45 protein-coding genes, 1 pseudogene and 1 other annotated feature (1 of these 47 running past the window's edge) are annotated in these 42356 nt (G+C 33.3%); of the genes and pseudogenes, 33 read left to right on the top strand and 13 right to left on the bottom strand.

Features of this window, described 5'->3' with window-relative positions:
- The first annotated feature begins 455 nt into the window (after positions 1 to 455).
- From IEX29_RS10640 to IEX29_RS27005, 21 genes and pseudogenes are all read left to right on the top strand, one after another.
- Positions 456 to 1211, top strand: a complete 756-nt coding sequence (locus IEX29_RS10640; protein WP_188734450.1) for a class I SAM-dependent methyltransferase — start codon at positions 456 to 458, stop codon at positions 1209 to 1211.
- Between the two features lie 88 nt (positions 1212 to 1299).
- Positions 1300 to 1617 carry a divalent cation tolerance protein CutA gene (gene cutA / locus IEX29_RS10635; protein WP_188734425.1) on the top strand — a complete coding sequence of 106 codons (318 nt, stop codon included), beginning with the start codon at positions 1300 to 1302 and terminating at the stop codon, positions 1615 to 1617.
- Between the two features lie 66 nt (positions 1618 to 1683).
- Positions 1684 to 1974, top strand: a complete 291-nt coding sequence (locus tag IEX29_RS10630; protein WP_188734424.1) for a MazG-like family protein — start codon at positions 1684 to 1686, stop codon at positions 1972 to 1974.
- Positions 1975 to 2002: 28 nt separating this feature from the next.
- Positions 2003 to 2488 (top strand): GNAT family N-acetyltransferase, encoded by a 486-nt coding sequence (locus tag IEX29_RS10625; RefSeq protein ID WP_188734423.1) that lies wholly within the window; start codon positions 2003 to 2005, stop codon positions 2486 to 2488.
- An 85-nt stretch (positions 2489 to 2573) separates the two neighbouring features.
- Positions 2574 to 3224 carry a ribulose-phosphate 3-epimerase gene (rpe, locus tag IEX29_RS10620; RefSeq protein WP_188734422.1) on the top strand — a complete coding sequence of 217 codons (651 nt, stop codon included), beginning with the start codon at positions 2574 to 2576 and terminating at the stop codon, positions 3222 to 3224.
- Positions 3225 to 3246: 22 nt separating this feature from the next.
- On the top strand, positions 3247 to 3999 hold the full coding sequence (locus IEX29_RS10615; RefSeq protein WP_188734421.1) for a PIG-L deacetylase family protein: 753 nt from the start codon (positions 3247 to 3249) through the stop codon (positions 3997 to 3999).
- Between the two features lie 165 nt (positions 4000 to 4164).
- Positions 4165 to 4704 (top strand): GNAT family N-acetyltransferase, encoded by a 540-nt coding sequence (locus IEX29_RS10610; RefSeq protein ID WP_188734420.1) that lies wholly within the window; start codon positions 4165 to 4167, stop codon positions 4702 to 4704.
- A 145-nt stretch (positions 4705 to 4849) separates the two neighbouring features.
- Complete coding sequence (locus tag IEX29_RS10605; protein WP_188734419.1) at positions 4850 to 5137, top strand: hypothetical protein; 288 nt, start codon at positions 4850 to 4852, stop codon at positions 5135 to 5137.
- A 313-nt stretch (positions 5138 to 5450) separates the two neighbouring features.
- Positions 5451 to 5636 carry a hypothetical protein gene (locus IEX29_RS10600; protein ID WP_188734418.1) on the top strand — a complete coding sequence of 62 codons (186 nt, stop codon included), beginning with the start codon at positions 5451 to 5453 and terminating at the stop codon, positions 5634 to 5636.
- A 61-nt stretch (positions 5637 to 5697) separates the two neighbouring features.
- A complete protein-coding gene (locus tag IEX29_RS10595) occupies positions 5698 to 6201 on the top strand; it encodes a GNAT family N-acetyltransferase (RefSeq protein WP_188734417.1) in 504 nt (167 codons plus the stop codon).
- 153 nt (positions 6202 to 6354) lie between these two features.
- Positions 6355 to 7025 (top strand): annotated as a pseudogene (locus IEX29_RS10590) (YdeJ family lipoprotein).
- 93 nt (positions 7026 to 7118) lie between these two features.
- Positions 7119 to 7934 (top strand): lipid II flippase Amj family protein, encoded by an 816-nt coding sequence (locus IEX29_RS10580; protein WP_188734414.1) that lies wholly within the window; start codon positions 7119 to 7121, stop codon positions 7932 to 7934.
- Between the two features lie 134 nt (positions 7935 to 8068).
- Complete coding sequence (locus IEX29_RS10575) at positions 8069 to 8596, top strand: GNAT family N-acetyltransferase (RefSeq protein WP_188734413.1); 528 nt, start codon at positions 8069 to 8071, stop codon at positions 8594 to 8596.
- Between the two features lie 233 nt (positions 8597 to 8829).
- Positions 8830 to 9103, top strand: a binding site (T-box leader).
- A gap of 73 nt (positions 9104 to 9176) precedes the next feature.
- Positions 9177 to 10400, top strand: a complete 1224-nt coding sequence (locus tag IEX29_RS10570) for an MFS transporter (protein ID WP_308423639.1) — start codon at positions 9177 to 9179, stop codon at positions 10398 to 10400.
- Positions 10401 to 10688: 288 nt separating this feature from the next.
- On the top strand, positions 10689 to 11063 hold the full coding sequence (locus IEX29_RS10565) for a MerR family transcriptional regulator (RefSeq protein ID WP_188734412.1): 375 nt from the start codon (positions 10689 to 10691) through the stop codon (positions 11061 to 11063).
- Complete coding sequence (locus IEX29_RS10560) at positions 11064 to 12233, top strand: MFS transporter (protein ID WP_188734411.1); 1170 nt, start codon at positions 11064 to 11066, stop codon at positions 12231 to 12233. It abuts the gene before it with no gap.
- A 393-nt stretch (positions 12234 to 12626) separates the two neighbouring features.
- Positions 12627 to 13805 carry an MDR family MFS transporter gene (locus IEX29_RS10555; RefSeq protein WP_188734410.1) on the top strand — a complete coding sequence of 393 codons (1179 nt, stop codon included), beginning with the start codon at positions 12627 to 12629 and terminating at the stop codon, positions 13803 to 13805.
- A gap of 285 nt (positions 13806 to 14090) precedes the next feature.
- Positions 14091 to 14624 carry a GNAT family N-acetyltransferase gene (locus IEX29_RS10550; protein ID WP_188734409.1) on the top strand — a complete coding sequence of 178 codons (534 nt, stop codon included), beginning with the start codon at positions 14091 to 14093 and terminating at the stop codon, positions 14622 to 14624.
- A 394-nt stretch (positions 14625 to 15018) separates the two neighbouring features.
- Positions 15019 to 17352 carry a zinc-ribbon domain-containing protein gene (locus tag IEX29_RS10545; RefSeq protein WP_188734408.1) on the top strand — a complete coding sequence of 778 codons (2334 nt, stop codon included), beginning with the start codon at positions 15019 to 15021 and terminating at the stop codon, positions 17350 to 17352.
- A 488-nt stretch (positions 17353 to 17840) separates the two neighbouring features.
- Positions 17841 to 19250 (top strand): hypothetical protein, encoded by a 1410-nt coding sequence (locus IEX29_RS10540; RefSeq protein WP_188734407.1) that lies wholly within the window; start codon positions 17841 to 17843, stop codon positions 19248 to 19250.
- A 296-nt stretch (positions 19251 to 19546) separates the two neighbouring features.
- Positions 19547 to 19681 carry a hypothetical protein gene (locus tag IEX29_RS27005; RefSeq protein WP_268239039.1) on the top strand — a complete coding sequence of 45 codons (135 nt, stop codon included), beginning with the start codon at positions 19547 to 19549 and terminating at the stop codon, positions 19679 to 19681.
- 475 nt (positions 19682 to 20156) lie between these two features.
- Here the strand turns inward: IEX29_RS27005 and IEX29_RS10535 are convergent, their stop codons facing one another.
- The gene (locus IEX29_RS10535) at positions 20157 to 20672 is read right to left on the bottom strand and encodes a TetR/AcrR family transcriptional regulator (protein WP_188734406.1); all 516 of its coding nucleotides are present in this window, start codon (positions 20670 to 20672) and stop codon (positions 20157 to 20159) included.
- Between the two features lie 183 nt (positions 20673 to 20855).
- On the opposite strand from IEX29_RS10535, the gene IEX29_RS10530 reads away from it, so the two are divergent.
- A complete protein-coding gene (locus IEX29_RS10530; protein ID WP_229720171.1) occupies positions 20856 to 21740 on the top strand; it encodes an alpha/beta hydrolase in 885 nt (294 codons plus the stop codon).
- A 220-nt stretch (positions 21741 to 21960) separates the two neighbouring features.
- Here the strand turns inward: IEX29_RS10530 and IEX29_RS10525 are convergent, their stop codons facing one another.
- The 6 genes from IEX29_RS10525 to IEX29_RS10500 form a co-directional block, all read right to left on the bottom strand.
- The gene (locus tag IEX29_RS10525; protein ID WP_188734404.1) at positions 21961 to 22251 is read right to left on the bottom strand and encodes a hypothetical protein; all 291 of its coding nucleotides are present in this window, start codon (positions 22249 to 22251) and stop codon (positions 21961 to 21963) included.
- A gap of 178 nt (positions 22252 to 22429) precedes the next feature.
- Positions 22430 to 23623 carry a c-type cytochrome biogenesis protein CcsB gene (ccsB, locus tag IEX29_RS10520; RefSeq protein WP_188734403.1) on the bottom strand — a complete coding sequence of 398 codons (1194 nt, stop codon included), beginning with the start codon at positions 23621 to 23623 and terminating at the stop codon, positions 22430 to 22432.
- Between the two features lie 205 nt (positions 23624 to 23828).
- Positions 23829 to 25142 carry a sensor histidine kinase gene (locus tag IEX29_RS10515; protein WP_188734402.1) on the bottom strand — a complete coding sequence of 438 codons (1314 nt, stop codon included), beginning with the start codon at positions 25140 to 25142 and terminating at the stop codon, positions 23829 to 23831.
- Positions 25142 to 25876, bottom strand: a complete 735-nt coding sequence (locus IEX29_RS10510; RefSeq protein ID WP_188734401.1) for a response regulator transcription factor — start codon at positions 25874 to 25876, stop codon at positions 25142 to 25144. Before IEX29_RS10510 ends, IEX29_RS10515 begins: the two co-directional genes overlap by 1 nt.
- 735 nt (positions 25877 to 26611) lie before the next feature.
- A complete protein-coding gene (locus IEX29_RS10505; RefSeq protein ID WP_188734400.1) occupies positions 26612 to 26893 on the bottom strand; it encodes a hypothetical protein in 282 nt (93 codons plus the stop codon).
- A gap of 4 nt (positions 26894 to 26897) precedes the next feature.
- On the bottom strand, positions 26898 to 27101 hold the full coding sequence (locus IEX29_RS10500) for a helix-turn-helix transcriptional regulator (protein ID WP_188734399.1): 204 nt from the start codon (positions 27099 to 27101) through the stop codon (positions 26898 to 26900).
- Between the two features lie 567 nt (positions 27102 to 27668).
- On the opposite strand from IEX29_RS10500, the gene IEX29_RS10495 reads away from it, so the two are divergent.
- From IEX29_RS10495 to IEX29_RS10470, 6 genes are all read left to right on the top strand, one after another.
- Positions 27669 to 29537, top strand: coding sequence for a DEAD/DEAH box helicase (locus tag IEX29_RS10495; RefSeq protein ID WP_188734398.1), 1869 nt, complete (start codon positions 27669 to 27671; stop codon positions 29535 to 29537).
- Positions 29537 to 29863 carry a hypothetical protein gene (locus tag IEX29_RS10490; protein ID WP_188734397.1) on the top strand — a complete coding sequence of 109 codons (327 nt, stop codon included), beginning with the start codon at positions 29537 to 29539 and terminating at the stop codon, positions 29861 to 29863. The genes IEX29_RS10495 and IEX29_RS10490 overlap by 1 nt, the downstream gene beginning before the upstream one ends.
- Before the next feature lie 144 nt (positions 29864 to 30007).
- Positions 30008 to 30544, top strand: a complete 537-nt coding sequence (locus tag IEX29_RS10485; RefSeq protein WP_188734396.1) for a GNAT family N-acetyltransferase — start codon at positions 30008 to 30010, stop codon at positions 30542 to 30544.
- Between the two features lie 337 nt (positions 30545 to 30881).
- Positions 30882 to 31046, top strand: a complete 165-nt coding sequence (locus IEX29_RS10480; protein ID WP_188734395.1) for a hypothetical protein — start codon at positions 30882 to 30884, stop codon at positions 31044 to 31046.
- Positions 31047 to 31293: 247 nt separating this feature from the next.
- Entirely contained in the window at positions 31294 to 31737 is a 444-nt protein-coding gene (locus IEX29_RS10475) for a GNAT family N-acetyltransferase (protein WP_204799045.1), read from the top strand.
- Between the two features lie 455 nt (positions 31738 to 32192).
- Complete coding sequence (locus tag IEX29_RS10470) at positions 32193 to 32978, top strand: RpnC/YadD family protein (protein ID WP_188734393.1); 786 nt, start codon at positions 32193 to 32195, stop codon at positions 32976 to 32978.
- 152 nt (positions 32979 to 33130) lie between these two features.
- Here the strand turns inward: IEX29_RS10470 and IEX29_RS10465 are convergent, their stop codons facing one another.
- From IEX29_RS10465 to IEX29_RS10455, 4 genes are read right to left on the bottom strand one after another with little or no spacing between them, the layout of a single operon-like run.
- Entirely contained in the window at positions 33131 to 33736 is a 606-nt protein-coding gene (locus tag IEX29_RS10465) for an ABC transporter permease (RefSeq protein WP_229720170.1), read from the bottom strand.
- Positions 33720 to 33869 (bottom strand): hypothetical protein, encoded by a 150-nt coding sequence (locus IEX29_RS26675; protein WP_229720169.1) that lies wholly within the window; start codon positions 33867 to 33869, stop codon positions 33720 to 33722. Before IEX29_RS26675 ends, IEX29_RS10465 begins: the two co-directional genes overlap by 17 nt.
- 9 nt (positions 33870 to 33878) lie before the next feature.
- Entirely contained in the window at positions 33879 to 34637 is a 759-nt protein-coding gene (locus IEX29_RS10460; RefSeq protein ID WP_188734392.1) for an ABC transporter permease, read from the bottom strand.
- Positions 34634 to 35503 (bottom strand): ABC transporter ATP-binding protein, encoded by an 870-nt coding sequence (locus IEX29_RS10455; protein ID WP_188734391.1) that lies wholly within the window; start codon positions 35501 to 35503, stop codon positions 34634 to 34636. Before IEX29_RS10455 ends, IEX29_RS10460 begins: the two co-directional genes overlap by 4 nt.
- 249 nt (positions 35504 to 35752) lie before the next feature.
- Between IEX29_RS10455 and IEX29_RS10450 the strand changes: the two genes are divergently transcribed.
- Together IEX29_RS10450 and IEX29_RS10445 are read left to right on the top strand one after the other, a co-directional pair.
- A complete protein-coding gene (locus tag IEX29_RS10450; protein ID WP_188734390.1) occupies positions 35753 to 36478 on the top strand; it encodes a response regulator transcription factor in 726 nt (241 codons plus the stop codon).
- Positions 36475 to 37926 carry a sensor histidine kinase gene (locus tag IEX29_RS10445; protein WP_188734389.1) on the top strand — a complete coding sequence of 484 codons (1452 nt, stop codon included), beginning with the start codon at positions 36475 to 36477 and terminating at the stop codon, positions 37924 to 37926. Before IEX29_RS10450 ends, IEX29_RS10445 begins: the two co-directional genes overlap by 4 nt.
- Before the next feature lie 208 nt (positions 37927 to 38134).
- Here IEX29_RS10445 and IEX29_RS10440 read toward each other — a convergent pair whose 3' ends face one another.
- Complete coding sequence (locus tag IEX29_RS10440) at positions 38135 to 38701, bottom strand: DUF6434 domain-containing protein (RefSeq protein ID WP_188734388.1); 567 nt, start codon at positions 38699 to 38701, stop codon at positions 38135 to 38137.
- Positions 38702 to 38772: 71 nt separating this feature from the next.
- Positions 38773 to 39672, bottom strand: coding sequence for a helix-turn-helix transcriptional regulator (locus IEX29_RS10435; RefSeq protein ID WP_188734387.1), 900 nt, complete (start codon positions 39670 to 39672; stop codon positions 38773 to 38775).
- A gap of 420 nt (positions 39673 to 40092) precedes the next feature.
- On the opposite strand from IEX29_RS10435, the gene IEX29_RS10430 reads away from it, so the two are divergent.
- The 3 genes from IEX29_RS10430 to IEX29_RS10420 form a co-directional block, all read left to right on the top strand.
- Positions 40093 to 40488, top strand: a complete 396-nt coding sequence (locus IEX29_RS10430; RefSeq protein WP_188734386.1) for a GyrI-like domain-containing protein — start codon at positions 40093 to 40095, stop codon at positions 40486 to 40488.
- Positions 40489 to 40790: 302 nt separating this feature from the next.
- Entirely contained in the window at positions 40791 to 41141 is a 351-nt protein-coding gene (locus IEX29_RS10425; RefSeq protein ID WP_188734448.1) for an NUDIX domain-containing protein, read from the top strand.
- 125 nt (positions 41142 to 41266) lie between these two features.
- A protein-coding gene (locus IEX29_RS10420; protein WP_188734385.1) for an APC family permease crosses the window boundary here: on the top strand, positions 41267 to 42356 show its 5' portion. 176 nt of this gene lie beyond the right edge of the window; 1090 of the gene's 1266 nt are visible here — the first part of the coding sequence; the start codon lies at positions 41267 to 41269; its stop codon lies off the right edge, out of view.

Below are 42356 nucleotides of genomic sequence, written 5' to 3'. Positions count from 1 at the left end.
CTGACCAATTCATTATAAAGGATTTTTTTATGGCTTAAAACAGTAAAAACCGAAAATTAGGATTATTTTGTATTATTAGACATAATTAATGCAATGCTAGTGATAATTTATATGTATAAAAAATATGTAATTTAAATATCCAATGGTGAATATGGCATATTTCAGATCATAATCGCTATCATCAAGCACATATCCAACAGTTGAGAAGGTGCTTTGCCGATGTTTCCGTTTGAACAATCTCTCGCGCCTAAAGAATCAACTAACTGGTTGAGCTTTCATGGATAGATATGTATGATACAGAAATTGTTCATTCAAATGTATCAGATGAGGATTAATTTACAATTTCACTTGGTGAAAAAAACTTCAAATGATTCATGAAATATAAATGATACACTTGGAATAAAAGCTTAATTAAAATTTTAAGAATAATTCAATATTTGAAGGAGTGACTTCTCATTTTAAGTTTAGATGGAACGTCAGATAAATATATAAGATATAGACATGGATATCCAGAAGAACTCTTTGAGAGATTAAAAGAATATAACATAGGTCTTACAGGGCAATATATACTCGATATTGGAACGGCTAATGGTCTATTTGCAAGAGACATAGCTAAAAAGGGCTGCAAGGTAACTGGAATTGACCTGTCTACGGAATTAATAGAACAAGCTAAACAGATTAATCGGAAAGATCAATTGCCAATAAATTATTTAATAGGAAATGTGGAAAATATGCCATTTGAAGATGCTTCTTATGAAATCGTTACAGCTGTTTTTTGTTGGCACTGGTTTAATAAAGTAAAAGTAGCTGAAGAAGTTCATCGTGTTCTTCAAAATAATGGGAGGCTTGCTATTATTAATTATGAATGGATTCCTTTTAAGAATGATATTACCATGTATACTCAAGAGCTAATTGAAACGTTTAATCCAACATCAAAAAGGGCTAGCGAGACATTGATGTTTCCAGAATGGGCTGACGATATTTATAATGCAGGTTTCTCTCAAGTAGAGACATTTTCATTTGATGTAAAAGTAAATTATTGCATAGAAAATTGGATTGGAAGAATTCAAACTAGTCCGGAAATTGGCGGTGCGTTAAGAGAAAATGATATTGTGTTATTTAACCAAAAGCTTGAAAACTTTTTAAGTAAACAAACAGATGGTCCATTTGAAATACCTTATAGAGTGTTTGGTGTAATTGGAAAATCATAGCAAGCTATTCATTTGCTAGAAAGTTTTGATTTAAATACATATAAAACATACTGGTTCAGCGTGCAATTATAATTTAGGAGGCCAATTGATGAATAAATATGTAAAAATGGAAGTCCTATTGCCAGAAGAGTATATAGAAAAGGTAAGAAATGCGTTAAATGACATTGGCGTTCTTAGAGTTGGCAATTATGATCATGTTATTTCTTATTCAATGGTAAAAGGTTATTGGAGACCGTTAGAGGAAGCAACTCCATTTAATGGTTCTATTGGTGAAATATCATTTGGTACAGAATGTAAAATGGAATTTAAATGCTTATATGAGAAGATAGAAGAAGTGGAAAACATTATTAGAAGTGTTCATCCTTATGAAGAGCCTGTTATTAACGTATTATCTCTATTAAAATGATCAACTCTATTATTAAAAGGAACTGTAATATATTTATAAAATATCCAATTGAAAGGTGTGCTTGAAATGGAAGATTTATTGAAAGAAATAAAAGCTTTAAGCGACAAGGAAGAGAAAACGGTTGAACAAATGGTTCTTAAATTAGCTGAAGAAGTCGGGGAAACTTCACAGGCAGTACTCTCTCACAATAAAGCTAAGGGAAGCGAGTACAAAGAATTAAATATTCAGGATGTGAAGGAAGAATGTGTTGACGTACTTTTAGTCACTATGTCATTATTTTACAAAATATGTGATAATGAACAAGAATTAGAGAGTTTATTAAAAGAGAAAATATTAAAGTGGAAATCCCATATGTGATTATATTTGATTCAGGAGATGATTTTAGTTGTTGGAAACAAAACGATGTACGATGAAAACCTTTCAAAAGTCTGATTATGATGATATGAAAAAATTATATACAAATCAAGAGGTAAGAAAATTTCTGGGAGGAGTTCGTCAAGAAGAGTCCATTGAGGCAGCATTGGATGAAATGCTTATGACAAGTGATGATTGTTATTATTGGACTGTCAGAGAAAAACACACAGATAATTTTATGGGATTAGTTTCACTTGATCCTCATCATGATGGCGAGTATCTTGAAATTTCATATCAGTTTTTACCACATTGGTGGGGAAAGGGTTATGCAAAAGAGGCAGTTCAGTTAGTAATTAATTTTGGCTTCAATGAATTAAGTCTTTCCAAAATAATTGCTGAAACACAAACTGCAAATATCTCCTCGTGTAAGCTTTTAGAGAGAGCAGGTATGGAATTAGAACAAACAATGAGCAGATTTGGAGCTGAACAGGCAATCTATTCTATTAAGCCCTCCTAATTAAATTCAAGATATCTTTCTTCTATATAAATGTAGAAATGCTGCAGAAATGTATTTAAAGTAAAAGACTATTTGGAGTGATAATATGACGTTGATAGCATCATCTGTTTTAGCGGCAGATTTTGGACATTTAAATAATGAATTGGAAAAAGTGAAAAGGGCAGGAGCAGATTTATTACATATCGATATTATGGACGGACAGTTTGTACCTAATATTACTTTTGGCATCCCTGTTATGGAGGTTATTAATACCTACTCTGATTTGCCGAAGGATGTACATTTGATGATTCATAATCCGGAAAATTTCATCAAAAAATTTATTGAATTAGGCGCTGATTATATAACTGTTCGTCCAGAATCTACAGAAAAATTGGAATATTGTCTGGAATTGATAAAGAATAATGGAGCTAAAGCTGGCATCGCCTTAAATCCGGAAACAGAGCTGGAAACCATTCTGCCTTATATGCACGAGATTGACTTATTACTCTTTATGACAATCAATCCCGGCTTTGGCGGACAAAAGTTTATACATCGTGTAGTGGATAAAATGGCTGAAGCAGACAGATACAGAAGGAAGCACGAATTAACGAACCTGTTATTTGAGGTAGATGGAGGAATTAATGAACACACCGCAAAAATTTGTGTGGAAAATAAAATCGATATTTTGGTTTCGGGTTCAACAATTTTTGAATCAGATAATTTCAAGAATACAATACAGACTCTTAAAGAATCATAATAATAAAAATGAGGTGAAGTAGATGATACCATTTGAAATACCAAATCCATTAGAGATGAAACGAGCATTATGTATTCAGCCACACCCTGACGATAATGAATTTGGAGCTGGCGCAACCATAGCAAAGCTTGCTTTTGAAGGGGTGGATGTGCATTATCTTACTGTTACTGATGGTGGATCAGGGAGTAATGATAAAAGTTTGCCCACTCAGAAATTGATAGAAATAAGAAAAAAGGAGCAAGAAGAAGCCAGTTCCATTCTAGGTGTTAATAAATTACACTGGCTGGATTTTCCCGATGGACACATATATGATAGCGAAGAATTGAGGCGAGAGTTAGTAAGAGTAATCCGTACAGTACGCCCCGATATTATTTTTACTGTAGATCCTTGGCTTGATTATGAAACACATCTTGATCATATTGTGACTGGTAAGGTTGTATCTTTCGCAGCCCGAATAAGTGGAAATGCAAGATTTTATCCAGAACAGCTGGAAGCAGACCTTAAAGAACATAGAGTTCAAGCAATGGCCTACTATACAACTAAGAATCCGAACACATTTATGAATGCAGATAGCTTTTGGGAGAAAAAATTAAAGGCTATTGCAGCACATAAGAGCCAGTTTTCTGGAGACTATCTAATGTTTATAACCAATTATCTTTCTTATAAAGCAACGGAATCAGCAAAGCAAATAGAGGATGATTCCCAATATGCAGAGAGTTTTAAAATTTTACCGCTAATGTTCCTGCATAGCAATGTAGATGCGATAGATATGTGATATTTTTATTGTTAGTATTTTCTTTTATTACCGTTGTTAAGGCACGGAGTACGGGGAACGCTGTCCGGCAGCCGCCCCATCCCCTAGTGTTCCGCATGGCATCAAGAGGGAGCGCTGTTATGGGCAGGTGCAGCGAATTTATATTATAGGGAGCAGGGAAGAAAAATGATTGAATTAAGAAAAATTACCCACGATAATTTTGAGGCAATGTTGGAGTTAAGTATAACAGACGAGCAGAAAAGAAATGTGGATTCCAGCATATATTGTTTGGCTAAAGCCTACGTAAAGATACTCAACGACGAAAAACCTCCTATGATCTTCGCTATATGCAACAATGATGAAGTCATAGGATATGTCGATATTGGATTTTTCGAACTGGCGGAAAGTTCAATTTTGTGTGAAAAATATGGAGATAAATCTACTTATGGACTTAATCGCTTTATGATTGATAAAAAGCATCAAGGCAAAGGATTTGGCAAACAAGCAATGATGAAAGTTATTGATTACATAAAGTCGTTTCCACAAGGAAAAGCCGATGCAGTTGCTACATCATATTGGATGGTAAACGAAGCCGTCCGGAAGTTGTTTGCTTCTGTCGGTTTCGTTGAAACAGGAGCGATATGGGACGGACAAACAGGGGATAACTGGAATGCAGAAAGAAAAGATATAGAGTATGCAGAAGTAGGTGCCAGACTCGGATTATAAAGCTAACAAATTGAATAGTGCATCGTACAATATAAGACCAACTATGCGAAGTCAATAGCAAAAAGGCAAAAAGAAAGCACAATATTAGCCGTGCAAAACTGCGTATTATTATAGGACATAAATAAAAATATATGGAGGTCTGGTTATGTGGGTAATATTAGGAATTATCGCTGTAGCAGCAACTTTTATAAATCTTTATTTGTATAGAACAGGAAAGGATTATAAGCTTGCTATGGCGATGGGCCTATCATTTACAGCATTAACCATCTGTGCAGGATACAGCCTAGCATCGGAGTGGGTAAAAGCAGAAGATTGGGCAGCTTTATCGGATGTAGTACCTGGCATGGGAACGGCATTATGGTTTTTGACAATTGTTTCTATCTTGCTAAATATAGCACCTATATTTTTAGAAAGAAAAGGTAAGAAGCAATAACTTATTAGAAGGAGAAGTTTGTCTCCGTTATGCGGCTTTCTTGATCCGGAGAATCAAAGTTCCTGTACGCTGTGGGTATATGGAGAAAGAATAATAAACAAATATAAGCAAAATGAAACTTTATACCCACTGAATCGTGTTTATATAAAGATGCATAGTAGCAGTTTGAAAAAGAAGACACGTCATTCATATCTTTGATTATGATAGGGTTAATTGTTTGAAAATTCTATACATTAATTCGTTTGGTGCTTACTTGTATTTAAGAGCTAAATAAAGAGAGGGGTATAACTATTTATTGAGGGAGGTGGTATAAATGAAAAAATATCTGAAACTAATGATATTAATAACTATATGTTTCTTTATTGTTTCATTTGTTTTATTTTTAGTGATTGATTCACCAATGCCTATCTTAGCTGCTTTATTTATAACTTGGCTTGTATTCGAGTTGATTTTTCTCTATTTCTTTAATAAGCAAAAAAAAGAAACTAAATTAATATGATGTAGTCAGAGAAATAAAATAAATTGGTTCTATGTCAAATGTGGTGGAGGAATGATTCAGAATGGAAATTTGTAAAGGAAGTTCTACACATGTAGAGGGGATAGCGAAAGTTTGTACAGAAGGCTATTGGACAACCTACAGTGATATTTACTCAAAAGAGTATATTGAGACAGTAATAAGTGACTTTTATAATAGGCAAAGAATTTTAAACGAGGTTACTCTTGTGTCTAAGGAATGGGGAGGATATTTTGTTGCGATAGAAAATGATGAAATCGTAGGAGCTGGTGGAGGCGGAATGATTAGTGATACTTCTAGTGAAATTTTTGTTCTCTATTTAGATCCTAATAGACGAAATGAGGGAATAGGTACTCTATTACTTAATGCAATAACTAACCAACAAAAGGAATTCGGGGCTACAGAGCAGTGGGTTTCTGTTCAAAAAGGAAATCAAAAGGGTATTCCTTTTTATGAAGCAAAGGGTTTCCAATTCCAATATGAACAGAAAGGGTACCACAATAAAGAAAAGGATGATTACATTTCCTTGAGGTATAAACGGCAAATATAAATACTTTTATTTGCTAACTTTTCCTTGTTTTAGGTTTATAATAAAAATGAAAGCTTTTACAAATATATTTAAGAAATCCAAAAAAGAGAAATTTTAAAATTAAAAATAAGGAGAGGAATCTTGGTGAAGAAGTATAAAGTATATTTATGCAATATGGTTTCTATGCTATTGCTTTTATCTTTACTTGCTGCATGTTCAAACGATTCGGAGGATGGGTCAGCAGCAGATAGCCCGGAAAATGATTCTGCCATGGAACGAATTGAAAACGAACCAGATGCAACTGATGATAAAGTAGAAGTTATCTCTGAAGAAGAAGATGCTTCTAAAGATTCAGGAGAAGACAATACTTCAGAAAATACTGCTGAAAATGAAGAGGATGGCGCTTCTGAAAATTCAGGAGAAGATGTCTCTGAAAATGGAAATGACAGTTTACTAGATGGTTACACTGCAGAGGAGATAGAATATGCTCGTGTTTGGTTACAAATTGTAGGTAATCAAGACATAGAGGAATTGAATGTTTCTCATGTTGCGGCAGGAGAGCAAGTGAACCCAAATGAAGAGGATAGCGCTGATTATCCAGAAGATGTTATTACACTACAAGGAAAAGTTATGGCAGAGGTACAGTGACTTATAGTGGTAACGGTGATGGAACAATTAATCTATACAATATTCCCTCGCACTGGCCTAGTGCTGAACAAATAGATGAAACAATGGCAGCGTATACGGAGGATATCCTTAAAAATACAGAGTTGATTTATATTGAAACTGGTAATGATGAAGATATCAAAAATTTGATTGACAAAGCTATTAGACTTCAAAAATAGAAATTGTTTATTAGAAGTATTCAAGTTATAACTGCTAGCAAGATGTGATTCATTTACCCTTTTCAAAAAAGATTAAAAAAGAAGGTAGTACAATTGGAGATTGTTACTGAGAAATTAATTTACATAGCTTTATTTATTTTTATTATTCATTCGATTGAAACGCTCGCTTATGCTGTGAGATTGTCAGGAGCAAGAGTAAGAATGATTGCTTCAGCTTTATCCCTTTTCAATATAATGGTAATGATTTCGAGATTGGCAAATATGATGCAGCAGCCTTTTACAGGAAGCTTAATTGACACTGCGCCAGGTAATAGTGCGCAAGAGTTTGTTGCGACACAATTCCGTTTTCTTATAGGCGCTTCAACAGTCGGCACCCTTTTCGGGATACTTTTACTCCCAACTTTTATCGCTTTATTTTCAAGGACGATTATTCATTTGTCTGAAGAGAAGGGATCTGTTCCGTCTTTATTTAAAAGGTTATTCTCTTTACAGTATATAAAACGGAGTATCACGCATTTCAGTTTGCCTAAATTTTCATATCTGAAAAACACTAAAATGAAAGATATCCCAATAAGGTTATTTTTGGTTAATATGGTTATAACAGCAATATATACAATTGGTGTGCTGTCTGCCTTATATGCAGCATTGTTAGCACCCGAACGCGCATCAACAGCCATTATGGCATCCGGTTTAATAAATGGTATGGCAACAATATTGCTAGTGATTTTTGTTGATCCAAAGGTATCAGTGGTTGCAGATGATGTTGTTAATCAGAGAGGCAGCTATCAAACGCTTAAAAATATTTCCTTGATGATGGTTACGTCGAGGCTATTAGGTACATTACTGGCACAGTTGTTCTTTATTCCTGGCGCAAAATATATTGCTTGGTTTACACAGTTTATAGTTTGAGGTTATTTCCGCAAATAGATGCAATTGAAGTAACCTGATTAGAAAAAGAGGTAGTTAAATGAAGTTAAAGAATGCAACATTCTTAAATAGTAATATGGAATTTGAAACACAAAATAACGGGGGGCTGAATGCCATTGATTAGATTAGAACATTTTAATAGACAGGATTTTGATTTGTTAATAAGTTGGATTGATTCACCAGAGTTTCTTATGCAATGGGCAGGACCACATTTTAGTTACCCCTTAGATGTAACACAATTAAATCAGTATATAAAAGGTGCCAATGAAGAAAACTCTAAAGTACTTATTTATAAAGTCGTTTTAGATAAAACCAATGAAACTATTGGACATATTTCTCTAAACAATATTGATTTAAAGAACCGTTCTGCAAGAATAGGAAAGGTATTACTAGGTAACCAGAATATACGTGGTAAAGGCATAGGTCAGAAAATGGTAACTGAAGTACTCAAAGTTGCTTTTGATCATCTGTCCTTACATAGAGTTGGATTAGGTGTATTTACTTTTAATGAATCAGCTATAAAGAGTTATGAAAAGGCTGGTTTTGTGAAAGAAGGTTTACTTAGAGATGTTAGGAAAGCAGGAGATGAGTATTGGAGTTTATGGGAAATGAGTATGTTAGAGAATGAATGGAGGAATATGTAATTGCTCGTTTTCCATATCAAGTTCTGTTCCATTATAATAAGCGTGCCATTAAACAAGAAGTTCTTTTTCACCATACTAGATCGGACCTTAAAAAGGGTCCTGAAATAGATTTTACAGGTACTATAAATTAGCAAATAGTAAAAGCTTTTTCCAAGGAAAAGATTGACAAAGACAAACGTCTGGGCTATTATTCATACTAATAATTTTTATTTGGCCAATTAAATAAATTTATGCAAAAGGCAATGAAGAGAAGAGTAAATGTATGCAAGCATAGCAGAGAACTCCTGCAGCTGGAAATGGAGGATGTAATCATACATTGAATCAAGTCTCGGAGCCGCACATTGGAAGTTTTTAAATGACGGATAGTGTGCCGGGTTCTCCCGTTATAAAGATAGAGTATAAACATTATTTAAGATGATGCAGTACTTGAAAAGGTTTCTATGGTGACATAGAGACAAAGTGGGGTGGCACCACGAACTTCTAAATTCAGGGAGTCTCGTCCTCAAAGTTAATAACTTTGGGGGTGAGATTCTTTTTTATTACGAAATAATAGAAAATCTTGAATTTAGGAGGGCTTAAAATGAAGTTTATGAAATGGAAAGATCCATTATTACTTTTAGCGGGTATTGGGATTTCAAATTTAGGAGCATGGGTTTATTTAATTGCGCTTAACTTAATTGTATTGGATATGACGGCTTCTCCATTAGCAGTATCCATACTATATATATTAATACCTGCAGCAACCTTATGCACAAATTTTTGGTCTGGCAGTTTTATCGACCGGCTAAATAAAAGAAATTTAATGATTTCATTAGATGTAATAAGAGCAACACTCATACTGGTACTGCCATTTATGGATTCGATCATTCTGATTTATGTATTTGTTTTTATCATTAATATAGCTAGTTCCATTTTCACACCGACTTCTATGGTTTATATGACAAAGTTAGTTCCTAAAGGAGATCGGCAAAGGTTTAATGCACTTAGAAATTTTATTAATTCATGCGGATTTATATTAGGACCTTCCATTGCAGGCGTTTTGTTTATGTTCGGTTCTCCATATTTAGCAATTCAATTAAATGCAATTGCTTTATTTATATCAGCAATTATTATCCTGTTTCTTCCTAACCTGGAATTACGAAATGAAAAGGTTATTTCAGAAAAAATCAATATGGCAATCATTCTAAGTGATTGGAAAAGAGTTGTCAGATTCAGTAAATTAAATACGCATATTGCTTTGGTCTATGTTCTTTTTAGCGGAGTGATTGTGTTTATGAGTGCGTTAGATTCCTTAGAAGCAGCATTTGCTACCGAAGTTCTTTCGTTGTCTGAAAGTACCTATGGCTTTCTTGTAAGTATAGCAGGGACTGGAATCATCGCTGGTTCATTGATAAATGCTTTATTTACGAAGTATTTAAAGCTGAATATCCTCATTGGGTTTGGAGCTATTTTTACTTCAGTCGGCTATTTAATATTTGCCTTTTCGAATGATTTTTGGATGGCTTCTATTGGATTTTTTCTATTAACATTCTCCTTGTCATTCGCAAATACAGGATTTTTAACTTTTTATCAAAACAACGTACCAATAGAGATGATGGGAAGATTTTCAAGTGTCTTTGGGCTGGTAGAGGCTTTGTTTATTATCCTGTTTACAGCTGCAATCGGGATATTTGCAGAACTATTCGAGCTTCGGCAAATTTATATTATTGGTTCGTTTGCTTTTTTCATTCTGGGAATAATCATTAACTGGATGGTGTTGAAAAAATCTAAAAGGAATTACTACCATCAAGAAGAAGCGGGTTAGAAAATATTAGAACAGAGAAAAATTTCTACCTGTACAAATAAAACAAAGGGGCGAGTATATGTACTTAGTAATGTAAGAAATTAAAAGGTGTTCATTTTTATGAAAAACTATAAAGTAATTGTCTATAGATAAGGTCTTGTATTCTGGATTATCTATCAATAAGCCTGCTGTCAAAAAACAGCAAGGCTTTTTCATTACATAAAGAATTACTACAGTAAAAGTAATTGACCCTGACACGGTGTCAGGGATTATGATGAGATTACTTAAGAAAAAGAGAGGGGATAAGAAATGAAAATCGGTGAATTGTCAAAGGAAACAGGAGTAAGTATTCGATCATTACGCTATTACGAAAAAAAGAATCTAATTCGTCCTCCCCGGCAGGAAAATGGATATCGGGAGTATGAGGAGTCGGATATTGAAACTGTAAAAGCTGTACAATTATTTTTAAAACTGGGGATGAATACAGAGGAGATATACCAGGTTTTATCATGTGGTGATTTTCAGTTTGCTGAAAATAAGGAGTGTGCTCAAGACGCAATAGATCTCTATTCGGAAAGATTAATAAATGTCCGTGAACAGATTAATAATCTGCAAGAAATTGAAATACATTTAGAAAAACTTATGAAGTATTGGGAAATGAAAAAAGAGGAAAGTGGGGATTAAGTGAATTATCGGCTTCTTATACTTGTACTTGGGACATTTATTATAGGGACGGATGATTTTGTTATTGCTGGTTTATTACCACATATCTCTAATGATATGAATGTTACGATTGCTGCAGCGGGGCAGTTAGTCACAGCTTTTGCTATTGCGTATGCTATCGGGGCACCGCTTTTTGGAACCTTAACCATGAATTTTCCTTTAAAAGGACTCTTGGCTATTTCTATGCTGGTATTTGCGGTTGCAAATGCACTCTCTGCAATTGTGACATCTTTTGAAATGCTCTTTATCACTAGAATACTAGCTGCGTTGGCAGCAGCAATATTTACTCCTTTAGCAATGACCGCTTCAGCCAGTTTAGTATCTGAAAAAATGAAAGGGAAGGCATTGTCGTTTATATTAGCTGGTATAACGATAGGTTTAGTTTTAGGAGCACCAATTGGAACTTGGATTGGCAATGCGGCCACGTGGCGCTATTCTTTTATTTTTGTATCTGTTATCTCGTTTATTACAGTTATAGGTGTATTCCTATTTTTACCTGAAATAAAAAGGGAAGCTGAGATGACTATCCGGGAAAGATTAAAAGGGTTTAATAGGATTATTTTGTTAACCCTGCTTGTAAATATAATTGGTACTACTGGAGGCTTTATGACCTATACCTATATAGCTCCTATCATTACTGGGATTACCAGCATGGAGAATATCAGTATTTTTCTAATGTTATTCGGTATCGGGGCACTCTTTGGAAATCTGATAGGCGGGTATTTTACAGATCGAATTGGTGCTTCGAAGACATTAATGCTGGCTCTTGGAGGATTTGCAGTATTATTAGCTTCTTTCTCATTATTATCCTTATTAAATTCTTCAACATTTACAATTATGATGGTATCCATTGTTGCTGTTTTATGGGGCATTCCAGGCTTTGGGATGAATCCCGCTCTTAATACCTTTCTTATAGCATTGAATCCAAAATCAGCACAAATGGTTTTATCATTTAGTGCATCTGCCCTTTATATGGGTATTGGATTGGGCGCTTTTATAGGCGGTGGTGTTATTAGTATTAGTTCTGTAAATTATGTAGGGGCTGGAAGTGGGGTATTGGTACTTATCGCTTTGCTGCTCTTTGCTTTGATTAATAAGTCTGTTGGGAAAAAAGAGAGTAATTTGTTTTGAATAAAGCGTTTCTTTCATTACTTTATAAATTTTTGACCTAATCCTACGGTCGCAATTAGGCAGCTGCTTATTCTTTCAATCGATAACATTTTTATCAGTATGTAAAATTAAATTTACTAATTTTCTAAAAAATCATTATTCTCTGCGTGAAATGTGATAAAATTAATTTATATTCAAAATTTGGAAAGGGGAAATGCAATCATGATAACATACCAACTGAAAACCCATGCTAATTTACTTTCATTACAGGAAAGGGCGGTTTTCAATTAGGTATACCTTTCACTGTTTTGAGGGTTTTTTAGTTGTTTATTTAACTAAAATCTATCAAAACAGAAGGCTTAATATTTATCAAGTTAGTTGAATCCTTCTGTAATAGCTCAGGAGGAAAGAAGGATGATGAATGCTTTAAAAAAGTATGATAGTGCAATATGGGTTAGGGTCGCAGGAACTTTTTTAACAAAAGTTGCTCAATTTATGATGTATCCTTTTCTTGTGTTATATATGACACAGAAATTTGATGCCTCCGTACCGTTAATTACTGCTGTTATTGGTTTGGAGTCCATTGCTGGATTTATCATAAATTTACTCTTAGGCGGCTTATCGGACCGTTTTGGCAGAAAATCCATTATGATGCTATCTTTAGCTATTCAAACAATTTGTTTAATTTCATTCGCATTTGTTGACTCGTTATTATTATTTGCGGTCCTGATAACGATATTAGGAGCCGGTTCGTATATTTTCTTCCCGGCAGCTGATGCTCAAATTGCAGATAGTGTCTCTGTAGATATTAGGGCAAAAGTTTATGCAATGATTGGTTCGGCAGCATCAGTAGGGGTAGCAATCGGGCCATTGTTAGGGGTTATTGCCTTTAAACAAAATCCTGCATTTGTATTTTTATTTTTTGCTTGTGTTACTGCACTTTACTTTTTATTAGTATGGTGGAAAATCCCTGAAACTGTACAAAATAGTACTGAAGAGCAGGAATTAGGCAATAAACATTTATTCAAAATTTCATTAAAGAAGCATAGAAATCTAATATATTTAACTTTATTGGTTATACCTACTTCTTTATTATCTGCCCAGGACTGGTCAACGTTCCCTCTATATTTACAGGGGAAAATAGAAAATTATGAATGGGTATACTCGTCTTTATTATCAATAGGAGCTATTGCTGCAGCAGTTATTCAAATATGGATTGCAGCTATTATTGAGAGAAAAGATCCAAGGAAAATGATTTTTATTGGATATATGCTTGCTATGATTGCAGCTATTGGATATGCACTCTTCATAGACTATGGATTTCTAATTGCTATACGTTTAATCATGGTTGTAGCCAGCTCAATATATACGGTGCACTTAAATAAATTCATCTCGACCTGGGCACCAGGCGATATGAGAGGAAGATATTTCTCCATATTCGGACTGCATTGGAGAGTGTCTGAAGCATTCGGTCCTTTTATTGGAGGAGTATTATTATCATCATTTAATGGTTCTGTGATGTTCGGTTTTTTTGCAGCACTATTGTTTGTATCTGGATTTATGCAATTGAAATTATTGAAAAATATTCGGTAAGTGATTGTTATATAGAGAGAAATATAATGTGCTAGGAACGACTACAAATTAATTAAATTATTATGAAGCAGTACATTTTATCAAATAGTACAAGGTCAATGATGCCTGTTTCAATAAGCTTAGACATTGATTATAGTAAATAAATAGGAATGATGAGTCCTTTGTTTAAATTAAACGAAGGACTTTCAACTTGGCTGTAAAGACCGCACTGATGGGGTGTTAGCGGTTAAAACTACTAAGTCTATGGCACAACATATGATAATTTACAAAGAAATGAGGGAAAATATGTTTCCAATATTAGAGACAGATAGATTAATTTTAAGGGAAATATCGAAGGAAGATGCAAAAGGCATATTTGCTTGTTTTTCCAATGAAAATGTAACAAGGTATTATGGTCAAGAAACTTTAAAAAGCATCGAACAAGCTGAAGGATTTGTAGATTTTTTTGCAAAAAGTTATAAGGAGAAAAAAGGGATACGTTGGGGAATTGAAAGAAAAGGAACGCAAGGAATCATTGGAACCATTGGTTTTAACGCTTTGTCACCTAAACATAAACGAGCAGAAATAGGGTATGAAATCCATCCTGAATATTGGAGATTAGGTTATACCGCTGAGGCAGTATTAGAGGTAATACAGTACGGTTTTGATGACTTAGGACTTACTCGCATAGGGGCTGTTGTTTTTAAAGATAATGAGGCTTCTAGCAATTTACTCTACAAAGTTGGATTTCAAAAAGAAGGCATTTTAAGAAAGTATATGTATCAAAATGGAAAGGCGTATGATACATATGTTTATTCGTTGCTTCAAAGTGATAGATAATGACTTCTTAATCTAAAGCAGAGTGCTTCTGTAATAAAGGATTTTTTATAAATTGTGTTTTAAATAAACGTAGAACCAGAGAAAAGGGGTGCCGGTTTTCTGCTCTTTTTTTGTGGAAATTTCTTTGAAAAATATTAAAAAATTTCAATTTTCTTATAATTAGTTATTTTATTTTTGTATTTTGCGGAGTATTTTAATCCCTCACTCCCTTAGGATATAAAACTGCTCTTATTTTCGTTAGGAGTTAATAATATTGCTTAAATGAAGTTAGGAAAGTAACTGATGCCAAATTCTAAAAAAATTAAAATCATACATTAGGAAGGCAAGAATCTAATTATTTCTCACTATGTAGAAGAAATTATTGATATTGATCAAATATGTAGGAGCGATAGATATGAGTGAATTGTTAAAAGAATATTGTCCTGGACTATTAAATGAATATGATTATAAAAAAAACAAAATGGATTTACTTGAAACTCTTACAATAGGGTCCGATAAGAAAGTGTGGTGGATTTGTAATAAAGGTCATCTATCTTATGAGGCTACATGTCATAATAGAATTAGGAATAATAGTGGCTGCCCGTATTGTTCGAATTCTAAAGTGTATGAAGGAAATTCATTAGCTACGCTATCACCACACATTGCAGTTGAATGGAACTATGAAAAAAATAAAGGTTTGACACCTAATGACTTTACAAATGGTTCTTGCAAAAAAGTATGGTGGATATGTAAATATGGACACGAATGGAAGGCAATTATAAATCCACGTACTAAAAGAGGTGTTGGATGTCCTGAATGTTTTAAGAGAACGAATACTTCTTTTTCAGAACAATGTATCTTATATTACCTTCAAAAAATATTTCCAAATGTCAAAAATAGAAAGAAACTACAATTTGATAGGGAAACATATGAGGCTGATATTTTTATAGAAGACTTAAATATAGCTATAGAATATGATGGTGGAAGAACTCATAAAAATAAATTGGATAAGGATTTAAAAAAACGAACGGTCTTTCAGAATGCAGGGATCAGAATTATTAACATACGTGAAGGAGAATTACTGCCTTTAACTGAAAATAACAAAGATGAACTAATTATTGAAAAAGGAAGAAGAATAAATGACGACAATAGGTCTCAAATGATAAAAAAATTGATGGTACTTTTAAAAATTAATTATTCATTTGAAGTTGACGTTGCTAAAAATCGGGTACAGATTTTAGAAATGTATCATCGTGTTAAAGCAAAAAATAGTGTTTTACAAAGGTCACCTGAAATTGCATTGCAATGGCACCCTGAGAAGAATGGAAAATTAAGACCAGAATATTTTTCTTTCAATTCAAAAGAAAAAATATGGTGGCTTGGTAAATGCGGACATGAATGGAAAGCTGTTATTTATACCCGAACAAGACTAAGTTATGGATGTCCATATTGCCGAAATCTCTATGTGAATGAAACGAATTCATTAGAAAGTTTAAATCCGGAAATGCTCAGGTTTTGGGATTATGACAAAAATAATGATGAGAAAATGTATCCTTTTGAAGTTGTTCCTAGTTCACCTAAAGAAGCCTGGTGGAAATGTTCTAAGGGACACTCTTTTAAAAGTGGAATAAGGGTGAGATTAGCAAGTAAACACGAAGGGTGCCCATATTGTATCGGTCGAAAAGTTAGTATAGAAAATTCATTGGGGACTAAACGCCCCTGGATATTTCAATATTGGGACTTTGAATTAAATAAAAAAGGTCCTTATGAATTCACTGCAAAATCTGAATCAAGAGTATTTTGGAGGTGTGAAAAATGTAATCACAGATGGCAAGAAAGAATCGATTATATTGAAAAAAGAATCTCTTATAAATGTCCTGATTGTGAATATAAAAGTATTGAACCTAGAATCCCCTGTGATGGAGATCCAAATGAACTATTGAAAAATTATCCGATATTTTGTAATGAATGGGATTATGACAAAAATAGTCACTTAATAATTGATACGTTATTATGCAGTAGCAAGGAACATGTTTGGTGGAAATGTAACAAAGGACATGAATGGTACAGACAAATTAATAAAAGAACGAAACGATTTAAAGATTGTCCAAGGTGTTACTCGAAAATAACTATAAAAAATCCAATTTCGAATGATCGACATTTAATGCACTATTGGGATATTGAATCAAATGTTTATAATCCTGAGGATATAGGAATTCATTCTACTCTTAAACTACACTGGAAATGTAAAAAAAATCATCGATGGATACAATCTCCTGGTATTAAAGTTATATGTATGAAGTGCAGTGAATTTAATTTAAGGAACAAAAATAAAAAATTATTACTTCAACACGCCGAGATATTTCAGGAATGGGACTACAAGAAAAATAAAAACATTAATTTAAGACTTATTAAAATGGGAAGTCACAAAAAGTTTGCTTGGAAGTGTAAAAAAAATCCTGAACATGTATGGGATAGCACTATTTATAATAGAATTGGCCCAAATAAAAATGGTTGTCCCTATTGTTCTGGCAAAAAACAAGGACCTGAAAAATTACTTCAAAACGTAAGACCTGATCTTATAAAATATTGGGATTTTGAAATAAACAAAGATACACCTGATGATGTATTAGTTGGATCTGGAAAAAAAAGATTTTGGAGATGTCCTTATTGCCATCATGAATGGGAAAATCGAATCGATAGTGTTACAAAAAGAAAATATATTTGTCCATTTTGTAAAGACAATTAGAATAAAACTTATTCAACTAAAGAGAGAGAGAGTATTTCAAAAAGTTTTCAAAGTGTTGTAGATGAATCTCTAAAAAATAAAATCCTTTATAAGATATATTTTAGAAGGAGGGAAATTATGAGCGAATTGACAAGGGAACAATATCCATTAAAAAGATGAAAAGTCTTGGTTACAGAAGTTAGTAGACAGGCAGGTATAGGATATACCATAACCAGGAAAGTAGTTACTCATGGATCTTCCGTTATTATTCACCATCGAGCGCAAGGTCAAGAATGAGGAGCTGATGACTTAGATGCTGTAATAGAGGGATTTAAAGCAGTACTTGTAGAAGAAGCAACATTTCGTGAATTTAAAGGAAACTTTATGGAGTCTACTGCTCCTGAAGAATTGTTCAAAAAAATTAACAAGCATACTTTAGTTGGCTAAAACTAATCTAATATAAAAATAATTTCTTAAACATTATTAATTAGAAGAAGGCGGTGTATAGAATGGACAAAAAGATGAAAAGTGTTATCTCTTACAAGGATGTGTATTGTTTACCAAATCTTGATGATTTTATTGTTGAATTTAAATTTAATGATACAACTGTTTATACGGAAGACAACCGATTAATTGTTGAGTGTATTAAAACGGTCGATAGCATAGATAGTTCATGGGAAATAAAACGTTATGCTAGACCAGATTTACTAGTTATTCAAGGTGTATTGTCTTATTTTACCGGACAACTATTTACAATATACGAAGTGAAAGAAAGCAAAACTCAAAAGGTGGAAGCTGGAATTAATCCTTCTAAAAGCATAAATACTACTATTTTATCGTTAGGGGAATCAGATTATTCTGATGACTTAATATTGTTACTTGAGAAATTAGAGGAAAAACACTTTAAAACATTAATTATTACTTTATTAGATAGATGGAGAAAAGCACTTTATATGGTTGGAGAAAGTGAAGTAAACACTTATCATGACGAAGCAATTCTAACACATTTTCATATACTGGAATTACTCGCAGGCTACTACTATAATGATTTTAAAAAAGCAGCTAATGAAGAGATAAAGCGCTTTTTAACTGTTTTTGCCTCAGAGACACTAAATCAAAGTGGTAATATCAAAGAGAATACAATTAATGCTAAGTTGAAAACCTTAAAAGATGTACTAATTAGTGATGAGGCCTCAATCACTACAAAGATTAATTATTTTTTGAAAAGGCATTCAATATTAGATGAACGAACTTATTCCTTAGTGAATAAGTTCGTTAAAATACGTAATTCTATAGCTCACGGTCGCGTATCTTATAAAGAAAAGTTAATTTGGAAACTCTCTCCCTTTTTCAACATCTTAAATAGTGAATCACAAACGGTTATTTATCAAATTCAGATATTGACTGCCAGAGCGATTGCTGTGCATTTTGGTTTAGACTCTTGGAAAGAGGATTGGGAACTCGTACATAATACATTACCACCTTCAGATGATGTACTTATGGATTTTATTGAAAATACCAATAATCACAAAAAAATAACCGGTTCCGATTTAATAGATGGTACTTATAAAAATATTACTGTGAAATCGTTAGTAGATTACTATGTTGAAAATAGAGATAAGTATAGGTTAATACAATTAGAAAGGGCACTAGCAAAAACGTTTATTGAAGTGCCTATAAATGAGGAAAATAGTGAAATGTTGTTTTTAGCCTCAGTATTGTTGAGCGATTCGCAAAATGAGCAGTTATCTAGCATTTCAAGAAGGAATGTGAAACTTGTTCATAAATATGCTTGGTATGATTATTCCAATATAAAAGATATAGTACGGTATTTTGATTTTTATGAGATTGAAGTTAAATGGTTGTATTTTTGGATTAAACAAGGTGTTTATAACGATGCTAGGGAATGTAAATATTAAATGTTTATTACAACTCTGACTTTCAAGAATTTAGCAGTCTTAAGAATTGATGAATAAGTTTTAATGTATAAAATTAAATTAAGACAAAATGTATTCAGTTACACCTACAAAGTTTATCAATGGTAATCTTTTTTATGATATATTATGTTCATTATAATTATGGAGTGTCAGCTTATGGAATCAAAGATAACTAAATGGAACAAAGAAAAATGTATAGAAGAACTTATAAAATTGTATGAAGAGCATAGTATATTGACTGCAACCACAATCTATAAATATAGAGGAGGAGAGAGAATTTGGTAGTCTTTCAATCTTCTGTTTCGGATAGTGATATTGGCTATCTGTTTAGAATTGGAAAGAATAATTGGACGGATAGGAGAGCAGTTGAGGTTCTTAAGCTTATATTTAAAGAAAAAGAAAGAAGTTATTAGCACAACAGAGTTAATGTCTGAAAATAGTGGTTTAGAAAGATATCTAAGAACAAAAAGAGGCGGGGGTCGAGAGTTTTGCAAAAAAAAGAATATATTATTTTTGTTATAACTGATAGAAAAAGCAAAATTGGATACCTGAAAGAGCAGTGAAACAGTTAAAAGTCCCTGTATAAAGAATTTAAGAAGTCAGTTGGTATTAAATTGTTAAATAGCTTAGGTTATGATGAGCTTTACCAATGAGCTGCAAATACATAAAGAATTGCAAAAGTAAAAGTGATCGCCCTTGACACGGTGCCAAGGCTTATGATGAGATTACCTAAAGATAATAGAGGGGCGAAAATCAGTGAATTTTGAAAGGAAACAATAGTGATATTATGAAAAGAAGAATCTAATCCCCGGTTTGTGTGCTTCTTTAAAATTAATTCACTCTGTAGGAATAATTCCTGATATACTTTTCTATAGTTTTTCAAACTTTCTATACTTTGTTCTGTAAAAAATCCATACAGATAGCTGCTAATTCTTCCGGAGTTTCTTTAGCCCCGTTCTCTAACCAAGTGTAAAGCATGGACCAAAATATACCAGTGGTAAACGCATTCGCATAAATGGCAGTGCTATGATTAATCTCTATATTACTTAAATAATAGTCGTTAAGTTTAGGAACGTATTTTTGATATTGTTTAAAAAGATATAACATTAGCCCATTTTTATAGATAACCTTAAGATGGGGTAGATGATTTACCCAAAATAAAAAATGATTATAAATTAGTTCTTCATAATTTGAAGCAAAATAGTTGTCTTGGGATGAAGAATACTCTAAGAATAGTAATTCTACAGACTTTTCAAGTACTTCTTCTTTATTTTTAAAATATCTATAAAAAGTTTTTCTTCCTACTCCAGCCTCTTGAGCTATTTGAGTAACAGTAATTAGTGAAAAATCATACGTTTCCATTACGGAAAATAGACCAGCTATTATATCTTCGTTTTTACCCATACATCCTCCTTGACACACATTCCATTAATCTGTTTCGGTTTATTGAATATGAATTGTTTTCCATATAAACTATATCTATATGACACAACTGTGTCAATGGAGGTAGGGAACATAATGTATAATTATGGGAAATGGTATACTATAAATAGAACAAACCAGTATGTTCATATACTTAGTAACAATTTGGATAATCCGATTTTGATTTATATACATGGAGGTCCCGGAGATGCTACTTTACCTCTTGCTGAGCATTTTAATTCAGATTTATCCAAGAAATATACTTTTATTATTTGGGAGCAAAGAGGTGCTGGAAAATCATACTATAAGTTTAAAGAAAATGAGAAACTTACTATAGATCGTTTTGTAGTTGATTTGAAAGTCTTAATTGAAAAAATGCTGGTCGAATTCAAGAAAGAGAAAGTATGTTTACTGGGGCATTCTTGGGGGAGCATTATTGGAATGAAATTTATTATTCAATATCCAGACTTGATCCAATTTTATATTGGAGTTGGCCAGGTTATTTGTTCACAAAAAATGTTTGATAAAAGTAGAGAATACTTGGAAGATCATACTGATAATCTTAGGCTTAAAAATAAAATTTCGTCTTTAAACACTACATTCAACCAGGAAAGCTGGTATTCTGATTTAATGTTTTTTATGAGTCAGTTAATCAAACAAAAAGTTTCTCTTTACGGAAAAAGCTCGTATTTATCGTTATATCCGTACTTTATCACTTCCAAAAATTATTCATTATTAGATTGCATAAAACGATTGAAGGGTTCAAAGCAATCTATCGTTAAACTATGGCATGAAGTATCTCAAATTGACTTTTCAGATCACGAAGATTTTAAAGTTCCTATTGCCTTTATCGAAGGGGAATATGATTATCATGCTTCCAATGAGTTAGTCTATCATTTTTATCAAAAAATCAAATCTCCAAAAATCTATTTTACTATAAGAAATACGGCTCATTTTCCTCAATGGACAAGGTCTGATATCTTTAATTCAATAGTAAATTCTTTGGATTTCTCGACTTTTTCAAATAACGGAGAGATGAAAATACTATAGTTCTTTATACAAACAACACTTGTCTTATTCTATACTGAAGGCGGCTGAAGTATTGTAAGAAATAATAAAAAACCAATTATAAAAAAGAAATAGATATTAAAATAAACCTTATTTAAGCCATCATAGAACCTGCTAAACAAATTTAGTTTAGCAGGTACATCTGTGTAGAAATACACCATTTTAATGCAAACAGACGTTGAGATTTTAACTTAGTTTATTACTATTTACTATTTTTGCGTTTGGTCCATAAATAAAATGCAAGAATAAAAATAATGTACACTGCTAAAGTAATAATTCCAATGGCAGCATGATAACGGAAAGATGCTATTAATGAAAATATAACGCCAAATGCCATGTATACAATAAAATAATATGCTTTTTTTCTGTCATTTATAAAAAGTGAAGTTAATATAGCAAAAGCTAAAAAGCAAGAAACTATTAAGATGATAAATAATGAAATAAATATAAGAATTTCATTAGAAGTTACAGTCGATGACGATGCAAATAACATGTTTTTCCTCCTAACTTTCTACATGAGTTATAATTATACATTACCGATAGTATGCAGGTGTTTAGGATTATAGACGCTATGTGAATGTCAAGAAGTTAGTGGTTTAATAAACGCTAAGATAATAAATTTTTACTGGTAATCTTCCCATTCTTAAAATACATTTAAACTACTAAAGCAATCAAGCATAGGAATGTAGTCCGGCAATAACCAAATTGACAAATACCTGATTAAAAACAATAATACTAAAACCGATGATTGCCATCCATGCTGTTTTTTCTCCTCTCAAACCTCCTCCAATGCGGAGATGCAGCAATACAGCATAAAATAAAAAGGTGATAAGTGACCAAACTTCTTTTGGATCCCAACCCCAAAATCTGCCCCAAGCCATTTGTGCCCATATTGATCCAAATATTAGTCCGCCGAGTGCGAATAATGGAAATCCAATAATTATTGCACGGTAAGTAACTTCATCCATTGTTGTCGCATTTACCTTTTGGGTGAGTGGTTTAAGCAGGGAAATGATTTTACGTCTAGTAAACAGCCTGATTAGTATATAGAGAAGGCTTCCAGCTAAGAATGACCATATAAGGGAATTTAATTTTTTTGAATCGATGGAATTAGGTATTTCGAGTATTCCATTATTTTGGTTTGCAAACTGTTCCTTATAATCGTCCGACACAACAATAGAGTCTTTAGGGACAACGATGGCCGGCATTTTATATTGATAAACTTCTGTTTCCAAATTATAATTTTCAAATGCGATATTTTTATTATAGCCAATCATACTAAAGGTACTTGTTACTGAAATGAAAGCAAATACGATTACCAGGAAATACATAACGAGCTCTAAAAAGAATGGTTTATTACTTTTCTCTTCAGGATGGATTGTTTTTAACAAGAATATAATTCCTGTAATAAAAGCTATGGATAAAATGGCACTGGAAAAAGCTACTGTTGTTACATGAATTTGTAACCACCCGCTTTGTAATGATGGAACAAGGGGTGATATGTCCTTTGAAAATGCATTTGCAAATCCAAGAATAAGAAGTGCTATTGGCAGAGCAAAAAGACCAATGACACTTTGACGAAATATATGATAGATAATAAGAAAGCTGCCTACCAGCATGATTCCAAAAAATGTCATGAATTCATATAGATTACTGACAGGAGCATGTCCGGATACATACCATCTTGTGACAAAATATAAGAGTTGTAAAATAAATCCTACCCAGGTTAATGCGATACCTATTATTGAGAACGCTTTTCCTTTAGATTTCACAGATAGTCCTAAAGGAATAATTGCAACCAAGTATATTAGAAAAGAAATATAAAGTGCTGTACTGCTTAAACTTGTTAAAGAATCAAAATACATGTGAACGCTCCTATGTGTTTATGCTGTTATTTATCCTACGTGCTTACAGCGGTATACAGATATACATAACTTAAAACCAGAGAAAGCACTTGTAAGATTGTCTTAGTTGCATTGTATAATACTGTCAATATTAATTATAGGTATCTTTCCTATTCGGTTTGTATTTCGGCATAACTGGCCATAAAAAAACAATGACAAGATTCTGTCATTGCTTTTTTAAAATTAAAGTTTGTGTAAAATAAGGAGTTTTCAAGGTTTCCAATGTTGCATTACTTGTTTTATCCACCATCAACTTTAACGAATACAATCCATATCCGCGATCACCGTCTTTAGTAGAATAGTGTTTTTCGTATAAATTCTCTAAGTCAATCATTTGCTGCTTATAACTATTACTCACAATAAAATATTGTCTCTCATCCAATTCAAAGAACGCAATCTGTAATATTTTTTCTTTACTTTGCATCGCTTCTTCTATGCCATTATCTAATAGGATGGAAATGATTCGGATAAAATCAACAACGGGTATAGCAATTCCTTTAATTTGTTGGGGTATATCAATCATCACTTGTATGTTTTGCTGCTGGGCGGAAATTAATTTAACTCCCAAAACGCTTTTTACCCCAGGTACTTTGATGTGCGATAACTTGGCAATATCCAGATTTCGATTATTGATAAGCTCAGAGGTAGGTGCGATAATTTCATGATAGATGTGTTCAATCTGTGCCAGATTTCTAGTCCGCACTCCTTCATCTAACGTTAATAATATATTCATATAATCATGACGGAAAGCTGCTAGGTCGTCATGCATAACTTCCAACTTAGCTAAATGATCTAATAATTCATTATCCAAATGGTTCTGTTGTTCTTTCAGCATTCTTTCTTTTGTTAAATGAGAGCCAATTATAACAATTATCAGCAATATAAAAAATAAAATGAAGAGAGCGCTGTAACCCATTTGGCCATACGGTTTATGCAAAGCGGCTAAAAGTTCAGTAGCTGGTGTTGTCAGAATTAACGCCGCAATGAGACCTGCAGCAAGCATTGGATAACTTATGTAGTAAATTGGGCTTTTTATAATAAATTGGGCTAGTTTTTGCACTTTATTACGCAGCATCCCTAAAGTAATCAGGATAATGATAGAAATAATAAGATGAACGATACTAACAGTCCAGGTATATATATTAAATGAAGTCCACATAAACAAGTGCATAACAAATTCTATCAGCACTATTTTCACCAGCGTGATACTGACCATGCTGACTAATGCAAAGTAAAGGTTTTGCATAAAAGTTAATTTGACCTGCATCAAGCCTAAGCACAGTAAAAATAATAATAGCATAATAACGTTAAACTCAGGATACCCGGTTACTGCAACAACAACACCGAGCAAAATTGTAAAAATAAAGCTTAAAGTGATTACCATTATGTAAGGTAAGCGATTGTAGCGAATTAACTCAAAATAAAATATAACATGACTAATACCAATGAGTATAATTGCAATGACATCATAAACAAACATTACAATTCACCTTTCAACCGCTGACGAACTTTTTTATGTAAACGTCGTGATACAGGAATTTGTTTCGTGTTTTTTAAAACAATCATCCTTTCTGCTGTATCGTAGGAAAATATCTGCATTGTATTCACAACAAAGGATTGATGGCAGCGAAGCAGGCGCTCATCCAATTCTTCCATTTCTTTTAATGTACCATAAAAATGAATTAATCGATCTGCTGTTACTAAGACTAATCGATGCGGCTCATCCGTTTTGATGTACTCTATCGTTTCAAATGGTACCTTGACAGTAGCATTAGCATTTTCAACGATAAAATTATCATTAGAAACGCAATCTGTATTCCGTGTTTGATAATGGAGCAGGCATTGTTCAAACATATTATAACGTTCATCGCAGGATAGAGATTTATCAATGAATGTTAATGCCGAAACCATATATTGATAGGAGATTGGTGCAAACTTAGAATACGTTGTCACAAACACAATGATGCCATCCCTATCATATTTACGGATCTCCTGAGCAACTTGTAGCCCCTTCCGCTCTTCATTTTTAATTTCAATATCTAAAAAATAGATTGGTGTATATGTAGTCAATGGAATCTTTTTTATTATTTGTGTGCTTTTACTAGTTACTTCAATAAAATTATACGGCAGATTATACTTTTTACAAATTGCTTCGACTAATTCTTTTAAATGCTGCGCTTGAATCACATCATCTTCCAATATGAAAATACTCATACAATCACTCATTTCAAATCAATCTGTAAATAGCATAGCATGATTACGTACTTTTGGTGAACGATAAATATTTTAAACTTGGATTCGGTGCTTTGGAGTCAGAAGAATGTAATGATTTTCATTTTAAATAAGAAAGAAAGGGGTTCCTATGAGGGATTATATTAGTGCCTGCAATAATTTTAGGAGGATTAGGAATTTGGGTCTAATTTTCAAGAGCTAAATGGTTGGAGGAACAGTCGAATAAAAAATTCTAACAGGATAAGGGTAATTATGAAACTCATTCTATAATAATAGATTAATATTAAAAAGTTAGAAAACTGCTCTGAAGGAGGCTCGAGAATTAGGGGGAAATTTAAAAAATAAGGGAGAGGAAGCAGAAATTGATATAGGTTTGCGTTAATGGTGGCAGGAGGGAGTAAACACAAAATGAACTAATAATGAAGCTAAGGAAGATTTACCTGGAAGTGGAATGCAACTGTGTAATGCAAAATAAAAATACACAACTTTGCAAGATTAAATTCATAGCATTGTAAAGAATCACTACTATTTGATGTGGAGAGGTGAGCATGAAATCCTTCTGCAGAAGAGCCAGATTTATTGTGTTATCTGGCTCCATGGCTCTTGACTCATACCTACGAGGCTCCATGTCAAATAACAAAATTACCTATGTATTTTTCGTTGCAAAACGATGTATTAACATTTTGCAATTCTGTTTTTATACCAGTTTCTTTATTCTTATTTTTTCTTGAAATATAAGAAGATAGCTCCTATGAGACTATTAAGAAGTGCTAACCAGAAAATAATATCTAATGCTAATTTGCTGGTAATCAATTCTTTACTATTTAATGTAGTAATAATGACTATGCCAAGAAAAAGTACTGCGTACATAACGCTTGTCATCTGCAGTCGAATGACATATCCTCTTTCATCGCGCCCTTCACGGCTGCCTCCGAAATTAAAAATATAAATAAAAGCAACAAGTACCAATCCTAATGGAATAAGTAATAGATAATTCATTTTTTCACTCCTCTTCTGAATATGAAAAGACTTCTGTGATTTCTACGTTGAATGAATAGGCAATTTTAAAAGCTAGAGTAACTGAAGGAGTATATTTACCTTTTTCAATGTTAGCTATCGTTTGCCGGCTGACATTTACTTGATCTGCCAGATTTTGCTGTGTCCAACCTTTTTCAGCCCTAAAAACAACTATGCGATTCTTTAGCACTTTTGGTTACCTCCTTAATACTCTTTCGCACATTGTAAAAAATTCTTATCAAAATGTAAAGTATTTTTATCATTTTACCAATAATATGGTTTTGTCGTTACTTGACCTCTTTATACATGTAATTTAAAGGTGCAAATCTAAAATTTGTATTTAGTAATTTCCTATCTATACACGAGTTGATTATGTCCACAGGGAATTACCAGCAAAAAAAAGTTCTATAACTTATGGGAAAATAGACTCTAGAGCCTTCTATTTCAATATACGGTATTAAATGATATATTTTACCTGGAAGGAAGATTTGATGAAAAAAGTTATGTATTCATTGCAAAATCCAGTAGACTCGACATGAATATTAGTGGACTTCTTTATGAGAAATAACTATTTATATTGAGAGCCAGGGCACACATAGCAAAGGAAATCGTGTAGAAACATAATTCATTCTACTAATTCATATGAAAAAGTTAAAAGAAGATAAATAAATAATAAAATTTATTATATCAGTACTTTAGTAGTGGTATATTTGATATAATAAATTAGAATATTTTATTTTTGAAGGGCGGTTTAGAAATGAGCTATTTTGTAGATGCACCTGCTAATATTATAAGTAATAGTTTCTTACGAGAGCCTCAAGAAGACGCATACAGAGCAATATATGATCATTTTGTAAATAAAAAAAGCAAGGAACATGCATTAGTGACACTGCCAACAGGAACCGGAAAGACTGGTTTAATGGGGATATCCCCATTTAAAATTGCAAAAGGAAGAGTTTTAATTATTACTCCACAAACAGTAATAAGAGATTCAGTTTTAGGGTCATTAGACCCAACTAACCCAAAAAACTTCTGGATATTTTCAAAAGTACTTGAAGAACTTCATCATTTACCATCTTTAATAGAATATGAAAAATCATTGACAGATGAAATAATTCATCAAGCTGATATAGTGGTGCTAAATGTACATAAATTACAAGAGCGTCTAGATTCTTCATTAATAAGAAGAGTTGGCCCCGACTTTTTTGATATGATAATAATTGATGAGGCGCATCATGCTGAAGCAAAAACATGGAAAAGGGCAATAGAATACTTTAGCAATAGTAAAATATTAAAGGTGACGGGTACGCCGTTTAGAAGTGATGGTAGAAATATTGAAGGAAAAGAAGTATATAAATATAGTTTGGCTCAAGCTATGGCAAAAGGGTATGTGAAAAGTTTGGAAAAAATTGATCACATACCTGATCAAATGTTTTTCACCCTTGATAACAATCCGGATAGGGTTTATACACTTAGTGAATTAAGAGAAAATAATATTAAGGAAGAAAATTGGATTCAACGATCAGTTGCTTTATCTAGAGAAAGCAATAAAAAAATAATTAATCTTTCAATTAAGAATTTGGAAGAGAAAAAAGAGTTAACAAATAACCCACATAAGATTATAGCTGTCGCATGTAGTATTGATCATGCTGAAAATATAAAAAAACTTTATAAGGAAAAAGGGTATGAATCATCAATTGTCCATAGTAAACTTGAAAAGTATGAGCAAGAGAAAGAACTTAAAAAGATAAATGATAATGAAGTTGATGTAGTTATAAACGTTGCTATGCTTGGTGAAGGCTATGACCATAAATTTTTATCAATAGCTGCAATATTTCGTCCATTTAAAACATTACTTCCTTATGCTCAATTTATTGGTCGCACATTAAGGTCAATTGAATCAGAAGATGGTACATTTACGGAAGAGGACAATACAGCTGTATTAATACACCATAAAGAATTAGGTCTCGAACCATTATGGGATTTTTATAAAAAAGAAAAAGTTAAGCGCGATGCTATAAAGAAAATTAAGGAAGACAGAAACTTAGATTTAAGCGAAAATGGTTCAAAGGATTTAACTAAAGGAACTGCCAATGAATCAGAGGATTTTAGAATCGAAAAGGACACTTTCGTAGAAACGGAGTTAATACGAAAACGCAAAGAAAAGTTAGAGGAAGAAAACCAAAAAATCCGTGAGCTCCAACAATTATTAGGAATAGATGAAAGTAAAGCCAAAGATTTTATTAGACAATCTAAAAAAAGCACTGATTCGGAAAGATTACTTCGTCCAGATAAATATTACTTTCAAAGAAGAAAAGATTTAGATATACTTATTCGTGAAGAGCTGATTCCTGAGTTCGTGGCTGATTATAATTTAGATGTAGAAGGTGACGAGTTAGTAAGGGAAAAAACTATTTTACCGAGAAAATCTTACGGCTGGATTTATAGTCATGCTAAAACAAACGGAGCCTTGCTGGGAACTTATTTTAATGCATACTTAAAGAATGAATTGAAAGTTCCGCGAGATCAATGGACATTAGTTCAATATGAAGAAGCAGTTGAATTAGCCAAATCACTTGATATATACATTCGTAAGATAGTTGATAGTAATAAGGAGGAAAAGTAATGAATAAAATGATTGAAAGGTTATACGATGAAGTATATTCTCCCAAAGTTAGTCCGGAAGAGTTAATTAACAATGTTATCTTGCCAAATTATACATCAGTAAACTTTGAGTCAAACAATGTTGGTTTATTAGTGACAACTACTTGCATGATTGATAATGATTTAACTGCGGAATATAAATATCAATTTGACAAAGAGAAAAAATTACTTACATTGATAGGTGATGTAAATGGTAAAACGGATTTTATATATGATAGAGATAAAGAAATAAAACGTAAATATAAGGAAATAAAAAAGTATATGAATATTGGAGTTCAAGCCGTTTAATTAAGAGCTATTAAGCGCATATTGCCTTCGATAAATAAGTGCAATTTAAAGTAACGGATATAAAAATTATACTAATTTTTCACTAAAGAATTCATTTTGAAGAATACTTAAAATGAATTCTTTTTGAAAGAAAGGGAATAGAGTATGTTACAACGAATAGAGACAGAAAGATTATTTATGAGACCTTATAACGTCGCTGATATATCGGCAGTCCAGAATTTAGCTGATGATAAAGCAATTGCAGAAACAACTTTTATTCCTTACCCATATACAGCGGAGAAAGTGGAAGAATGGATAAACAGCCACTCTGAACTTATTAAGAATGGAGATGTTTATCCGCTTGCGGTAGTGTTAAAAAATGAAAATCAATTGATAGGAACCATGACAATCCGAATTGATAAAATACATAATAAAGGTGAATTGGCTTATTGGATAGGGAAGGACTATTGGGGAAAAGGATTTGCGACAGAAATGGCAAAAGCTATGCTAGCATTTGGATTCAATGAATTAGACCTTAACCGGATATGGGCTCCAGTTATGAAGAAAAATATCGCATCGGCAAAAGTAATGCAAAAAATTGGTTTAACCTATGAAGGAACTTTAAAGGAAGATGTTCTCAGATGGGGGAGCTATGAAGATGTAGAAGTGTATGGAATTTTGAAAAAGAATTACATACAGTAAGGGATTTCGAGTCAGGACCTATATGAGTATTTTCCGCATTGCAGTTTTCCAACAGACGACTGGATTGTAAATAAGTGTGTTGGTTTTCGTTTCAAATCGGATTAAATCAGTCAAGCAATATCATCATTCTATTCAAATAGTTAATCGTTTTACACGACTAAAACAATAGAAAAGGGTGTCTTGCTGAATAAAAAGGCAAAAAAAGGGCTGTTGCACAATCAGGTAACTGAAAGTGCAACAGCCTCTTCTAATTAATTATATGATTTCATTTATTGTAGTGGATTTTTTGTAGAAGTATTGGTAAAATAAAAATAATTCAAAGAAAGGAAGTGTTCTATTGTTCACTGTACCAGTAATTTTAGAAGAAGAAGCAGACTACATGAAACATGATCGGCTGACGAAAAAGCTGATAAAAGAGTTTTTCGAAGAGTTCATCGAAGCGTTTTTCCCCAATCTTCACCCCTACATTGATTTCTCCAAAGTGACCTTCCCCGCAGTGTAACTGTCTGTAAGACTTCCATTGAATGAAGTTTCACTTTATTGAACAAGAAGTATATCTATAATAATAAAGTGGTGCAATGCGACTATATGAATGACTATTATCAAGGAGAACTGATTCAACATCAATTGGAGCATTAAGTTCTAGGATTTTCAGGTTGTATTAAGATTTATTTGCTAATTCCACTTTTCAAAAGTTGAATTATTTACATTAAACATCCTTAACTATGTTTGGAAGGTGATATTTTTTGGTGGAGTTAAGAACAATTAATGAGGATAATTATGAAGAATGTTTAAATTTGCATGCAACTGCGATCGATGAGGACTTCGTAGACGCTGTAGCGTGGTCTTTAGCCGAAGCTTGGGTGCTTTATGATGGTGCACGCCCCTTTGCAATTTATGCCGATAATATGATGGTGGGCTATGTTTTAATGTATATTGGCAATAACAACCCCCAAATCATAAATTTTATGATAGATAGCCGTTTTCAAAAAAGAGGCTATGGTTCAGTAGCGGCTAAGCTTTGTATTGATTATTTGTGTAAAGAATATAATGCAAGAAGGATTTCCTTACCGGTTAAACCAGAAAATAAAACTGCACAAAAATTTTGGAGCAACATAGGCTTTGAAATAACAGACGATATGGAGAATGGTTATCTTTATATGCGGTTGTACATACCAGAAAAATATGTCTGAGCATATGGAAATGGAACCCATTCCCATAAACGGGGCGCGATTGTTGAAAATTTGAGGGACATAGGTAGCGAAAACGCTTGGGTGTATATCCAAGTGTTTTTTCTAGTAGTATGTAACTGTTCTCCATTTTCAGTGACGAAACAGTGGCGACTTCATGGTTATATATTTCGCTTATTTTCAATTGATTTTCTATAAGTGTATATTTTACATTAATCGTATAAGTTTATTGATTTGCCATGGTAAGAGAAATATCACATAGGTATTAATTTAGAATGAAATGCACTATTAAAGCTAATGTTAAAGTTATGGTCAGAAATAATATAGTAATTAGATTTGTATTCAACTAACATCTATCATTTTGGTTCAAATTGGTTCAAGTAATGTCATTTTTAATCCTTTTTCATACACTTTTATCCATATAACAATCCCCGAAACGTTGATATAAATGGATTACGATGTATTCAATACACTTAGAATTTATCAGTATATTTCCGGACTACATCAAAGGCCGCAAGAAAGAAATTGACGTTCTCGCAGAAGTAAAGCTAAACCACCAGGACAAAATCCTGCATATCCACACCGAAGCCCAATCAACTCATGAAGCGGATTTCCCTGAAAGAATGTTTCTTTACTTCAGTTATCTTTACGCCAAACACCGCATACCAATTCAACCTATCGCTGTTTTGAGTTATAATAGGAAAAAAGATGAACCGACTCAATTCAAAATCGATACACCCACCCAAGAAGTACTTCAATTTAACTTTTTACAATTACATCTGATCCAGAAAAACTGGAGAGAATATATTGAATCAGACAACCCGGCTGCAGCAGCATTGCTCAGTCAGATGGGGTATGAAGAGCATGAACGGGTTCAGGTGAAGATGGAATTTCTGCGTATGGTTACCCGGATGAAAATCGATCCGGCCAAAATGGAGTTTCTTTACGGATATTTCGAAACCTATTTAAAATTAAACAAGGAAGAGGAGGCACAAATGATGGACCAAATGGAGAATCTGCCAGAGGTGGAAAAAGACATGGTGATGCAGCTGCCGAATTCTTATTATGAGAGAGGGAAAGAGGAAGGGATACAAGAAGGGAAAAAAGAAGGAATCGAAGAGGGAATAGAAAAAGGAAAACAAGAAATAGTTTTGAAATTGTTAGCAAGAGAAATGCCGATTGACCAAATAGCGGAAATCACCGAACTAAGTAAAGAAGATATTAAAAAACTTACTTCAGAATAACCAAAAATAATGGAATGAAAAAGGGGATATTGTACAAACAGGTATCTGATTGTGCAATATCCCCATGAAATGCGGTATTTAACTATTGTGTATTATTAAATTAAAGTCATGATAAATGATTTTTTATTTACTTAGAGAAACACCAGACCAAATTAAATTGTATCCCGCTTCACAAAATTTCGTAAGCCATAAATCAATAAAACTACGAAGGTTCCAATAACTAATGAATAAAACAACCAATAAGATTGAATAGGTGATTCATCCTCAGGTGACATGGCGAGCATAGGCTGCGTCCAAGGATAAATCTGTCCTAAAGGTGTGCTGGCAATGATAATAGCCGGGAGAGTAAAAACAATACTGACAGCTAATGGGATGCCAAAGGTTTTTGCCCTGATGGATATCGTCAGCTGCAGGAGAATCAAGGGTAAACAAGCAAAAATACCTCTCAGCACGAATCCGAATATTGTAAATAGGGGAAGACTGCCTTCTATACCCTTTACGTAACCAAATCCTATAAATAAAATTAATAAGATAACCATCGAAATAACTACCATTTTTACGACGGTTAAAAATTTACCTAAAAAGATATCCGAATATTTGATCGGTAAAGCTAATAGCTGTTTCCAGCCACCGCCGACATGTTCATTTCTGCAAACGAGCGCAGTGAGTACCCCAACCAGGATAGGCAATACAAACGGGCCCATAAATAATGCTACCTGTGTCCATGCTTCTATCCATTCATTATCTCCAGGCTGCATAAAAGAGATCATAGTTTTTAAAGAAATTAATATAAGCCAGAAACACACCCAATAATGGGCCCAGCAAGTAAAGCAGCCACAACTTGGAGCGTTTTAATTTTAATCGTTCAACATATAATATATTTTTCAACATAATTCCTCCTTACTGCACATTCTGTTTAGCAAAATGTATGGAACCGATAAACATCAGGGCGATAACTAATAACAGATTGATGACAAGAAAAGCAGAAAAATCTTGGTTAAATCCTAATCCTTCATATTGCAATACAACCGTTGATGCCTGGCTTGGATAGGCTAATGGGAACCATCTTGTTGTTTGGGCAGCTGCTAAAAATAAACCCATAATAGCAGAAATTGCTCCAATAAGAATCGAGAAGGCCTGATTTTTAATGGTCATGGATAACCAAAATTGAAAAGCCATCATTGGTAATACGGCAATCAACATTCCGTAACAGTCGCCTATCAATAAGCTCCAAGGTATAGGTCCTCCAAATCCAAGTACTTTCCCAAGAAAAACCATTCCAATCAGAAAAATAGTAACAGAGAGGAATAGGCTAACCGTTAGCCACATAAATTTACTCACATAAATTTTCCCTCTTGAGACAGGCATGGAAAGGGTCTGCTTCCATCCATTTGCTTGATGTTCAATATTGGCTATCACAGACGCGGTAAGTGTGGCGGCTAATGGGAACCCCAGTCCAAATAACAGACTATTGTCGTACAATAAATACATCCACATGGAAGCAGCACCGAACATCTCTGCTTGCTTTTCCACAAACTCTGCTCGATAAGTAAAATTCACCAGCTCATATGACAAGATAAGTAATGGTACCAATAAAACAATAATCAATAACGACGAGCGCTTTAATTTTAACTGCTCTGCCCATAATATCTTTCTCATAGGCTGCCCTCTGTACCTGTTAATTCTAAGAAGATGTCTTCCAGTGTTCTTTTTACTTCTTCCAGACGATAGACCGAGACACCTGAATGAACCAAACTAGCGTTCATATCTGATACAAATGCAGGTTCTGTTTGCGATAACCACAAGAAGTCGTTTTGTAAATCAGCCTTGATGCCTTGCTCTTTTAATAGGGGTTTCTGCTTTTGTCTTAAGCGTTCAATGGAATCTTGGAAAATCATTTTCCCGTTATTAATGATGCCAACCTGTGTAGCCATTTGATCTATTTCACTAAGCAAGTGGCTGGATACAAGGACACTCATTCCAGCTTCAGGTAATTCTTTAATTAGCTCTCTAATTTCTTGGATACCAGATGGATCTAAACCATTTGTTGGCTCATCCAGTATTAATAAATCTGGATTACTGAGCATTGCAGCAGCAATTCCCAGGCGCTGCTTCATTCCAAGCGAATATTCTTTTGTCAGTCTGTTTGCAACCTTGCTTAGTCTTACCATCTCTAACACTTCATTCACGCGCTTTTCTGGAAGATCTCGTAACCTGCGAACAGCTTCTAAATTCTCCCGGCCAGTTAAATTTCCATAATATGTTGGGGATTCCACCAACGAACCGATCTGCTGTAAAATTTGCAGACGATTCTTTTTCAGGCTCTGCCCAAAAATTTCAATGTTCCCTTTTGTAGGTTTTATTAACCCGAGTAACATACGGATTGTCGTGGTTTTACCAGCTCCATTTGGACCAAGAAATCCATATATTTGTCCACGTTCAATCCGTAAATTTAATCCATCTACAGATGTGTGTTTTTTGTACTTTTTTGTTAGATCATTTGTCATCAATATTTGATCATTCATTTGTTTATCACCTCATTTCTATCGTAAATGAAATAAATTAAACGCGAATGAAACTTTACCTGAACATTTGCTTAACAATCTAATCTCGAATATTTTTCTATTTCCCTTACATACTTAGAGTAGCTTGGGTTATATAGTAATCATATTTTTCAGAAACTTAAACGGTATATAAATTCTTTACTCAAAAGGATATTTTTACTTATTTTTAATGTAGAATAGTACTAATGAAAATAGGAAGGGGGATGAAATGTGGCCCTAAAACTCGAAGATCATAACATTCTTATCGTTGATGACGATCAGCATATTTTAGATTTATTAATTACTATATTTGAAAAAGAAGGCTTTCAAAATGTCTTTATAGCCACTACGGGAGCAGAAGCCATTTTAATGACAACACAAAATAATCCTCACATTATATTGTTAGATGTGATGTTACCTGATATAGACGGTTTTACACTCTGTGGCAAAATTCGTTCGGAGACAGATGTTCCTGTCCTGTTTCTTACAGCAAAAACTACAGATTTAGATAAGCTGCAGGGATTCAGCTTTGGCGGTGATGACTATATTACAAAGCCTTTTAATCCATTAGAAGTGGTAGCCCGTGTCAAAGCCCAGTTAAGGCGTTCCCTGCAAATTCCGTCCCGGCAAAGACGGAAACAAGTTTATGATTATGGTGCTTTTAATATAGATCCCAATACAGGAAGACTGATAGTGAATGGTGTACGGGTAGAGTGTCCAACCCAGGAAATGAAGCTGTTACTCTATTTTTGTGAACATCCTAATTTAATTTTAAGCAAGCACCAGATTTATAAAGATGTTTGGGGAGAATTTTATGTCGGGGATAGTACGGTGATGGTACATGTACGGCGTTTACGCGAAAAAATAGAAGAAGATCCAGGCAGGCCTAAATGGATAAAAACCATCCGGGGATTAGGCTATCTATTTGAAACCAGCACAAACGGGGACTCGTTGTGAAATTAAAAAACCGGGTTGCCTACTATTTTGTATCACGCCTGTTCAGCTTAATGCTTATCTGGAGCTTGCTTATTATAATCAGTATTGTTCTCATCAGCTTTTTTCTTGAAAATAATCAAAAAGAAACTTCACAGCTATCCATAAATGAAATCGCAGAGCATACGGTTTTAATTAATCAAATACCTTCAGTAGACCCCGAAACAAAAGAAGATTTGGTGAAAAACAATATGTGGGTGCAAATATTAGATGAACAGGGGAGCGAAGTCTTTTCTTTTAACACTCCTGAAAGTGTACCAAACCACTATACTCCAGGGGAATTAGTGTCTGATTACTTATATCCTGCAAAAAATGATTTTCAATTATCTACATGGTCTAACACGGTCGATAATCAGAATCTAACATGGGTGCTTGGAAAGCCGCTAACAAGCAATAATCCTTTTCAATATTGGGTGAATAACCTATGGATTCTTTTCATCATTATGGCCGGATTAGTCATCGCCATATTTTTCGGGAGACAATTAGGTGCTCCATTGCTCTATATCGTATCCTGGATTGAAAGTCTGTCTAAAGGGAAATACGAAGAACCTTTTTATCATCGGAAATATAATATCAAGCAGCGCTGGAGAAATAAAGCAAAATATAATACGTATAAAGAATTGAATCAAGCGCTTTCCAGGCTGACATCAACTCTTAAGAGAAATACAGAAGAAAGAGAGCTGTTAGACAAGACAAGAGAAGAATGGATGACCGGGGTCTCTCATGACCTAAGGACACCTTTATCTGTTATTAAGGGGTACACTGTGCTTCTTTCCTCAGATGAACATGTTTGGGAACAGACTGAAGTTCGCCACTTTTCCAAAATAATGGAGGAACGTGTGGAATATATGGAGCAATTAATAGAAGACTTTAATTTAACCTTTCAATTGAAAAATGATACTATTCCAATACAGCTCGAACAAAAAGATCTCGTAAATGTGATAAAAAATGTGTTGGAGCAATTGGAAAAAATGCCTGAAGCAAAAAATAAGGTATTTTCATTTGAAACAAATAAAGAACAGATATTTTTGGATATGGATGTGAAATACGTACAGCGGGCACTTGAAAACTTAATCGCAAATAGTATTAAACATAATCCTCCTGATACTACAATTAAAATTATACTTCATGAAGCATTATCTCATCCCAGACAAATATGTGTTCTGATTGAAGATGATGGAGCCGGTATGGATCAAGAAACGATTGAACACCTATTCGATCGGTATTACCGGGGGACAAGCGCAATTTCTAATAATTCTGGAACAGGATTGGGAATGACAATAGCAAGACAAATCATCATTGCTCACGGCGGAGAAATTGCGTTAAACAGTAAGCTTCATCTAGGAACGCAGTTTAAGATTACTTTCCCAATTTATAGGTATGCTGAAAAACGAAGAGATGAAGAAACATAAAATTATAGAGAGAGCCAATAAAATGAGATATTTAAACCTCAAATTATTGGTTCTTTGTTTTTACATATTGTAACTGTATTTGATTAAACTATCTTGTCTGCATTAGCGCAAAACTTTGCACAATTTTTGAAACGATATTTTAAATTATGTAAAGCGTAATTCCTTCAAGATATATAAGAATTACCACATTCCTAAGCTCTTAGATAAATTATAAAAACCTCAAATCATCTTTTTCATATTTATTATGGCCAGGATTCGATTTTTTGTACTTCCAGCATGCAATAGCGTCTTTTAAGGATTTGTCTTTATTATCATCAAAGAAATCTCGAATATACGTATTATATTCAAATTGCTTATCTATTTTCGTCTTGTTCTTCTTTTTATCTTCTAAAATTTGATAATACGCAGTAATAGAATCCTGATAAGTCTTTCCTGTATTCTGCTTTAGCCATTGTTGAAATACCACATTGAAAGAGAATGATCTACCTATGTTTTCTTTGTAGAAAGCCCTATGAGCTTCTGTGCATACAAAATTATCTTCAATTTTACTTTCCAGATAGATTTTATCCATACTTTTACGATGTTTTGGTGATCTCTTGGTTCTGAGCTTTTCACCAGTTTTAAGGTAATGGGCGATCCGATTGGTTAATTCCTCTTTTGATCCTGTTGCCTGCAAGCCTTCCTGTTTACAAAAGGTTATAAGCTCCTCTTTTAAATAATAAAAATCACGGAAGGTATGTTCATCTAAATTTTTATCTATTACCTGTTTTTTCATGCTTTTTCACCTCAATATAAATCTTATTATAAGCATCGTATCAAACTAATCCTGACAACGTGTGTCATGCTTTATAAATTTATATTGTTTTCATACATAGCTCTAACTTCCTCTAAAAAGCGGGTACGAATACTTGCAGGAGATAAAATTTTGATAGATTTGCCAAAGGATAATAAGTATCTGATTAACCATTCTTCATTTGGCATATCAATAGAAACGCTAAGACTGCCATCATTTTGTCGTGTTATATTATTTAAATTAAATTCATCATAGACTCTATATGCTATTTCTTCCGAGAAAAGTAAATCAAGGTGAATGTATTCTGTACAGCTTTTCTTATCTAAAGATGGAATATCTAATGGTTCAAATGATTTATCCGTAATGGAAATCTCATAGATTCTGCTTAGCTTGAATACTCTAAAATCATTTTTTTCTATGCAAAAAGCCTGTAAATACCAAGCATTTGATTTATATAGTAATTTTGCCGGGTTTACTAGTCTCTGACTCACTTTTCCTTTAGAATTTGCATATTCAAAAGGAATTTGTACTCGACTCAAGATAGCGGTTTTAATTATCTCAAATTTATCATGGGCATTATTGTATTCTCCCCATTGCGAAAAATCTATATCAATCCACTGATGTACGTGAGTTTGGAATAGCGCTTTTAATTTCAATATCGTTTCATTATTTGAGCCATTTTGAGTTACTTCTAAATGCTGTAATGCTACTAATATATTTTGCTGCTCTTCGGCCGATAACAAAGCCTTGTCCAAGACAAAATTGTCTACCAGATATACACCGCCATTTCTTCCTGCAGATGTATATATAGGGATTCCGGCACTGCTTAAGACATCAATATCTCTGTATATTGTTCTGAGGGAAACCTCGAATTTTTCAGCTAATTCCGAGGCAGTAGCTCTTTCTTTATTCAAAAGGTAATACATAATTTTAAACAAGCGGCTTTCTTTCAAAATGAACCCTCCTATATTTAGATGGAATTATATCACATATAATTAGTGATACAAGTTCTATACCATTCTGTCTTGATTATAAGAAAGTAAAATAGATTTATAAAATATGACATAGGTTGTCAGTATTAGTTTGGTAAGATAACTGCATGATGATTTATATTAGGTAAAAAATGATTGAAAAGTTTTCCTGTTTCTTTTGTTATGATATGGGCGGTATGATTTAAATCCAAAAAATTAGTCAGTTCTCTTTACCATAGTCTGAACAGGTTTATTTATCTGTTTATGATTTTTAAAAGATAGCGATGTAAAATACCTTTAAGTCATATTTACCTTTTGTAATAGCAACAGTAACTGACATTTCTTATCGAAACAAAATATCATCAAATATTTATAATAAAAAAGAAGAAGGTTGGTATTTATATGGAACTAAGAGTTATTGAAAAAATTAGGACAAGTAATTTTAATGATGAGCATTTAATGCGAAAGATTATGGATATGTGGAAAGAGGCGTCATCTGTATTATCTAATAAGAATGAAAATGTATACGGTTTATATCATGAATATGAATCTGATTATACAGGGTATTATACGTTATGTGTCGCTATTGAAGATCCAAATGAATCTACTATAGTTATTCCTAAAGAAATAAAATATGAAATTTTTAAAGTCAATACTAACGATGAACAAGGTATTTTTAACACATGGAATGAAATATGGAAGAAGGAAGAAGAAGGACATTTAAAAAGGGCATATACTTTTGATTTTGAAAAGTATTATCCAGATGGGGAAATTGATATTTATATAGCTATTATTTAAAAATGGTGCACGATTGTGAATAAGCAAGATAATTTTTAATAATCATGAAAATTACTAGTATAACCGTATTCAAACAGAAAATATAGGAAATTGAATATGTCCAGGTTTGATTGTAATTAGAGTAAATATTGATAACCCATAATAATTTGATACGATAATACTAAGGTATGATTTTTTTCAATTTTTTATATTGAGATGAGCATTGTATTTCGTTTTTTATTCTACAAAAAGGAGGGAGTATTTTGTGTTCAAAATGGTTTGGTTCGGCAGGTGTATGTATAAATGAAACCGGCGAATTGCTGATGGTACTGCAGGGAAAACCCGAAGAGGACAAAACTTGGTCTGTACCATCAGGTGGCCAAGAAAGAAATGAAACTTTTGAAGAATGTTGTATTAGGGAGATCAAAGAGGAAACAGGATATATTGCAGAAATAGTTGATGAATTAAAAGTAAAAAATGGTGTTTATGAAAAAATAAATATTTCTTTTGAGGTTCACTATTTCTTGGTGAAAATCGTTGGTGGAAAAAGAGAAATCCAGGATCCAGATCATTTGATTTATGAGATTGCTTGGAAAAACATAGATGAATTACAGGAACTTCGTTTAACCTTTCCAGAAGATAGAACCTTTTTATTGGACAATATATTAAAGTAACCCTGTTATTATCGGTCTTATAATTGTTTATATTCTGTTTTTAAGCAAAAAAATTAAAAAGCAAAAATCCGAATGTGTAATTCAATTCTTTATTTGTATAATGCATGTAGAAAAGAGGTGACTATATGACAACTAAATCAATTGGATTATTTCAAGGTATTGCTTTATATATTGCAACGGTTTTAGGGTCAGGGGTCCTTTTTTTATCAGGTGTTACGGCCTCCATAGCCGGCCCGGCCTCGATAATCGCCTGGTTGATTGTGATTATTATTAGTTTTCCACTTGCGTATTCCTTTGCTTGCTTAGCAAGAGAGTACCCAGACGCAGGAGGAGCAGCTACTTTTGTACGATATTCATTCGGGAAACATTTAGGGAATATGGTAGGGTGGTTTTATTTTGTCACAGCAGCAGTTGGACAGACCATTGTTGCTTTAACAGGAGCTTATTATTTAGGGAATGCTCTTGATTTTTCTCAGATTCAAATATCATTTTGTGCCTTATTGATATTGGCTACTGCGGGAATCACTAATTATTTCGGTATTCAAGTAAGTGGTAAATTAGCATTATTGTTAAGTGGATGTTTATTTCTATTGTTAGTAACGGCAATCATATTGTCTATCCCTAGTATAAGCTGGAGTCATTTCGTTCCGTTCTTCCCAAGCGGAAGTGGTTCCATTGGATCTGCTATAACCATTATTTTTTGGGCGTTTTTTGGTTGGGAAGCAATCTGTAACCTGGCTAATAATTTTAAACAGCCTAAACAGCATATCGTAAGAAGTACTATTATTAGTGTTATCATTATAGGTGTACTTTTCTTTGCGCTTAGTTTTATAACGATAGGAACAGGGACGTACGGTAATGAAGAGAGAGATTTATCTCCAATTGCCATGATTATGAACGATACACTTGGAGTAAATGCTCAATTGCTTACCGGGATTCTTGCTTTTATCATTTGTACAGGAACAGCGAACGCATTTGTTGCAAGTCTCACTCAGTTAGGTTATTCATTAAGTAGAGATGGTGCATTTCTAGATTATTTTTCTAAGGTACATCCAAAAATCGGTATATCCAGACGCGTGGTTTTGTTTGTCGTTATATTTGCTGGAGCAGGAGTTTTCATAACAAGTGCACTTTCTCTTTCGTTTAATGATATTTTATTTATTCCTACATCCTTAGGGATAATCGTTTATATTCTTTCGATGGCTGCAGGTGTTA

Origin of the sequence: Oceanobacillus neutriphilus (assembly GCF_014645515.1) — a bacterium.
In the GTDB taxonomy this organism is placed as follows: domain Bacteria; phylum Bacillota; class Bacilli; order Bacillales; family Amphibacillaceae; genus Oceanobacillus; species Oceanobacillus neutriphilus.
Note: the sequence above shows the minus strand (reverse complement) of the source record. Positions and strands in the feature narration are given on the sequence as shown.

Excerpts from the sequence above, each read along its gene's own strand:
- IEX29_RS10455 (WP_188734391.1), bottom strand. The coding sequence starts at position 35,503 with ATGAATGATCAAATATTGATGACAAATGATCTAACAAAAAAGTACAAA.
- IEX29_RS10490 (WP_188734397.1), top strand. The coding sequence starts at position 29,537 with ATGAATAAAATGATTGAAAGGTTATACGATGAAGTATATTCTCCCAAA.
- ccsB (WP_188734403.1), bottom strand. The coding sequence starts at position 23,623 with ATGTATTTTGATTCTTTAACAAGTTTAAGCAGTACAGCACTTTATATT.
- IEX29_RS10570 (WP_308423639.1), top strand. The coding sequence starts at position 9,177 with ATGAAGTTTATGAAATGGAAAGATCCATTATTACTTTTAGCGGGTATT.
- IEX29_RS10630 (WP_188734424.1), top strand. The coding sequence starts at position 1,684 with ATGGAAGATTTATTGAAAGAAATAAAAGCTTTAAGCGACAAGGAAGAG.
- IEX29_RS10510 (WP_188734401.1), bottom strand. The coding sequence starts at position 25,876 with ATGAGTATTTTCATATTGGAAGATGATGTGATTCAAGCGCAGCATTTA.
- IEX29_RS10555 (WP_188734410.1), top strand. The coding sequence starts at position 12,627 with ATGATGAATGCTTTAAAAAAGTATGATAGTGCAATATGGGTTAGGGTC.
- IEX29_RS10545 (WP_188734408.1), top strand. The coding sequence starts at position 15,019 with ATGAGTGAATTGTTAAAAGAATATTGTCCTGGACTATTAAATGAATAT.
- IEX29_RS10565 (WP_188734412.1), top strand. The coding sequence starts at position 10,689 with ATGAAAATCGGTGAATTGTCAAAGGAAACAGGAGTAAGTATTCGATCA.
- IEX29_RS10470 (WP_188734393.1), top strand. The coding sequence starts at position 32,193 with ATGTATTCAATACACTTAGAATTTATCAGTATATTTCCGGACTACATC.
- IEX29_RS10525 (WP_188734404.1), bottom strand. The coding sequence starts at position 22,251 with ATGTTATTTGCATCGTCATCGACTGTAACTTCTAATGAAATTCTTATA.
- IEX29_RS10495 (WP_188734398.1), top strand. The coding sequence starts at position 27,669 with ATGAGCTATTTTGTAGATGCACCTGCTAATATTATAAGTAATAGTTTC.
- IEX29_RS10460 (WP_188734392.1), bottom strand. The coding sequence starts at position 34,637 with ATGAGAAAGATATTATGGGCAGAGCAGTTAAAATTAAAGCGCTCGTCG.
- IEX29_RS10465 (WP_229720170.1), bottom strand. The coding sequence starts at position 33,736 with ATGCAGCCTGGAGATAATGAATGGATAGAAGCATGGACACAGGTAGCA.
- IEX29_RS10540 (WP_188734407.1), top strand. The coding sequence starts at position 17,841 with ATGGACAAAAAGATGAAAAGTGTTATCTCTTACAAGGATGTGTATTGT.
- IEX29_RS10600 (WP_188734418.1), top strand. The coding sequence starts at position 5,451 with ATGAAAAAATATCTGAAACTAATGATATTAATAACTATATGTTTCTTT.
- IEX29_RS10535 (WP_188734406.1), bottom strand. The coding sequence starts at position 20,672 with ATGGGTAAAAACGAAGATATAATAGCTGGTCTATTTTCCGTAATGGAA.
- IEX29_RS10440 (WP_188734388.1), bottom strand. The coding sequence starts at position 38,701 with ATGAAAAAACAGGTAATAGATAAAAATTTAGATGAACATACCTTCCGT.
- rpe (WP_188734422.1), top strand. The coding sequence starts at position 2,574 with ATGACGTTGATAGCATCATCTGTTTTAGCGGCAGATTTTGGACATTTA.
- IEX29_RS26675 (WP_229720169.1), bottom strand. The coding sequence starts at position 33,869 with ATGTTGAAAAATATATTATATGTTGAACGATTAAAATTAAAACGCTCC.
- IEX29_RS10425 (WP_188734448.1), top strand. The coding sequence starts at position 40,791 with ATGGTACTGCAGGGAAAACCCGAAGAGGACAAAACTTGGTCTGTACCA.
- IEX29_RS10615 (WP_188734421.1), top strand. The coding sequence starts at position 3,247 with ATGATACCATTTGAAATACCAAATCCATTAGAGATGAAACGAGCATTA.
- cutA (WP_188734425.1), top strand. The coding sequence starts at position 1,300 with ATGAATAAATATGTAAAAATGGAAGTCCTATTGCCAGAAGAGTATATA.
- IEX29_RS10550 (WP_188734409.1), top strand. The coding sequence starts at position 14,091 with ATGTTTCCAATATTAGAGACAGATAGATTAATTTTAAGGGAAATATCG.
- IEX29_RS10595 (WP_188734417.1), top strand. The coding sequence starts at position 5,698 with ATGGAAATTTGTAAAGGAAGTTCTACACATGTAGAGGGGATAGCGAAA.
- IEX29_RS10515 (WP_188734402.1), bottom strand. The coding sequence starts at position 25,142 with ATGTTTGTTTATGATGTCATTGCAATTATACTCATTGGTATTAGTCAT.
- IEX29_RS10610 (WP_188734420.1), top strand. The coding sequence starts at position 4,165 with ATGATTGAATTAAGAAAAATTACCCACGATAATTTTGAGGCAATGTTG.
- IEX29_RS10505 (WP_188734400.1), bottom strand. The coding sequence starts at position 26,893 with ATGAATTATCTATTACTTATTCCATTAGGATTGGTACTTGTTGCTTTT.
- IEX29_RS10485 (WP_188734396.1), top strand. The coding sequence starts at position 30,008 with ATGTTACAACGAATAGAGACAGAAAGATTATTTATGAGACCTTATAAC.
- IEX29_RS10605 (WP_188734419.1), top strand. The coding sequence starts at position 4,850 with ATGTGGGTAATATTAGGAATTATCGCTGTAGCAGCAACTTTTATAAAT.
- IEX29_RS10430 (WP_188734386.1), top strand. The coding sequence starts at position 40,093 with ATGGAACTAAGAGTTATTGAAAAAATTAGGACAAGTAATTTTAATGAT.